The following is a 55,063-nucleotide window of genomic DNA, read 5'->3' as shown; positions in this document are numbered from 1 at the left end:
CTGGGAGGCCCGCGCGCAGGGCGAGATCGACCGCGCCGGGTGGGCCGGGGTCCTTACCGCGCCGAGGATCGTGGACACGCATCCGGACGGCGCGTTGCGCGTCGCACCGGCACCCGAACTCCAACTCCTGCGTACGGCCGAGCCGTTCGTCACCGCGCCGGACCGCCGGGTACCGCTCCCCCGGTCGTACGACCTGACCGTCACCGCGCACGGACGCACCACCGTGAGCTTGCTTCGGTCCGCTTCCGGCGCGCAGCTGACGGTGCGACTGGACCCGGACCAGGGGACGGTGACGCTGGATCGCGGTGACTGGCCGCGGGCGAGGCCCGACGGAGCGGCGCCGATCGTGGTGCCGGCGCCCGGAAGACAGGTGCGCATCCTCGTCGACGGTTCACTGTTCGAGCTGTTCCTCGACGACCGCGCCACGGTCACCGAGCGCGTCTACCTCCGCCCGGACGACACACCCGAGCTCGTCGTGTCAGGGGACGCGACCACCGTCACCGGGTGGGAACTGGTCCCACCGACGCCCGACTGATCACCGGGCACGCGATGCGCCGCGTGGTGGCCGGCGGCGTGCGTCCGGTATCGATGGAGTCCAGGAGGAGGCGGGTCGCGGCCTCGCCCATCGCCCGGTGCGGCAGCGCGACCGTGGTGAGGGGCGGGGTGAGGTAGGCCGCCATGTGCTCCTGGTCGTCGTAACCGACCACCGACAGGTCGCCCGGGACGGCGATGCCGAGCCGGGTCGCGGCGTGCAGGACGCCCGCCGCGACCCGGTCGTTATAGCAGAAGACACCCGTCGGGCGCCGGTCGGCGGAGGCGCCGTCGAAGATGCGCAGGGCGCCCTCGTGTCCGCTGGAGATCTCGCCGCCGGTGCGCGGAACCCACTCCTTGGGAACCGTGATCCCCTCGGCGCGCAGGGCGTCCCGGAAGCCGCGCAGCCGCTCGACGGAGGCGATGTCGTCCTGGCCACCGATCATGGCGACGCGGCGGTGCCCCTGCTCCAGCAGGAGTCGGGCGGCTGTACGGCCTCCGGCCCGCTCGGCGGGGATCACCGAGGGCAGGGAGTCGTCCTCGGGCAGGCAGTTGGCGAGCACGGAGTGGGTGCGGTGCAGGCCCTCGGGGACCCGGACCCGTCGTAGCGACATCGCGGCGTAGATGATGCCGTCCACGCGCCGGTCGAGGAGTTCCGCGACGGCCGCGTCCTCCTTGGCCCGGTCGCCGCCGGAGTCGACGGTCAGGACGAGGTGCTCTCTGTCCCAGGCGGTCTCCATGGCCCCGCGCAGCAGCCGGCCCGCGAAGGGCGAGGAGGCGATCTCGTCGGTGACCAGTCCGATCACGGCCGTACGGCGGCGGCGCAGGCCGCGGGCGACGGGGTCGGGGCGGTAGCCGAGCTGGGCGGCGGCCTGGCGGATGCGCTCCTGGGTGGCGGGCGACAGATTGCCCTCGGCGCGCCCGTTGAACACGAAGGAAACCGCGGTGTGCGACACCCCGGCGAGCCGGGCGACGTCGCGTGACGTGGGACGTCCGGATCCCGCCGGCTGCTTCTCCTCGGTGCTGCCCATGCCGTCCGCTGCCTTCATCCTCCACCCGTCCGGTTGATCACAGCTCACCCTATCCGTGACCCTGGAGGTACAGCACAGTCGAGGGAAAGGTCCCACGGTGATCAGCATCCCGACGCACACACTCAACGACGGTACGACGATGCCCGCCCTCGGCCTGGGCACCTGGCCGATGGACGACACGCAGGCGGAGCAGGCGGTTCTCGGCGCCCTGGAGACGGGCTACCGCCTCGTCGACACGGCGACGAACTACGAGAACGAGACCGGTGTCGGCCGTGGTGTGGCCCGCAGCGACGTCCCGCGCGAGGAGATCGTGGTGACGACGAAGCTCCCGGGCCGGCACCACGGCTACGAGGAGACCCTGACCTCCTTCGAGGAGTCCCGTGCGCGGCTCGGCCTGGAGTACGTGGACCTGTATCTGATCCACTGGCCGCTCCCCCGCGTCGACAAGTACGTCGACTCGTGGAAGGCCATGATCAAGCTCCGTGCGGACGGGCTGGTGCGGTCGATCGGCGTCTCCAACTTCACGCAGGCGCACATCGAGCGGCTGGAGAAGGAGACAGGAGTCCTGCCCTCCGTCAACCAGATCGAGCTGCACCCCTTCTTCCCGCAGGACGAGCTGCGCGCCTTCCATGCCGCCAAAGGCATCGTCACCGAGAGCTGGAGCCCGCTGGGCCGGGGCACGACCCTGCTGGACGATCCCGTGGTCGTCTCGGTCGCCGAGGCCCAGGGAGTGACGCCCGGCCAGGTCGTCCTGCGCTGGCACGTCCAGCTCGGCGCGGTTCCCATCCCGAAGTCGGCGGACCCCGAGCGGCAGCGCCAGAACCTCGACGTCTTCGGCTTCCGGCTCGGCCCCGCCCAGATGAGGGCGATCGCCGACCGCACCCAGCGGCGCATGGGTGGGGACCCTGAGGTGCACGAGGAGTTCTGAACCGGCGGAGGTGATCCGCCGATTCCGGCCCGAACAGACCTTCCATGCCTCTAAGTTCGAGCGGCACGACGCTGATCGTCCGCTCGAGCCTGGAGGCCTTTCGTATGCGCATCGCGCTCCGCACCGCCATATCCGGCGCGGCCCTCTCCGCCACTGTCCTCACCGGCACCACCGCCCACGCGACTCCGCCCGGCCCCGGGGTGACCGCCACGCTGATCGCCCAGAGGACCGTCGGCGACACCGACTACGTCATCAGGGAGATCACCATCCCGCCCGGCCAGGCCACCGGCTGGCACTACCACGACGGCCCCGTGTACGGGTACGTGAAGCAGGGCACCCTCACCCACTACCACGCCGACTGCCTCACGGACGGCGTCTATCCGCAGGGCACCACCGTCCGCGAGCCGGGCGGGCCGAGCGACGTCCACCTCGGCCGGAACGAGGGCGACACCCCGCTCGTCCTGGAGGTGCTGTACGTGCTGCCGCACGGCGCGCCGTACTCCGAGGACGTGCCGAACCCGGGCTGCTCGTTCCAGTGACGAGTTGATCAGTCCGGCAGCGGTTCCAGCGACTGCTCGGCCCAGATCGTCTTGCCGCTGCCGGTCTGCCGGCTGCCCCAGCGCTGGGTGAGCTGAGCGACCAGCAACAGCCCGCGGCCGCCCTCGTCGAAGGCGTGGGCGCGCCGCAGGTGCGGGGAGGTGGAACTGCCGTCGGAGACCTCGCAGATGAGGGTGCGGTCACGGATCAGCCGTAGCTGGATGGGCGGTTCGCCGTACCGGATCGCGTTGGTGACCAGTTCGCTGACGACCAGTTCGGTGACGAAGGCGGCCTCGTCCAGTCCCCACGCGGTCAGTTGCTCGGTGGCGGCCTGCCGGGTGGCGGCCACGTGCGCGGGGTCGGGCGGCACGTCCCAGGTGGCGACGCGGTCGGCGCCCAGCGCCCGGGTGCGGGCCAGCAGCAGGGCCACGTCGTCGCCGGGCTCCTCCGGCAGTACGGCCTTCAGCACCGTGTCGCACAGGTCGTCGAGGGTCTCGGTCCTCGCGGTCAACGCGCGGCACAGTTCGTCGGTCGCGTGGTCGACGTCCCGGTCGCGGTCCTCGATGAGACCGTCCGTGTACAGGGCGACGACCGCGCCCTCGGGCAGCTCGATCTCCGCCGCCTCGAAGGGCAGCCCGCCGACGCCGAGCGGGGGCCCCGCCGTCATCTCCACGAGCCGCGAGGTGCCGTCGGGCAGTACGACGGCCGGTGGCGGATGGCCGGCGGCGGCCGCGGTGAGGCGGCGCGAGACGGGGTCGTAGACGGCGTAGAGGCAGGTGGCGCCGAGCTCCGCGGCCTCGTCGTCCCGGTCGCCGGCCGCGAGATGGGTGACGAGGTCGTCGAGGTGGGTGAGGAGTTCGTCCGGCGGCAGGTCCACGTCGGCGAGGGTGCGGACGGCCGTGCACAGGCGTCCCATGGTCGCCGAGGACGGGATGCCGTGTCCGACGACGTCGCCGACGACGAGGGCGACCCGGCTGCCGGACAGCGGGATGACGTCGAACCAGTCACCACCGATGCCGGCCAGCGAACCGGAGGGCAGATAGCGGTGGGCCACCTCGACGGCCGCCTGTCCGGGCAGGCCGCGGGGCAGAAGGCAGTTCTGCAAGGTCAGTGCGGTGGTGCGTTCGCGGGCGAAGCGCCGGGCGTTGTCGATACAGACGGCGGCGCGGCTGGCGAGTTCCTCGCCGAGGACGGCGTCGTCGTCGCCGTAGTCCTCCGGGTGGGACATACGAACGGCGACCACGACACCCAACGTGGTCCCGCGTGCCTTGAGCGGCACCGCGAGCATCGAGTGGACGCCCTTGCGGTAGGGGCGGCCCGCGGGGGCCCGCGCGTTGCGTTCGGCGACCCATCGCATGAAGTCCGGTTCGCCCGCCTGGCTGAGGACCGCCCGCCCCTGCCGCAGTGACTTCGCGGGCGGCGAGAACGCGGGGTAGATGTCCGGCTCCCCCAGGTGTACGGCCGCCTCCGGGGTGCCCTCGTGGGCGGAGCCGTGGGCGACGCGCCGCAGGACGATGTCGCCGGTCGGCACGGTCGGGGGTTCGTCCGCTCCGAGGACCCATTCGAGCAGGTCGACGCTGGCGAAGTCGGCGTACCGCGGGACGAGGAGTTCGATCAGTTCCTCGGCGGTGCGCACCACGTCCAGGGTGGTGCCGATGGCGGTCGCCGCCTCGTTCAGCAGTGCGAGGCGCTGCCGGGCCCAGTACTGGTCGCTGCTGTCGAACGCCGCGAGGGCGACCCCGGTCAGCTCACCGGAGTCGTCGTCCCGTACGGGCCACATCTCGATGCTCCAGGCGTGCTCCCGGTTGAGTGCGGGCGCGCCGGTGAAGCTCTCGTAGCGGACCGGCATGCCCGTCTCGGCCACCTGGCGCAGATGGGCGTTGAAGCCGCGGCTGTGCTCGGCGTCCTCGATGGTCTCCGGGAAGTGCCGGCCCAGCAGGGCCTCCTCCGGCACCCCCATCACCCGGCAGGCCACATCGTTGAGGCGCAGATAGTACTGCCGGAGGTCGAAGACCGACATGGACATGGATGCCTGCTGGAAGGCCTGCCCGGCCAGGGTGGGTTCGGCGCGGCCGGGCCGCTCCGCCGTGATCACGTAGGCATCGGGTGCGCCGCCCCCGCCCAGGACCGGGCAGGCGCTCAGGGCGAGCGGAACGGGGGAACCGTCCCGGTGCCGCAGCACGACGGTGCCCTTCAGCGCCGCGACGGCCTGTCCCGGCGGGTCCTCGGCGAGCAGCTCCCGTGCCGCTCGTCCCACGACCTCCTCGGCCGTGTGTCCCGTGAGCCGCCGGGCACCCTCGCTCCACCCCGTCACGATGCCTGTGGCATCGACGATCGCCGTAGCGGAGGCATGCTCCATATCATCCAGGATGGTCCGTTTGTCAGACCGCATCAACCGAAATGGGGCAACCGGGCCCCTGGCGTCACTTCCGGTGGGCGCGCAGCGCGTCCAGCGCCCGGTCGGCGTGGGTGTTCATCCGCAGTTCGCTGCGGACGACCTCCAGCACCGTGCGGTCCTCGGCTATGACGAAGGTGACCCGCTTGGTGGGCGCCAGGCTGAAGCCCCGCTTGACGCCGAACCGCTCGCGGATCGCCCCGTCCTCGTCGGACAGCAGCGGCATGCCGAGCGTGTGCTTTCCCGCGAACTCCTGCTGGCGTTCGACGGAGTCACCGCTGACGCCGACAGGACGCCCGCCGGCTTCGGCGAACTCGGCGGCGAGGTCGCGGAAGTGGCAGGCCTCCGCGGTGCAGCCCGCGGTGAGGGCCGCGGGGTAGAAGAAGAGCACCACCGGTCCGTCGGCGAGCAGTTCGGACAGCCGGCGGGTCGTGCCGGTCTCGTCCGGCAGCTCGAAGTCCTCGATCTTGTCGCCGGTCTCTATCAGCTTGGTCATGCCCGACCCTCTCCGCTCCTGGCGACGTTGCGCGCCCACAGTACGAGGGGCAGCTGCAACGGCAGCCGCCCGATAGCAGCCGCCTTCAGCGGGGTGGGCCGGTGCCGCCAGTCCACGGCCATCTTCACGTTGGCGGGGAACACCCCGACGAAGAAGGCGGCCGTGGCCAGCGCCGCCACCCGCCTGGTCCGCGGCAGCGCCACACCCGCGGCCAGCGCCAGTTCCGCGGCCCCGCTCGCGTACGTCCATGTCCTGGGCGAACCCGGGAGGCCGCGCGGAATGGTCGCGTCGAACGGGCGTGGTGAGGCGAAGTGGGCGACGCCCGCGGTGGCCAGCAGGCCGGCGAGCAGCAGGGGCGAGCGTTCGGACCGCGGCACGGTTCCTCCTCTGGGGGCCTGCCGCGCGATATTACTTGACGGTAAATGCGAGGCGGGGCCCAGGGGTCGGGGTTCTCGTCACCACGTTGCCCGCGCCCGTCGACGTCAGGCGGTGCCTGCGGGCGTCGGCTGTTCGGCCTCGTCGTCGTTGGCGTGGGAGAGGAAGTCGTCGACCATGCGGTGGAAGAGCGTGGCGAGCTGCCGGAGCTCCTCGGGCGCCCAGTCACCCAGGGCGAGTTGCATGCCGCGGGCGCCGACGTCACGGATACGGTCTATGGCCTGCTGACCGGTCTCGGTGAGCTGGATGCGCTGGGCACGGCGGTCGTCGGGGTCCGGCACGCGGGTGACGTAGCCGGACTTCTGCAACTGCTGGACCGTGCGCGTGACATGGGAGGCCTCCACTCCCAGCCGGTTGGCCAGCTCCCCCGGCCGCAGCGGCTCGGAATCGGCGACCTGCCGCAGCAGAGCGACGGCGGCACGGTCCAGCGGTACGTCGGCGAGCGTCATCAGACGGTCGTGCGCACGGGCGCGTGTGCTCAGGTAGGTGATGCGGGTGAGCGCCCGTTCGATGTCGATGACTTCCGGGGACGCGGGGACGTCGGGGAGCGGCTGAGAGGACATGGGACCCACTTTACCATCTTGTTGCGTAACTCAAGTAATCTACTGCGGGCGTTTACCCCGCGTACTGCTGACGTACGACGTCACCCCCTCACACCCGGTCGGCTTTTCGCTCGGCGCGCAGCAGCCAGGCCAGGTAGGCACCGCCCGCGACGCCCGTCACCACGCCGACCGGCAGCAGGGCCGAGCCGGTGACGCGCTGTGTGGCCAGGTCGGCGGCGGAGACCAGGAGGGCACCCATCCATGCCGCGGGCAGGACGTTCGGTCCCGGCGCCCGGGTCACGCGGCGCGCCAGCTGCGGGGCGGCCATGGCGACGAACGGGATGGGTCCGGCCGCGGCGACCGCCATCGCCGTAAGACCAGTGCCCGCGCACAGCAGCAGCAGTCGGGTGCGCTCGGGCGGGACGCCGAGCGCACCGGCGGTGTCGTCGCCCATCTCGAGCATGGTCAGCCGCCGCGCGCAGACGAGGACCACCGGGACGAGGAGCACCAGCCCGAGGGCGGCGATACGCACCTCGCCCCAGTCCCGGGCGTTGAGCGAGCCGATCATCCAGGTCGCCGCCTGGGCCGCCTTGCCGATGTCGGCGCGCACGTACAGGTAGCTGGTCGCCGAGCCGAGGACCGCGGACGCGCCGATGCCCACGAGAACCAGCCGGTAGCCGTGCACACCCCGCTTCCAGGCCAGCAGGTACACGGCCACGGCGGTGGCGAAGCCGCCGCACACCGCGCCGATCGCGGTCTGCGCGTCGCCCCCGTCGAAGAGGATGATCGCGACGAGCGCGCCCGCCGAGGCACCGTTGCCGAATCCGGTGATGTCGGGGCTGCCGAGCGGATTGCGGGTCAGCGACTGGAACACCGCGCCCGCCATGCCCATCCCGAAGCCCACCAGGACGGCCACCAGGGCGCGCGGCAGGCGCAGGTCGATCACGATGAACTCGGCGCCGGGCGGGCCGTCCCCGGCGAGGGTGCGCACCACTTCCGGCGGGGACAGCTCGTACGTGCCGGTGCCGATGGCGAACACCATGGCGCACGCCGCCAGTACCGCGAGGGTGACGCAGACCAGCAGTGCGCGGACGTCGTACCGCAGGGACCAGCGCCTCGTGCGCAGCAGCCCGTGACGCACGACCACTCGCTCGTCCTGCATGAGGCTCACAGCTGGGCCACCTTCCGCCGCCGTACCAGATGAATGAAGAGGATTCCGCCGAGGAAGGCGGTGACCGTGCCGACCTCGATCTCCGACGGCGGCACGACGATCCGGCCGATCACGTCGGAGAGGAGCAGCAGGACCGGCGCGTACAGCGCGCAGAACGGCAGCAGCCAGCGCGGGTCGGGGCCGCAGAAGGCGCGGGCGGCGTGCGGGATCATCAGCCCGATGAAGCCGATCGGCCCGCAGACGGCGGTCGCTCCCCCGCACAACAGCGTGATCGCGACGACGGAGAGGACTCTGGTGCGCTTCACCTTGGTGCCCAGGGCCCGTGCGTGGTCCTCGCCCAGGGCGATGGCGCCGAGCGGCCGGGCCAGCGCGAAGGCGAGGAGGGCGCCGGCCACGAGCAGCGGCGCCACGGCGACCAGCAGGGAGGCGTCGCGCTTGGCGAGCGTGCCCACGGACCAGTACCGCATGGCGTCGAGAGTGCTCAGGTCCCACAGCTGGAGGCCGTTGACGTAACCGAACAGGGCCGCGTTGACCGCCGTACCGGCGAGGGCGAGCCGGACCGGTGTGGCGTACCGCCCGCCACCGAGGGAGTTGACGGCGGTGGCCGCCAGCGCGGCTCCGGCGAGGGCGAACCACAGATAGCCGCTGAAGGACGTGATGCCCAGGACGCTGATCGCGGTGACGACGGCGGCGGACGCGCCCGCGTTCACGCCGAGCAGCCCGGGGTCGGCGAGGGGATTGCGGGTCAGGGTCTGCATGACGCCGCCGCCGAGGCCGAGGGCGGCGCCGACGGCGATCCCGATGAGGGTGCGCGGCAGCCGGAGGTCGCGCACGATCGCGTCGTTCTCGGTGCCCGAGGGCGAGAAGAGTGCCGACCAGACCTGGTCCAGCGGGATCTGCTTGGTGCCGACGGCCAGCGACAGGGCGACCGCTCCGACCAGCAGCGCCAGGCCCAGCAGCAGGCCGGACGCGCGTACCGAAGTCCGCGAGCGGCGCTCTCTGGCGCCCCTCCCCTCGACGAGACGTTTTCTGCTCGGGCGTGACGCCATTCCAATGAACATGTGCTTAGCTTAGGCTAACCTAACCTTGACTGTTGACGATTTCGTTGACGTCTCAACCTTGCATTCCCAAATGTCCTCGGTGTCCACCTGGTTGCCCCTCCGGGCGACGAGAAGAGGAGAGATGTCCGCCGCCCCCACGCCCGCCCTGCGCCCCGCCGCCGGGCTGCCGGACCCCCGCCACGACGTGCGTCCGGTCCGCCTCACCGGTCCGCGCATCGCCCGACTCGTGGCCCAACTGGCCGCGGCCGAGGACGAGTCGAGACGCGCGGCCCTGACGGCCGGGTTCTGGAGCGAGGTCGAACGCCTGGGCACGCCGCTCGTCGAGGAGCTGGAGGGCGAGCCCGGTCACCGGGTCGTCACGTTCCTGTGGCGCGGCCACCGCGCCACCCGGCAGGTGTTGTTGTTCGCGAACCGCCTTGTCGACCGCGACCACCTCGCCGGCTCCTTGCTGCAGCGCGTGCCCGGCACCGATGTGTGGCACCTGGGGCTCAGGCTGCGCGCCGACCACCGCGGCTCCTATCGCATGGCCGCCGACATATCGCCCAAGGAGCCGCCCGGGGACCCGGCCGGTCTCCAGCAGCGGCTGCGCGCCCTGTCCGCGTACGCCGCGCCGGATCCGCTCAACCGGCGGACGGTGCCGACCCGTTGGCACTCGGCCGACAGCTCGGTCTTCGCCCTGCCGCAGGCACCGGCGCAGCCCTGGGCGGACCGGCGCACCGCCGTGCCGGCCGGGCGGGTGGAGCGGCACCGGGTGGCCGCGTCCGCGCTCGACGGCGACCGTGACACCTGGGTGTACCTGCCGCCCGGACACGACCGGGGCGACGCCTCACCCCTGCCCGTCCTCGTGCTGTGCGACGGCGACATGTGGTTCGGCCGGCTCGAACTCGGCCACACGCTCGACGCGTTGATCGCCGACGGGGCCCTGCCGCCGCTCGCCGTGCTGGCGCCGGACGCGGTCGACAGCCGGACGCGCTGGCTCGAACTGGGCGGGCGCGAGAAGTTCGTCTCCTTCCTCGCGGACGAGCTGCTGCCCTGGGCGGCCGGCCGCTGGCCGCTCACCACGCACCCCGGGCAGACCGTCGTGGCGGGGCAGAGCCTGGGCGGCGTGACCGCGCTGCACGCCGGTCGTCTGCGGCCGGAACGCTTCGGCAACGTGCTCGCCCAGTCCGCCTCCCTGTGGTGGCGCCCCGGCCTGCCGCCGCCGGGCCGGGCCAAGCCGCCCGTGCACGGGATTCCCTGGCTCGTCAGCCGCTACGCCCAGGCGAAACCGCTGCCCGTCACGGTCCATCTGGACGTCGGTCTGCACGAGGGCGTCATGGTCGACCACCACCGGGTCCTGTATGACGCGCTGCGCTCGGCGGGCTACCGGGTCACCTACGACGAGTTCAACGGCGGCCACGACTACGCCTGTTGGCACGGCGCCCTGGCCGACGGCCTGGTGCGCCTGCTGGGCGTCTGAGCCCTTGCTTCCCCTTTTGTCGTCTACAAGGAGCTTCACTTACATGTCCTCTACACGATCCTCTCGCAGGGCGGTCCTGACGTCCGCCGCCGCCGTCGTGACGGGAGCGCTGCTCCTCACCGCCTGCGGCTCCGACGACGGGAGCGACAGCGCCGCCGGCAAGGAGACCAGCACTCGGCAGATCACCGACGCCCAGGGCCGCAAGGTCGAGGTGCCGACCGCGCCGAAGAAGGTCGTCACGCTGAGCGAGCCCACGCTGGACGCCGCGCTCGCCCTCGGCGTAGAGCCCGTCGGCGCCACCTCGGGGCGCGGCCAGACGGGCGTGTCCACCTACCTCGCCGACAAGGCGTCCAAGGCCGAGGTGGTCGCCACGGTCGCCGAGGCCGACATGGAGAAGCTGGCCGCCCTGCAGCCCGACCTGATCCTGCTGGACGAGACGACCGGCGCCAAGAGGGAGCTCTCCAAGCTCCAGGCGATCGCCCCGACCGTGGTCACCGCCAAGCTCAACGAGGACTGGAAGAAGGCGTTCACGGCCACGGCCGACGCGCTGAACCAGAAGTCCGAGGGCGAGAAGGTCCTGTCCGACTACGAGGCCGACGTCGCCGCCACCAAGGAGAAGCTGGGCGACAACGCCGGCGCGGTGGTCAGCGTCATCCGCTGGCAGGACGGCGCCCCGTCCGTGGTCGGCAAGGGCGTGGGCCACGTCGGCTCCACCCTCTCCGCGCTCGGCGTGAGCCGACCCAAGGACCAGCAGGGCGCCAGCGCCGGGCACAGCGAGCCGGTCAGCCTGGAGAAGCTGACCACCATCGACGGCGACTGGCTGTTCTTCGGCACGCTCGGCGACCGGGCCGACGGCGAGAAGGCGTACGCCGAGGCGAAGAAGGTGCCCAACTTCAGCAAGCTGGAGGCCGAGAAGGAAGGCCACGTCGTCGTCATCCAGGGCTCGGCGTGGAACAGCGCGGGCGGCCCGCTGGCCGCGCGGATCGTGCTCGACGACGTCACGAAGGCGCTCACCTCGTGAGCGGCTCACTCGCCGGACGGCTCGCCCTCGTGACGGGGGCGGGCCGGGGCATCGGCGCGGCCGTGGCCACGGCGATGGTCGACCAGGGTGCCCGGGTGCTCGCCACCGACCTGGACGCCGACGGCGTCGAGGCGCTCGCCGAGAAGCACGGCGGTCGAGTCACCGCCCGCACCCTGGACGTCACCGACGCCGCCGCCGTGGAAGCGCTGGTCGCCGACGCCGAGCGCACCCACGGCCCACTGGACATCGCCGTCAACGTGGCCGGGATCCTGCGGAGTTCGAGCGCCGTGGACCTCACGGACGAGGACTGGGCGGCCACCTTCGCCGTGAACACCGACGGCGTGTTCCACGTCTCGCGCGCGGCGGCCCGCCGGATGGCCGAGCGAGGCCACGGCAGCATCGTCACCGTCGCCTCGAACGCGGCCGGCGTTCCCCGCGCGGGCATGGCCGCCTACGCCGCCTCGAAGGCCGCGGCCGTCATGTTCACCAAGTGTCTGGGGCTGGAGATGGCCGCGCGCGGCGTCCGCTGCAACACGGTCTGCCCCGGCTCGACCCTCACCGACATGCAGCGCGCCATGTGGGCGGCCTCCGGCGCCGACGAGGCAGCCGGCGCGCGCAGCGTCATCCAGGGAGACCTGGCGACCCACCGGACGGGCATCCCGCTCGGCCGCATCGCCGATCCCGCCGACGTCGCCGATGCCGTCGCGTTCCTGGTCTCCGACCGCGCCCGCCACATCACCATGCACGACCTGTACGTCGACGGAGGCGCCACCCTGCGCGCCTGAAGCCCACGTCGTCGACCACGCCTCGTGCCGTCCCCCCACTGGAGACACCCATGTCCACCTCACTGCACGAACCCACCACTCTCTCCTTCTCCCCCGGCGCCGCGACCTCACTGCTGGACGCCTACCGACCCACCACGGACCGGTTCCTGGCCTCTCCCCACCGCACCCTGCTCGGCCGCGGCACGACCACCGAAATCCCCCACGATTCCCGCCAGTTGACCGACCGCGTACGCGAGGTGCTTGACGCGCTGCGCCGCCCGGGCGCCCCGGCTCCCGTCGTCATGGGCTCCCTGCCCTTCGCTCCGGACGCCCCGCCCGCGCTGGCGGTCCCGGACATGGTCCACTGGGCGCCGCCGCTGCGTGAGGACCCGCTCGTCGCCCTGCCCGTCCCCCACGACGACGACCGGCCCGACTGGCAGGTGCGGGAGGTCCCGGCGCCCGAGCAGTACGGCGAGGCGGTCGCCGCCGCGGTCGCGCGCATGCGGGGCGGCGAGTTCGACAAGGTCGTGCTCGCCCGCACCCTGGAGCTGACGTCGTCCCGCACACCGGACCTGCCCGCCATGCTGCGGCGCCTGGCCCGCCGGGACCCGGCCGGGTACACGTTCGCCGTGCCGAGCGGGCCGGGCCGCACGCTCATAGGCGCCAGCCCCGAGCTCCTCGTCGCCCGGGAGGCCGGCCGGCTGACCGCCAACCCCCTGGCGGGATCGGCGCCGCGCAGCTCCGACCTGGCCGAGGACGTCCGCCGGGCGGTCGCGCTCCTGGAGTCCGAGAAGGACCTCCACGAACACGCCGTCGTCGTGGCCGCCGTACGGGAAGCCCTGGCACCGTTCTGCAACCGACTGGAGGTGCCGGAGCGGCCCACCCTGGTGCGCACCGCGGCCATGTGGCACCTGTCGACCACCGTCACCGGTGAGCTCGCCCACCCCGGGACGACCGCGCTGGACCTGGCGGCCGCACTGCACCCCACCCCGGCGGTGTGCGGCACGCCGACGGACGTGGCCCGGGCCGTGATCGCCGAGTCGGAGCCCTTCGACCGCGGCCCGTACACGGGCATGGTCGGCTGGCAGGACGCGGACGGCGACGGCGAGTGGGTCGTGACGATCCGCTGCGCCGAGGCCGAGGGACGGTCGCTGCGGCTGTTCGCGGGTGCCGGCGTGGTGGCCGCGTCATCGCCGGAGGCCGAGACCGCGGAGACGGCCGCCAAGTTCCGTACGTTCCTGCACGCAGTGGGAGCCTCGCTGTGACCCTCACTCCTGGCGTGGACTCCCCCACTTGGCCCCGTGAGTTCGCGGAACGCTACCGCGCGGCCGGCTACTGGCGCGGTGAGACCTTCGGGGGCGTGCTGCGCGAGCGGGCCGCCGCCCACCCCGACCGGCTCGCCCTCGTCGACCCCGCCCCCGAGCGGCGCACCTGGACCTACCGGGAGCTGGACGAGCGGGCCGACCGGCTCGCCGCCGGGTTCGCGGCACGCGGGATCGGACGCGGCGACCGGGTCGTCGTACAACTGCCGAACATCGGCGAGTTCGTCGAGGTGGTCTTCGCGCTGTTCCGGATCGGCGCGCTGCCGGTGTACGCGCTGCCCGCGCACCGGGAGACGGAGATCGGCTACTTCTGCACCTTCGCCGAGGCCGTCGCGTACGTCATCCCCGGCTCGTACGGCGGCTTCGACTACCGGGACCTGGCCGCGCGGGTGCGGAAGCAGACGCCGAGCCTCAGGCACGTGTTCGTGGGCGGCGACCCGGGTGAGCACACCGCCCTGTCCGAGGTGCCGTGCGAGCCGTCGGGGTCGTATGAGGGCCCGGAACCGCACGAGCTGGCCTTCCTCCAGCTGTCGGGCGGGACCACGGGCGTGCCCAAGCTCATCCCCCGCACCCACGACGACTACCTGTACTCGCTCTGGGGCTCCAACGAGATCTGCGGCGTCGACGCGGACACCCGCTTCCTCGTCGCACTGCCCGCCGCGCACAACTTCCCGATGAGCTCGCCCGGTTGGCTGGGCGTGCTCTACGCGGGCGGCACGACGGTGTTGTGCCCGAAGCCCGACCCGGCGACGGCCTTCCCGCTCATCGAGAGCGAGCGGATCACCATGACGGGGCTGGTGCCGCCGCTCGCCCTGGTGTGGACGGATGCCGCCCAGGAGGCCGAACAGGACCTGTCCGGCCTGGAGTTGGTGCTCGTCGGCGGCGCCAAGTACAGCGAGCAGGCGGCACGGCGGCTGGAGCCCGCTCTGGGCTGCCGGCTGATGCAGGTCTTCGGCATGGCCGAGGGACTGGTCAACTACACGCGGCTGGACGACGACTTGGAGACGATCGTCACGACTCAGGGTCGTCCGATCTCCCCGGACGACGAGGTCCGCATCGTCGACGACGCCGGGAACGACGTCCCCGACGGCGAGTTCGGGCATCTGCTCACCCGCGGCCCCTACACGATCCGCGGCTACTGGAGGGCCCCCGAGCACAACGCCCGATCCTTCACCGAGGACGGCTTCTACCGCACCGGCGACATCGTCCGCCGCACCCCGACCGGCCACCTCGTCGTCGAGGGCCGGGCCAAGGACCAGATCAACCGGGGCGGCGAGAAGGTCGCGCCGGAGGAGGTCGAGAACATCATCCTCGCCCACCCGTCCGTTCACGACGTGTCCGTCGTCGCCGTACCCGACGAGTACCTCGGCGAACGGTCCCTCGCCTACGTGATCCTGCGCGAGGGCGCCCTGCCGCTCAAGCCGGTCTCGATCAAACGGTTCGTGCGCGAGCGCGGGATCGCCGCCTACAAGGTCCCCGATCTCGTCGAGTTCGTCGACGCATTCCCGCAGACCGGCGTCGGCAAGGTCAGCAAGAAGCAGCTGCGGTCCACCGCCGAGCAGTACTGAAAGGCCCTCTCCCCATGGCACTTCCCGCCATCCCCTCCTATCCGCTCCCGGCCGCGGCCGAGCTTCCCGCGAACCGTGTGTCGTGGACCGTTGACCCGGCGCGCGCCGTGCTGCTCGTCCACGACCTCCAGCAGCACTTCCTGTCCGCGTTCCCGGCCGGCGCACAGCCCCTCACCGGCATGCTCGACAACGCGGCCCGTCTGCTGAAGGAGGCCCGCCGGCTCGGTGTCCCGGTCGTCTACTCGGCCCAGCGCGGCGGCCAGACGCCCCAGCAGCGCGGCCTCCAGCTCGACTTCTGGGGCCCGGGTGTCGCGGACGACCCCGAGGCGCTCGCCACGCCCGAGGCGGTGGCGCCCGAGCCCGGGGACACGGTGCTCACGAAGTGGAAGTACAGCGCGTTCGTACGCACCGAACTCGACGCCCTGCTGCGAGAGACGGGCCGCGACCAGTTGGTGATCGTCGGCGTGTACGCGCACATCGGCGTGCTGATGACCGCCTGCGACGCGTGGCAGCGGGACATCCAGGCGTTCGTCGTCGCCGACGCCGTCGCCGACTTCTCGCGGGACGACCACGACATGGCCCTGCGCTGGGCCGCCGGCCGCTGCGCGGTCGTGACCACCACCGACGCGCTCTTCAAGGAGGTCTGATCCATGACACTCACCCTGGAGCGGATCCGCACCGACATCGCCGACTGCCTCGGCGAGGAGCCCGCGGACATACCCGTCGACGAGAACCTCGTGGACTACGGCCTCGACTCCGTCCGCATCATGGCGCTCCTCGAACGCTGGCGCCGCGAGCACGGCGTCCAGGCGGACTTCGCGGACCTCGCCGAGCAGCCGGCCATCGAGGCCTGGGCACCCCTGCTGGGGGTGGCATGACCATCACCCTCGCCACCGAGACCGAACTGCCGCTGACGGCCGCCCAGTCGGGCATGTGGTACGCCCAGGCCCTCGACCCGCTCAGCCCCGCCCAGAACACCGCGGAGTGCCTGGAGATCGACGGCCCGCTCGATCCGGACCTCTTCGCGACGGCCCTGCGCCGGGTCACCGCGGAGGCGGAGGCGCTGCGCGTCCGGGTGGCGGACACCCCTGAGGGGCCGCGCCAGTACCTGCGGGAAGCGGTCGAACTGCCTCTGCTCGTACAGGAGATGAGCACCGTCGCCGAGGCCGAGGCGTGGATGCGCGCCGACCTCGCCGAGCCCTGCGACCTGGCGACCGGCCCACTCTTCCGGCACGCGCTCTTCCATGTCGGGGAGGATCGTTGGCTCTGGTACCAGCGCATCCATCACCTCGTGATGGACGGCTTCGGCTACTCCCTGCTGGTACGCCGCACCGCCGAGGCGTACACCGCTCTCGTCCGCGGCGAGGAGCCCGGTCCGCGCACCTTCGGCCGCCTCGCCGACCTGGTCGTGGACGACGCCACGTACCGCTCCTCCGAGACCTTCGCCGCCGACCGCGCGCACTGGTCGCGGGCCTTCGCCGACCGGCCGGAGGCACCCCGCCTCGCGGGCCGCGGCGCGCTGCCCTCGCGCACCTTCCACCGGCGTACGGCCCATGTGTCCCCGGAGACCACCCAGCGGCTGCGCGAACTCGCCGCCCGCCTCCGCGCGACCTGGCCGGACCTCCTGATCGCCGCCCAGGCCCTCTACACCTCCCGGGCCACCGCTCAGTCGGACGTGGTCCTGGGCCTGCCCATGATGGGCCGCATGGGCTCGGTCGCGCTGCGCGTTCCGGGCATGGTGATGAACGTCCTGCCGCTACGGCTGACCGTCTCCCCCGACGCGACCTTCGCGGAGCTGGTGCGCCAGGTCGTGCTCGGCATCCGGGAGGTCCGCCGGCACCAGCGCTACCGCTACGAGGACATCCGCCGCGATCTGGGCCTGCTGGGCGAGAACCGGGGCCTGGTCGGCCCGCTCGTCAACATCATGCCCTTCGACTACGGCGTCGACTTCGCGGGAGCTCCCGCGCGGGCCCGGAACCTGTCGGCGGGGCCGGTCGACGACCTGACGGTCAACATCTACGACCGCGCCGACGGCCGGGGCCTGCGCATCGACCACGACGGCAACCCCGCCCTGTACGGGGAAGGCGAACTCGCCGCACACCAGGCGCGGTTCCTGCACCTGGTGGACCGGCTCGCGGACACCGACCCACAACTGCCGCTCGCCGTGCACACCGTCGCGACCCCGGCCGAACAGGCCCTGGTCCTGGACGAGTTCAACCGCACCGACCGTGCGCTGCCGCCGACCACGCTGATCGGCCCGATCGAGGCGCAAGCCGCGCGAACCCCGGACGCTGTCGCGCTCGTGTACGGCGGCACCTCTCTCACCTACGCGGAGCTCAACGCCCGCGCGAACCAACTGGCTTGGCATCTGCAGTCCCTGGGCGCCCGTGCGGGCGCGGTGGTCGCGGTCTCGGTGCCGCGCTCCGTGGAGCTGATCGTCTCCCTGCTCGCCGTGGTGAAGGCGGGTGCGGCGTATCTGCCGCTCGACCCGGACTATCCGCCGCAGCGACTGACGTACATGCTCGAGGACGCGGCCCCGGTGTGCGCGATCACCGACCGTGCGGGGCGCCTCCCCGAGGACACGGGAACCCCGCTGGTCGCCCTGGACGGGCTCGATGTGTCGATGTACCCGCCGGTGAATCCGGCGCGGGCACTCACCCCGAGGCATCCCGCGTACGTGATCTACACGTCCGGCTCCACCGGCCGCCCCAAGGGTGTCGTCGTCCCGCACGGGGCGATCGACAACCGGCTGCGCTGGATGCAGCACGAGTACGGGCTCACCCCCGGGGACCGAGTGCTGCAGAAGACGCCGTCGTCGTTCGACGTGTCGGTGTGGGAGTTCTTCTGGCCGCTGCGCGAGGGTGCGGCGCTGGTCCTGGCGGAACCCGGCGGCCACAAGGACCCCGCCTACCTGGCCCGGCTCATCCGTGAACAGGCCGTCACCACCTGTCACTTCGTGCCGTCGATGCTCCAGGTGTTCCTGGCCGAGCCGGACGCGGCCGCGTGCACCGACCGACTGCGCCGGGTGTTCTGCAGCGGCGAGGCCCTGCCCCGGGAGACCGCGAACGCCTTCGGGCGGACCCTGCCGGGCGTGGAGCTGCACAATCTGTACGGCCCGACCGAGGCCGCCGTCGACGTGACGTACCACGCCTGTGCCCCGGAGGGGTCCGGCCCCGTCCCGATCGGGCGGCCGGTCTGGAACACCCGCCTGTACGTCCTGGACGCGGCCCTGCAGCCGTGCCCGCCCGGAGTGCCGGGCGAACTGTACTTGGCGGGCGTGCAGTTGGCCGACGGCTATCTGCGCCGCGCCGAGCTCACGGCGACCCGGTTCGTGGCCGACCCCATCGGTCCGGCGGGCAGCCGGATGTACCGCACGGGCGACCTGGCGCGCTGGACCGGAAAGGGTGAGGTCGAGTACCTCGGCCGCACCGACCATCAGGTGAAGCTGCGCGGCCAGCGCATCGAACTCGGCGAGATCGAGGCCTCGTTGGCGGCCCAGCCCGGCGTGGACGGCGCCTGCGCGTTGGTGCGGGAGGACCGGCTCGTCGGCTATGTGACGGGCATGGCCGATCCGGCCGCGGTGCGGGCCGCGTTGGCGCGTGAGCTGCCGGAGCACATGGTGCCGGCGGCGGTCGTGGCCCTCGACGTGTTCCCGCTCAGCCCCAGTGGGAAGCTGGAGCGGCGTGAGCTGCCCGATCCGGTCTTCGCGGGCGGCGCGCGCAAAAGGCCGCCGGCGTCCCCCCGCGAGGAGGCGCTGACCGGGCTGTTCGCACAGGTGCTGGGCGTCGAGGAAGTCGGCCCGGACGACGCGTTCTTCGACCTGGGCGGGACCTCGCTGCTCGCGGTACGCCTGGTGACCCGGGTCCGGGAGGATTTCGGCGTCGAGCTGACGATCGGCTCGCTCTTCGAGGCGCCGACACCGGCCGCGCTGGCCGCCCGCCTGGACGCCGCGGGACCGGCGTCCGGGGACGCCCTGGACGTCGTACTCCCGCTGCGCGCGGAGGGCACACGGCCCCCGCTGTTCGCGTTCCATCCGGCGGGCGGGATCTCGTGGTGCTACGCGGGGCTGACCGCACGGCTCGGTCCCGGGCAGCCGGTGTACGGCATCCAGGCGCGTGGGCTGGTCGGCGACGAGCCGCTGCCACGGACGCTCCAGGAGGAGGCGGAGGACTACGTCGAGCGGATCCGCGAGGTCCAGCCGCAGGGGCCGTACCGGCTGCTGGGCTGGTCGGTCGGCGGGGTCCTCGCGCACACCGTGGCCGTCCTGCTCCAGGAGGCCGGCGAGGAGGTCCAACTCCTCGCGCTGCTCGACGCGTTCCCGGCGGAACAGTGGCGGGAGCGGCCCGCGCCCGAGGAGGGGGACGCGCTCACGGCCGTACTGCGCATGGCGGGCTTCGAGCGCACCGACGAGCGGGATCGGGACGACGTGCTGGCCACGCTGCGCCGGGCGGGCAGTCCGCTCGCCGGGCTCTCCGACCACACCCTGTCGCGGATCGTCGACATCGTGCCCAACCACGCCCGCATGATGCGCGAGCACCGACACCGCCGATACGACGGCGACTTGCTCTTCTTCACAGCCGCCGCCCCGCGTCCCGAGCACTGGCTGACCCGTGAGGCGTGGCGGCCGCACGTGAGCGGCGTGATCGTCAACCACGACCTGGACTGCACGCATCCGCAGCTGATGCGGGCCCGGCATCTCGACGACATCGCGGCGCATCTCGCCGCCCGTTTGAAGGAGTTCGACGCATGACGACCCAGGCCGGTCCGTTCGATCCCGGTCCTGACGGCCAGGAGACCCATCTGGTGCTGGAGAACGCGCAGGGGCGGCTGTCCCTGTGGCCGGCCTGGCGCGCCGTGCCGGCCGGTTGGGCGGCCCGCTTCGGTCCGGCTCCGCACTCGCTGTGCGTGGGCCAGGTGGAGACGGGCCTGGGATGAGAACGGTGACACCGGAGGTGCCGAAGCTGCGTCCGCGGGCGCTCGTACGGGGGCCGGGACTGTGCCGCCGGGACCTGGCACGGGGCCCGCTGCTGTGGCTCGTACGGGCGCCTGAGACGGGTGCCCCGCTCGACGTGTCCCTGCTGGATGCGGACGAGCGGCTCCGGGCGGCGGCGTTGCGACGGCCGGCGGAGCGGGCGCTGTACGTCACCGTGCACAGTGCGCTGCGCCGGGTCCTGGGCGCCTACTCGGGACTGCCGGCCGCGTCGGTTCGGTTGACGCGGCTGCCCTGCCCGGGCTGCGGCGGTCCGCACGGCCGTCCCGCGATGGTGGGGCCATTCGGCTCACGCGTCCACTTCTCGCTCTCCCACTCGGGCGGGCTGGCCCTGCTGGGACTTGCCTCCGAGCCGGTGGGTGTGGACCTCGAGCGGGTTCCCGGACCGGTGCTCGCCGAGGAAGCGGCCCATGCCCTGCACCCCGCCGAGCGGAAGGAGTTGGCGCGGGCGTCCGTCGAGGCCCGCCCGGGCGCCTTCGCCCGGTGCTGGACCCGCAAGGAGGCGTACGCCAAGGCGACGGGCGAGGGCCTGTCCAGCGACCTGGTGCGCGGCCTGTACCTGGGGACCGGCCCTCGCCCGGCCGCTCTTCCCGGCTGGACGGCGACGGACGTCGACGTCCCCTTCGGCTGGGCCGCGGCCTGCGTGGTGCGGGACGCGCTCAGCGGCCCAGCAACTCCACCAGCCCGTCCGCCAGTTCCGTACGCCAGCAGAGGTAGTCGTGGCCACCGTTGAACTCCCGGTAGGAGGCGTCGTGGTAGCCCACGCTCGCGAGCGTGTCCCGCAGTCGGCGGGCCGCGGGCAGGGCGACCCATTCCTGCTCGCCGAAGGAGAGCCGGAAGCGGACCGGCAGCCGCGGCGTCGCGGCGATCGCGCGGGTGAGCCACTCGGCTTCCTGGCCGACGGGCCACCAGAACGAGCCCGACTGGACGAGCGCGTTGCCGAACCGGTGCGGGGCCGCGACGGCGGCGTAGGCGGCGGTGAGTCCGCCGAGGCTCTGTCCCGCGACCACCGTCCGCGCCGGGTCGTCGGTGACGGGCAGGCGTGCGGCGGTCCACGGCAGCAGCTCGTCCGTGAGGAAGGAGACGTACTCGGGACGGCACGACAGCTCCGCCCATCGGGTCGCCTCGTCCAGGGCCTCCGGCAGGACGGCGGCGACGGGCGGCATACGGTCGTCGGCGATGAGGTTGTCGAGGAGGTGGGCGAGGCCGAGCCGCGGCTGCCAGTGCTCGCCGTCGAGGAGGACGAGGACCGGCAGATCATCCGCCGACGTCCTTGTATCGACCGGCGGTTGGTACAGCCAGACGCGCCTGGGGCCACCGAGTCGCGCGCTTCCGACCTTGTGCTCGGTGACGGTTCCCCGGGCGACACCCGCTCGCGGCTCCCAGTCCGACGCGTCGGGTGCGGCGGGGAGTTCGGCGTACGAGACGGGAGCGTCCTCCCAACGGTGGGGAAGCGCCCGGCCGTTGAACGGATCGGTGCGGCGGCAGATGCGCAGCCACTGCCAGTACGCGGGGGTTCCCGGGTCCGGGCCGTCGCCCTCGTCGACGTAGAAGTCGTAGGAGCCGCGCCAGTCGTGGCGCAGGCGAAGCGTCCAGTGCCATACGTCCGTGCCGGGGACGCGCTCCATCAGGTTGCCCTCGGGGTCGCGCGGGTCGCCGAGCTTGTTCGGCAGGACCTGGACGGCGCGGGTGGCCGGGGTGCCGCGCCACAGGAACGTGACGGCCAGGTGGTCGGCGCTGCCCAGCGGGTCGGGAGCGACGAACGGTGTGCCGCGGCGGCGGACCTCGGCCCAGAACTCCTCGACGCCGTCCGGCGCGGGCAGCACGCAGGCCGGTTCGGCGAGCCGTGGCACCGCGTGCGGTCGCGCGAGTCGAGGCGGGCGGTTCGGGGCTCCCTCGGGCGGCACAGGCACGGACATTCAGCGGACTCCCGACGACACATCGCTTGATTACTTAGGCAAACCTACCCTTACATCCAGGAGCTTCGTCCGTGGCCTTCGACAGACCCTCCGCCACCATGTCCCGCCCCGGACTCAGCCACGTGGCCGCGCTCACCGGCGGAGCAGCCCGGCGGCGACGTGCCCTTCACCGTGACCGGCTTTCCAGCCGGGGCAACCCTGAGCGTCAAGTTCGACAACGCGACCCTGCTGAAGCAGTTCACGATCGGCCGGCCGGCAACTGAGCTCCGGGGCTGTGCGGCCCCGGCCGTGCCCGCACGGGCACCAAAACCCTCGCTCCGCATCAACCCACCCCCCCATATCAGGGAGTTGACTCAGCATGACCACACGCACCCGCAACCTCCGCCGCACCACGGTCCGTGCCGCCATAGCCGTGGTACTCACCGCGGGCATCACACCGGCGCTGACGGGCACCGCGTCGGCCGAGGCGACAGGCTCCACCGTCACGACCGCACCGCTGGTCAGAGGCCTGTACCAGTCGGCGTACTCGGAGCGGAACGACGCGCTCTGGGTCACCGTCTCCAACGGCCGCCCGCCGGTCACCGCCACCAGCCTGCTGAAGGTGGACCCGGACACCCTGGCCGTGGAGGCCTCCTACACCCCGCCGGTCGTCGACACGGCCACCGGCGCGCTGGAGGCCGTCTACGGTGTCGCCGTCGACGACGAGCACAACACCGTGTGGACGACGAACACCCGCAACAACTCCGTCGCCGTCTACAGCCAGCGCACCGGCGAGCACCTCGCCACGCTGCCGAACGTCGCGCACGCCCGCGAGATCGTCGTGGACGAGCGGCACAACACGGTGTGGGCGAGCGGCTTCGGGGACGGCACGCTGGTCGCGATCGACAGCCGTACGTTCAAGGAGAAGGAGCGCGTCACGATCGAGGGCGCGGGCCCCGCGGGCCTCGCCGTCAACGAGCGGACCGGGACGGTCTATGCGGCCGACCTGTCCAACGACCGGATCATCCAGGTCTCCCCCGGCTCGGAGACGCCGCGGTTCATTCCGGCCGGCGACGGTCCGATCTCGGTCTCCCTCTCCAAGAACGGCCGCACCGCCTACACGGCCGACCAGACCGCGGGCACGGTGTCCGTGGTCGACCTGCGCTCGGGCACGGTCACCAAGTCGGTGGCGACCGGTGCGGGTGCGCTGTCGGTGGCCACGGACGAGCGCTCCGGTGACGTCCTGGTCGTCAGCCGCACCGCCGCGAGCGTCTCCGTCATCGACCCGCGCAAGGGTGTCGTCGAGGAGACGCTGGCCACCGGGACCAACCCGAACCACGTCGACGTGGCCGACGGCACGGCGTACGTGGTCGACAAGTCCGGTGCCGGCGCGGGCGGCACGGACCAGGTGACGCGGATCCGTATCGGTCACTGACCCGGTGGGGCGCCGGCACTCGCCGGCGCCCCTTCAGTGCCGGCGCAACCAGGCGCTCTGACCGCCGTCGACGACCAGGTCGGTGCCGTTGACGTACTGCGCCTGGGGCCCGGCGAGAAAGGCGATGACGTCGGCGATCTCCACCGGTGTCGCGGCGCGGCCCGCGCCGCACGCGTCGAGCATCTTCCGCAGGTGCTCGCCGTACACCGACCCGGCCTCGGCCTTCGCCATGTCCGTGGCCACGGCGCCCGGACTGACCGAGTTCACCCGGGCACCGCGCAGGTTCCAGGCGAGCGCGGCGGCCTCGACACGCACCTGCACAGCCCGGTTGGACACGATGTACGCGGGCACCGCGTCGTCCCCGACGGCGGCGACGACGTCGAGTTCGAGGAGCTCTTCCGCGGGCACGGTCGCCAGCAGGACCTCGTCCTCGTCGGACAGTGTCGCGTAGTGACCCGCGACGCCCGCGACGCAGACCAGGGAGGTGCCGCGAGTGGCCACGGCCTCGAAGCAGTCGATCACATGGGCGGTACCGACCATGTTCACCTCGAAGTTGGTCCGCGCGGAGGCGATCGCGGCGCAGACCCCCGCGGTGTGCACGACGGCCGCCAACCGTCCCTCGCCGGCCGCCGTTTCGGCCAGCTTCCGCACCGACGCGTGATCGCAGACATCGATCACCACGCCGTGCGCGTCGTACCCCTCGGCACGCAACACCCCGACCGTACGGTCGAGTTGGCCGCGCGAGGCGTCGGCGAGGAAGAGGGTACGGCCGCTGCCGATCCGGCGTGCGACCGCCGTCCCTATTCCTCCCGCCCCGGTGACCACGACCACGTCACGGCGTTCGTCGCGCGGAAAGCCGACCATGGACAACCTCCTTCGTTCAGGCCTCGGTTGCCGAGACCTCGCTGCGCACTGCCTCGTGCCAGGCCGCTCCGGACGCGATGGCCTGCCGCCACTGCCGGATCGCCTTGGGCGGCATGCCGACGGCGAGCGCTCCGCTCACCCGGTCCCCGGTGCGGTAGACGGCGACGAACCGGCGCTCCGCCAAGTCACCCGCCACCACGGCGACTTCGTCGTGTCCCCGCAGGAAGCCGTATGCCTGGACCTTCATGTCGTACTGGTCGGACCAGAAGTACGGCACCGGCGCGAACGGCTTGCGCGCCTCGGGGTGGAGCAGGTTGCGAGCGGCGGCCATGCCCTGTTCGGCCGCGTTGGTGCGGTGCTCGATGCGCATCGAGGTGCCGAACAGGGGGTTGTACCAGCGGGCGACGTCACCGGCCGCGTACACGTTCCGCGCGGCCTCGCAGTACTCGTCGCAGACCACGCCGTCGCCCACCGGCAGACCGCTGCCCTCGAGCCACTCGGTGTTGGGCAGTGAGCCGATGGCGACCAGCACCTCGTCGGCGTCGATCACCTCGCCGTCGGCGAGCCGGACCCCGTCCTCGGTCACCTCGGTCACGGTGACCCCGCAGCGCAGGTCAACGCCCCGGTCCACGTGCGCCTGGGCGAGCACCTGTCCGACCTCGGCGCCGACCGCGTGCGCCAGCGGCACGGAGGCGGGTTCGAGGAGCGTCACCCGGGCGCCGAGACGCCAGGCCACCGCGGCGGCCTCCGCGCCGAGGAAACCCGCGCCCACCACGACCAGCCGCCGCCCGGGCGTGAGCCGCTCCCGCAGCGTCAGGGCGTCTTCGAGCGTGCGCAGCACATGCGCGCCCTCGCCGGGCAGCCGGCGCGGCCGGACCCCGGTGGCCAGGATCAGTCCGTCGTACGGCACCGTCGAACCGTCGGCCAAGTGCAGTGTGCGCTCGGCGAGTTCGAGGCCGGTCGCGGCCACGCCGAGGCGCAGGTCGAGGCCGAGGGCGCCCAGGTCAGACGTGGTGCGCAGGGCCAGCCGGTCGGGCTCCCACTCGCTGGACAGCAGCTGCTTGGAGAGCGGCGGCCGGTCGTACGGGGCGAGCAGCGCAGACCGCGATGGCTTCCTTGACGTCGTCGAGGAGTTCGGGCCCGGGCTTCTCCTCCAGCAGGATCGCGATGCCGTCGTCGTCCTGGTCGAACACGTCCATCGCGGCGAGCACGCACTGCCCCGAGGCGACGCACTTGTCGGCTTCCAGTTCCACCTTCATGGGAATCCCCTTCATCACATGTCGTTCTTGTTGGTTGGCGGGACGGGAAACCGTCACCAGGTGACAGGCAGTCCGTGCACGCCGTAGATGAACGCGTCGTGCTTGAACTTGACGTCTTCGAGGGCGCAGGCGAGCTTGAGCGTCGGGATGCGCTTGTAGAGGGTGCCGTAGACGACCTGGAGCTCCATCCGGGCCAGGGGCTGGCCCAGGCACTGGTGGATACCGAAGCCGAAGGCGACGTGCCGGCGGGCGTCGCGGGTGATGTCGAGCTTGTCCGGGTCGGCGAACACCTCGGGGTCGCGGTTGGCGATCTCGTTGACCAGGATGACGCCGTCCCCGGCCTTGAGGACCTGGCCGGCGATCTCGATGTCCTCGGTGACCGCGCGGCGCTTTCCCTCGTGGGCGATGTTCAGGTACCGCAGGAGTTCCTCGACCGCCGAGGCGACGACCTTCGGGTCGTCCGTCTCACGCAGCAGGGCGAGCTGGTCCGGGTTCTGCAGCAGCGCCAGAGTGCCGAGGGCGATCATGTTGGCGGTCGTCTCGTGCCCCGCGAACAGCAGGAGCAGCGCCATCTCGGTCGCCTGCCCGTGGGTCAGTTCACCGGCGGCGACCCGTCCGGCGATGCTCGACAGCAGGTCGTCCTGCGGTTCGGCGAGCCGCTGTCCGATGAGACCGCCCAGGTATCCGCCGATCACCCGGGTCGCCGCGTTGCGCTCCTCGGTCGTCGAGGTCGTGCGGACCATCGTCTTGGTGTTGTCCTGGAACATGGCGTGGTCGTCGTAGGGCACGCCCAGCAGTTCGCAGATCACCAGCGAGGGGATCGGCAGAGCGAACGCGTCCACGAGGTCCACCGGGCCCGGGCCGGCCAGCAGATCGTCGATCAGGTCGTCCACGATCTTCTGGACGGTGGGCCGCATGGCCTCCACCCGCTTGATGGCGAACGGCGCCGTCGCCATCCGCCGCAGCCGGGCGTGTTCGGGGTCGTCCATCATGATGAAGCTGAGCTTGCCCCCGCCCGAGGCGGCCTTGTTCGGGTAGCCGGGGGTGTCGATGTCCGCACTGACCCGCGCGTCGCCCAGAATGGCCCGCTGCTCGGTGTAACGGGTCACGAGCCACGGCTCGCTGCCGTCCCACAGCCGCACCTTGGTGAGGGGCGCTTCTGCCTGCAGATCCTTGAGGGCGGGCGGCGGGTCGAACGGGCAGCGGGCCTCCCGGGACATCGGGAACTCGGGGACGGTGTCCGTCGCTTCGGGCACGGGTCCGGCCAATGTGTCGGCCATGGTTCTCCTCGGTGGTGGGGGGCTCCGGTCGAGGCGGAGCGCCGGGGGGAAGGGTCGAGGCCTCGATGAGCACATGCAAACAGAGGGGGCTGACGCCTTCCCGCCAGTTCCCTGACAGGAAGCTGACGTGACCCAGATCACACGATGCGGAGTGCGGGTAACTCCCTTGCGATGTAAGGAAGTTGTGAGGGAAAGGCCGGATGGTCGCTGCTCGACGCGGTGCGTCAGGACTCGACGTCGGCACTGCCCAACCAGTAGCCGAAGCCCCGGCGGGTGTGAATCAGCACGGGAGCGGCCCGGTCCACCTTGCGCCGCAGCCGGGAGACGAGCTGCTCGATCGCGTTGTCACCGTGGTAGTCACCCCAGACGTACCGGCCGATCTGCTCCTTCGACAGCACCCGGTGCGCATTGACCAGGAGATGGCGCAGCAGCCGGTACTCGGCGGGCGTGAGGTCGAGCGAGCGCGGCCCGCGCCGGGCCTGGCACAGGCTGTCGTCCAGGACGAGATCGCGGTAGCTCAGCGCTCCGTCCCCCGAGCGTCCGGAACCCGCCCCGCGCAGCAGGACCTGCACCCTGGCCAGGACCTCGCCCACCCGAAAGGGCTTGGTGACGTAATCCCTCTCCCCCAGGCCGAGCTCAGGCACGAGTTGGTCGAGGGAGTCGTACTCGACCAGCAACAGCACCGGCGGGCGGTGCTCGAGGGCCGGCCGGTCGCGGCCCAGGTCGGCCACGTCCGGCAGGCTCGAGTCGAGGACCACCAGGTCGTACGACTGCTTCGCAAGCCGGGCCGGCGCTTCGGCCGCCGTAGCGACGACGCCGACCGTGTATCCCGCCAACTCCAGCATGGTGGACAGTAGTTCGGCGACATCCGTGTCGCCGACGACGATCAGGAGGTGCTGGCCGGCCCCGCGGGCGAGTGCCGGTTTCTCACTGGGGCTGCCGTACATGCAGCTCACCCTACCGGACTGCTTGCCTAACTCAAGCAATACGCGCGGCGTCGGACCAGGACCGCCGGAACTCAGGTGCCCGGCACCGGCGTGACCGGAGCCAGCCAGATGCCCACCACGGCGTCGGCCAGCCCCGTGGCGGCGTCCCGCCAACTGGACCGCGGGGTCGGGATCCTCTCCGCGAGGGCCTGTTCCCGCTCGGCGGGCACGTGCACGATCAACTGACGTGCCATGGCACCGCGTTCGGCACGGACATCGGCCGGCAGATCGGGCAGGCACCGGTTGAACCCCTCGATGACCTCCCGCAGGGACGGCGAGGAGAGGGACTCCTCCACCATGATCTGCTGGAGCGCCGGGTCGGTCATCACCTGCGCGCAGAACCGGGCGAACCAGGTGGGGCTGCCCAGCTCCGCGAGATGTTCGAGGATCGGGCGCACCAGGCAGTCCACCCAGTCGCGTACGTCCGTGGAGTCGCCGATCCCGGCCAGCAGCCGGACGCGGTTCTCCTCGACACGCGCCTGGTGCTTGCGGATGATCGCCCGCACCAGGTCGGCCTTGGTGCCGAAGTGGTAGCCGACCGCGGCGTTGTTGCCCTGCCCCGCGGCCTCGCTGACCTGACGGTTGGACACCGCGTACACGCCGCGCTCGGCGAAGAGCCGCTCCGCCGCGGTCAGGATCGACTCCCGGGTCGCGCTGACCTGCTCCGCCCGTACCGCCCCGCCGGCCATCTTCACCACCGCACCGGGACTTCACGCAACCCTCCGACGGCCAGTCCCTCGAGCCGCCTGAGGTCCGCCGCGGGTGCGGCGAGCTCCAGTGACGGAAGCCTACGCAACAGCACGTCAAGGACGGTTCGCAGCACCGTGCGGGCCAGCGCCTGGCCCGGACAGGACTGCGGCCCGGCGCCGAAGGCCAGATGGGGGTTGGGGCTGCGGTCGAGCGCCATCTCCCCGGGAGCGACGAAGGCGGACTCGTCACGGTTGGCGGCCGCCGCACTGCACAGCACGGTCGTGCCCGGCGGGAGCACGGTGCCGGCGATCTCGGCCTCCTCGCCGAGATAGCGGGGCATCCCGACGCCGGGGTCGGCGTCGAACCGGAGCGCCTCCTCGACCGCGGTCGGCACCAGCGAGGGGTCGGCGAGCAGCCGCTCCCAGCGCCGCCGGTCGGCCAGCAGCAGGGCCACCATCTTCGCGATCACGTTCATGGTGGTCTCGTGCCCGGCGACCAGCAGGGCCTGGCCCGTGAAGACGAGTTCCCGCTCGGACAGCCGGTGGCCGTCGGTGTCGCGTGCCGTGACGAGCGCACCGAGCAGGTCGTCGCTCGGCTCCTCCTGCCGGGCGTGGACCTGCGCTCCCAGGTAGTCGACGAAGTCGTCCTGCGCGGCGTCGAACTCCTCCTGGGTGCAGCGGGTCAGGTTGAGCAGGGTGTCGGACCAGCGGGCGAACCGGTCGTGGTGGGCGTCGGGGACGCCGAGGAGTTCGCAGACCACCCACACCGGCAGCGGGAAGGCCAGGTGGGCCCGCAGGTCCGCGGGATGCCCCTGCTCCACCATGTCGTCGACGAGCCGTTCCGTCCGCGCCTCGATGCCCGGCCGCAGCGCGGCCACCCGCTCGGCGGTGAGCCATCGGCCCAGCATCCGCCGCCACCTGCGATGGGCCGCGCCGCTCTCCGGGATGGCCAGCGCCATGTCGCTGTTGAACACCCCGCCGGACTCGTGGTCCGCCATCCGGGCCGCGTCGTCGGCGGTCAGGCGCCGGCTGAACCGCCGGTCGGAGAGCACCTGCCGGACATCTTCGTAGCGGGTCAGCAGGGCCGCCTCGTCCCCGCTCGGCAGGGTCACGCGCGCGACGGGGCACTCCTGCCGCAGTGTCGCCCACTCCGGGGGCGGCTCCAGCGCCGTGCCCCCGCGCAACGGATAGGTCAGTGACGGCTCGTCCTGGCTCCGGGACATACGCCCTCCTCGGCTCCCGCGATCGCTCACGGCTCGGCTCCGGCGATCGCTGCACGATCAGGACAGCCGGGCGATTAAGCTAAGTCAAGCACCTGACTTACATTCGCCGAGTTCCGGCCCTCTAGCCATGCCCACGGAGGCCCCGTCATGTCCGACGCCCCTGCCAGACCTGTCGCCGCGGAGGGTTCCGCACCGCCGAGGTCGAGTTCCGTGGTGGCGGTGCTGGCCTTCGCCGGAATCGTCGTCGCGCTGATGCAGACCCTGGTGATCCCGATCGTTCCGGAGCTGCCCCGGCTGCTGGACGCCCCGGCCTCGGACACCGCCTGGGCCGTCACCGCGACCCTGCTGGCCGCCGCCGTGGCCACTCCCGTCGTCGGGCGCCTGGGCGACATGTTCGGCAAGCGTCGCATGCTCATGATCAGCATCGTCATGCTGGTGATCGGCTCGGTCTTCTGCGCGCTCAGCGACGCCCTGGTACCGATGATCGTCGGCCGTGCCCTGCAGGGCCTGTCCTCCGGTGTGATCCCGCTCGGCATCAGCATCATGCGCGACGAACTGCCTGCCGAGCGGCTGGCCGGCGCCACCGCGCTGATGAGCGCCTCCCTCGGCGTCGGTGGCGCCCTCGGCCTGCCCACCGCCGCGCTGATCGCGGACAACTACGACTGGCACGTGCTGTTCTGGGGCTCGGCCGCCATGGGCGTCCTGGCCCTCGTCCTGGTCCTGTTCCTGGTGCCGGAGTCCAAGGTGCGCACCGGCGGGCGCTTCGACCTGGTAGGCGGCGTCGGCATGGCCATCGGTCTGATCTGCCTGCTGCTGGCCATCTCCAAGGGCGCCGACTGGGGCTGGACCGACGGCACCACCCTCGGCCTGCTCGCCGCGGCCGTGATCGTCCTGCTCGCCTGGGGCGCGTTCGAACTGCGCACCGACCAGCCGCTGGTGGACCTGCGCACGACCGTCCGCCCGCAGGTGCTGTTCACCAACCTCGCCTCGATCGCGATCGGCTTCTCGATGTTCGCGATGTCGCTGGTCCTGCCGCAGCTGCTGCAGCTGCCGGCCGAGACCGGTTACGGCCTGGGCAAGTCCCTGCTGACCGCCGGTCTGGTCATGGCGCCCTCCGGTCTGGTGATGATGGCCCTGGCGCCCGTCTCCGCGGCGGTCTCCAAGGCCAAGGGGCCGAAGGTGACGCTGATGATCGGCGCGCTGATCGTGGCCGCCGGGTACGGCCTGAACATCGTGCTGATGTCCGAGGTCTGGCACCTGGTGCTGGTCTCCTGTGTGATCGGCGCCGGCATCGGCTTCACCTACGGCTCCATGCCCGCCCTCATCATGGGCGCGGTCCCCGCGTCCGAGACCGCGGCCGCCAACAGCCTCAACACGCTGATGCGGTCCATCGGTACGTCCGTCGCCAGCGCCATCGCCGGCGTGGTCCTGGCGCAGATGACCACCAGCTTCGGCGGCTACGCCCTGCCGTCCGAGGACGGCTTCAGGACGGTCATGGCGATCGGTGCGGGCGCCGCGCTCCTCGCCTTCGCGATCGCCTCCTTCATCCCGCGTCCGCGTGCCGCCGTCGCGACCGCCACGGCGCCCGCTCCCGCGGAAGCAGCGGCCGGTACGCCCGCAGGGCACTGAGAGAGCGCCGGCCGATGGCCGCGGAGCGGCGGTCCGCGGCCATCGGGCCCGCTACTTGCGGGTCCGCAGCAGGCTCACCCCCGCTCCGAGTGAGACGACGCCCATGCCGACGCTGGTCATGACGGCCTGGGCGCCGTCCACGACCGCGGGGGCCACCGCCGCGACGGCGAGGTTGAACAGGAACAGGAACCAGAGCACGGGCCGCGACGACAGCAGCGACTTCATCGAAGTGTCCTTTCAGGACGGGTGAACCGCGTTGACCTTGCACCGTCAACGATTCCGGGGCGCGCGGCCCGCTTCGAGGGAGTGCGATCCCGAACGGACGGTGTAGTCCGCTCCACCACGGGCCCCTCGTCCTGCCCGGGGATGACCTGGGGCTCACCGTCTACTGCGTTCTCAGTAGGCGCGATTGTCGGCAGACGAACGACGACGTGACAGGCCTTCGCCCGGAACCCTGGGGTGGTATCCACGACCAGAGGGGGAGTCCTCCGTTCCATGGCCACATTCCTGTGTCGCCTCGGCCGCCTGGCCTTTCGGCGGCGTCTGATCGCCGTCCTGCTGTGGGTGGGGGTGCTGGCCGGCGTCGGCGCCGCCGCAGTGACCGCACCCGCCGCCGAGGACCAGACCGAGACCATGCCCGGCATCGAGTCCCAGCAGGCGTTCGACCTGCTGGAGCAGCGTTTCCCCGGCACCAACGCCGACGGCGCGAGCGCCCGCGTGGTCTTCGTCGCCCCCGACGGGCAGAAGATCACCTCGGCCGCCCACCGAGCCGTGATCGAGAAGTTCGTGTCCGAGGCCGCCGACGGCTCGCAGGTCTCCTCCGCCGTCGACCCCTTCCAGGCGAAGGCGGTCAGCAAGGACGCCTCGACGGCGTACTCGACCGTCTCCTTCACCGAGAAGGCGGACGACCTCACCGACACCAGCAAGAGCCACCTGGAGACCGCCATCGGGCAGGCCCGGGACTCGGGGCTGACGGTCGAGGTCGGCGGCACGGCCCTGGCGAGCAAGCCGGCGGCGGGCGGCGCGGCCGAGGCGATCGGCATCGGGATCGCCGCCGTGGTGCTGCTGATCACCTTCGGTTCGCTGGCCGCGGCCGGGCTGCCGCTGCTGACCGCCGTGGTCGGCGTCGGCATCAGCATGGCCGCGATCCTCGCCCTGGCCCGTGCCTTCGGGCTGTCGGCGACCACCGGCACACTGGCGAGCATGCTGGGGCTCGCGGTCGGCATCGACTACGCGATGTTCGTCGTCTCCCGCTACCGGGAGGAACGCTCCAAGGGACACGCCCCGCAGGAGGCGGTGGGCCTGGCCACGGGTACGGCGGGTTCCGCGGTCGTCTTCGCCGGGCTCACCGTCGTCATCGCGCTGGCCGGTCTGTCGGTGGTGGGCATCCCGATGCTCACCAAGATGGGGCTGGCCGCCGCGGGCGCGGTCGTCATGGCGGTGCTGATCTCGCTGACGCTGGTGCCCGCGCTGCTCGGCTGGTGGCCGAACGCCGTCCTGTCCCGCAAGGCCCGCCGCAGCGGCCGTATCGAAGAAGCCGGCGAGCACAACGGCGGCACCCGCTGGGCCCGGTTCGTGCTGCGCCGGCCGGTGACCGTGCTGCTGCTGAGCGTCGTCGGTCTCGGCGCGCTCGCGGTGCCCGTCATGGACCTCCAGCTCGGCATGCCCGGCGACGAGGTCAAGGCCACCTCCACCACGGAGCGGCGCGCCTACGACGACCTGGCCGAGGCCTTCGGTCCCGGCTTCAACGGGCCGCTGATGATCGTCGTACAGGCCGAGGACGCCGCCGATCCCGAGGCCGCCGTCTCGACGATCTCCGGAAAGATCGCCGACGAGCAGGGCGTGGTCGCTGTTTCGCCGCCGCGGTTCAACAAGGCGGGCGACACGGCGGTGTTCTCCGCGACCCCGGCCACCGGCCCCAGCGACAAGAAGACCCAGGACCTGGTCAACGCGATCCGCGACGACCGCCCGGGCATCGACTCCGCGACCGGGGCGACCTTCAAGGTCACCGGCACGACCGCGGTGAACATCGACGTCTCCGAGAAGGTGCAGGCCGCGCTGATCCCCTACCTCGCGGTAGTGGTGGGTCTGGCCTTCGTCCTGCTGCTGGTCGTCTTCCGGTCCGTCCTGGTGCCCCTCAAGGCGGCGCTCGGCTTCCTCCTGTCGGTGCTCGCGGCGCTCGGTTCCGTCGTCGCGGTCTTCCAGTGGGGGTACGGCGCCGACCTGCTGGGCGTCAACGAGACCGGTCCGATCATGAACATGATGCCGATCTTCCTGGTGGGCATCGTGTTCGGTCTCGCCATGGATTACGAGGTGTTCCTCGTCGCCCGGATGCGGGAGGCGTACGTCCACGGAGACCGGCCGGGCCAGGCGATCGCCACCGGCTTCCGCTACAGCGCCCGGGTCGTCGTGGCCGCCGCGCTGATCATGATCGCGGTGTTCTCCGGCTTCATCGGGGCCGGCGAGTCCATGATCAAGATGATCGGGTTCGGGCTCGCGGCGGCCGTCCTGCTGGACGCGTTCGTCGTCCGTATGGCATTCGTGCCCGCGGTGCTCGCCCTGCTCGGCAAGGCGGCCTGGTGGATGCCGAGGTGGCTGGACCGGCTGGTGCCCACCGTCGACGTGGAGGGCGAGTCGCTCACCCGCCACGAACCGGCGGTGCCGATCCAGCGGGAGTCCGCCCACGTCTGATCCTTCTCCTCCCCCAGGGGGTCGCCCGTGTCTCCGGACACGGGCGACCCTCGCCCGTCGTTCCCGGCGGGCATCGACGATCATGGCCCCAGGACACCGACCGGAGAACCCGATGAGCCTCCCTTGGCAGCGTTACGCGGACGACCACGCCCGCACGGTCGACACGATGACGGCCGCCGTGCTCTTCGCGTGCTTCCTGTTCGGCAGCGAGATCCACTTCCCGAACGCGGCGCCGCCCGAGGCGGTGGGACCCACGATCGCCCTCGCCGCGGTCGCCTGCGGCTCCCTGTTCTGGCAGCGCAGCCGTCCTCGTACGGTCGTCGCCGTGACCGCGCTGTGCAGCGCCGGGGCCGTCGCGCTGGGCGACCTGCTCACCCCGCTGCTGCTGGGCCCGCTCATGCTCGCGCTCTACCGGCTCGCCCTCGCGACCGACCGCGGGACCACTCGGATCGCCTTCTTCGCCACCCTCGCGCTGGTGACGATCGCGGCCTTCACCGTCGATCCCTTGGACCACCCCTGGCCGCTGAAGACACTCGGCCCCGTCGCCTGGCTGCTGCTCCCGGTCGCCACCGGCAACGGGGTCCGGCTGCGTCGCGCCTACGTGGAGGCCATCCAGGCGCGTGCCGAGTACGCCGAGCGCAGCCGGGAGGAGGAGGCCCGGCACCGGGTGGCGGAGGAGCGCATGCGCATCGCCCGTGAACTGCACGACGTCGTGGCCCATCACCTGGCGCTGGCCAACGCCCAGGCGGGCACCGCCGCCCACCTCGCGCGCACGCACCCGGCGCAGGTCGAGCGGATCCTCACCGATCTCGCCGGTACGACGTCCTCGGCGCTGCGCGAGATGAAGGCGACCGTGGGCCTGCTGCGCCAGGCGGACGACCCCGCCGCGCCCCTGGCCCCGAGCCCGGGACTCGGCCAACTCCCCGAGCTGACGGACGCGTTCGGCTCCGCCGGGCTCACCGTCCACGTCAGCACCGAGGGCAGTCCCCGTACGCTCTCGCCCGGGGTGGACCTGACGGCGTACCGGATCGTGCAGGAGGCGCTCACCAACGTCGCCAAGCACGCCGGGGCCGGGGCGGCCCGCGTACGGCTCCGCTACCGCGATGACCAGCTGACGATCACCGTCACCGACGACGGCGCCCCGACCGCCCCCGCGGCTCCCGCCCCCGGCCAGGGCTTCGGTCTGATCGGGATGCGCGAGCGGGCCCGGTCCGTCGGCGGCGCCCTGCAGGCCGGTCGCCGTCCGGAGGGCGGCTTCGAGGTCACCACCCGGCTCCCCCTGTACCCCACCGCTCCCGAACGCGAAGAACGGACCCCATGACCATCCGTGTGCTGCTCGCCGACGACCAGGCCCTGCTGCGGGCCACCTTCCGGATCCTCATCGACTCCTGCGACGACATGGAGGTGGTCGGTGAGGCCACCGACGGCGCCGAGGCGGTCGACCTCACCCGCATCCACCGCCCCGACATCGTCCTGATGGACATCCGCATGCCCGGGACCGACGGCCTGACCGCCACGTCCGTCGTCTGCGCGGACCCGGAGCTGTCCGCCACGCGCGTGCTGATCCTCACCACGTTCGAGATCGACGAGTACGTCGCCCAGGCGCTGCGGGCCGGCGCGAGCGGCTTCCTCGGCAAGGACGTCACCGCCGAGGCCCTTCTCGCCGGCATCCGGACCGTGGCGGCCGGCGACTCCCTGCTCTCCCCCGGCGCCACCCGCACCCTGATCACACGCTTCCTGGCCGTGCCCGGGCTCGGCACCCGGTTGGCCGGGGCCGACGACCTCGCCGGCCTCACCACCCGCGAACGCGAGGTGATGGCCTGGGCGGCCGAGGGGCACTCCAACGAGGAGATCGCGGAGAAACTCTTCGTCAGCCCGCTGACCGTCCGCACCCACGTGCACCGCGCGATGACGAAGCTGGGCGCCCGCGACCGCGCCCAACTCGTCGTCATGGCCTACCAGTCGGGCCTGGTCCAGGCCCTGCCGCCCACGGACCGCTGAAGCCTCAGTTCGCGGAGAGCTTCTCCAGCCACTGCTGGAGGAGGGCGGACTCCGCGACCGTGAGCGCCGGTGGCACATCCGCCCGCAGGCGGGCCGCCAGCGTGGCCGCCGCGACGGGCACGGCGTCCCCCTCCTGCTCCTGCACCACGACTGTTTCGGCGGGCCGGGTCAGCGAGCCGATCACCGCGTCGCGCAACCGCTCGGCGAACTGCCCGTCGGGATACTGCTCCGGTCTGTTGAGCATCGACAGCGCCGCCCCGACGTTGGCCGACATGATGACGCGGGTGGCGAGCGCGGGCGGCACGGTCAGCCGTCCCGCCGCCGCGCAGCGCTCCAGGATGCCGTGCAGCAGGTCGTGCGCCTCCCGGGCCGCGGCGGGCGGCGCGGTCAGCTCGGGCGAGTACATCAGGCGGTAGTGGTGGGGGTGGTCCAGTGCGAAGCGCAGGTGGTTGTCCCAGCCGCTCCTGAGGTCCGCCACCGGATCGCCGCTCGGGCGGGCCACGCGCTTGGACGCGAGGTACTGCTCGAATCCCCGGTCGACGACGGCGGCCAGCAGCCCCGCCTTGTCGCCGAAGAGACGGTAGAGCATCGGCGCACCCACCCCGGCCGCCTCGCACACGGCCCGCGTGGAGACATCGGCGGCCGACGCCTCGGCCAGCAGCTTCGTGGCCGCATCCAGGATCTTTTCCCTCGCATCCATGCCCCTACGATACGTCATTCGTAGCGTCGATACGAGTTGGGGATTACCAACGCTACGATCCCGTGTTACCGTCGATACGAACGATCCGTAGCGTCGATACGAAGGATGCAGCCATGACCACTCAGCCCCTCACGGACCGGCGCGTCGCGATCGTGACCGGTGGATCGCGCGGCATCGGACGACAGATCGCCCGGCAGCTCGCCACCGACGGGTTCACGGTCGTCGTCGGATACGCGGGCAACAAGGACGCGGCCGACGAGGCCGTACACGCCATCGAGGCGGCCGGCGGCGCCGCCATCGCCGCCCGCGCGGACGTCGCCGACGAGACCGAGGTCGCCGCCCTGTTCGACCTGGCGGAAGCCACCTACGGCGGCGTCGACGCGGTGGTGCACTCGGCGGGCCGGATGTCCCTCTCCCCCATCGCGGACCTCGACCTCGACGAGCTCGACGCCCTGTACCGCACCAACATCCGCGGCACCTTCGTCGTCGACCAGCAGGCCGCGCGCCGGCTGCGCCCGGGCGGGGCGCTCGTCAACCTCTCCAGCTCGGTCGTCGGGCTCGCCTTCCCGGGCTACGGCGCCTACGCCGCCAGCAAGGGCGCGGTGGAGGCCGTGACCCTGATCCTCGCCCGTGAGCTGCGCGGCCGTGACGTGACCGTCAACGCCGTCGCGCCCGGCCCCACCGCCACCGAGCTCTTCCTGGACGGCAAGGACGAGGAGACCGTCGCCCGACTGGCCGCGCAGCCCCCGCTGGAGCGACTGGGCACGCCCGAGGACATCGCCGGCGTCGTGTCCTTCCTGGTGGGCCCGGCCGGTCGCTGGGTCAACGGGCAGGTGCTGCGGACCAACGGCGGCATCGTCTGACTCAGTCCCGGCCGTTGACGAAGGTGACGATCTCCTTGAGCCCGGGGTCGTATCCGCGGGTGGTGTCGACCTCGATCTCCGGGACGTCCAGCGAGACGCGGTCGAACGCGTGGTGGCTCAGGGCGTACGCGGCCGGATCGTCGTCCAGGATCTCGGCGTGCGCCCTGCGCAGCGGGTTGTCGTGCAGGCGCCGGCGTCTGCGTTCCAGCACCGCGTCCGCGTCGGCGACGCAGTGGATGACGCGGATGTCGGCGAGCTCCCGAAGGGGCTCCAGGCCGGGTCGCCACAGCCGGTCCTGGAAGGCCGCCTCCGCGACGGTGGTCACGCCGGCCTTGAGCAGCAGCTCCAGGACATTGAAGAAGGTGGGCAGGGTGCGCATGCTCAGCTCGTCCTGAGGTCCGGGCACGACTCCCGGGGTGGCGTGCACCATGCCTTCCTTGATCTCGTCGCGGCAGATGGCGGGGCATCCCACGGCGCGGGCGAGCTCGTGCGCGAGTGTGGTCTTGCCCGCTCCGGGAGGACCGCTGAGGACAACCAGGCTGGGCTGTGAGATCACTTGCCCAGTGAAGCAGAAGGCACGGGCGCCAAGTGGCCCTGGATCCGTTCAGGGGAAACCCGCGGGAAGAGCGCGTGGCAGCCGACGCCCGCGTCGACAACTGACCCGTGAGCCTCCCCCTGATCCCGCCCATGCTCGCCACGTCCGGGACACTGCCGTCCGCGGCGCAGGACGCGCGCTGGGCCTATGAGACCAAGCAGGACGGCCAGCGGGTGGTGGTGTACCTCCCGGGAGACGGCAGTGCGGTGCTGCGCGCCCGGTCCGGGGAGGAGATCAGCGCCGCCTACCCCGAGCTCCTGCCGCTCGGCGGTGCGCTCGGTGCCACGCCCGCGGTGCTGGACGGCGAGGTCCTGGCACTGGACGAACAGGGCCGGGGCGACTTCCAGTTGCTGCAGTCCCGTATGGGGCTGGCCCACTCCCCCGGCCGGGCCGCGCGCCGGGCGGCGGAAGTCCCCGTCCATCTCGTGCTGTTCGACGTGATGCACCTGGGGCGGCACCCCCTCCTCGCCCTCCCCTACTCCCGGCGCCGCACCCGGCTGGAGGCGCTGGGCCTGGACGGTCCGCACTGGTCGACTCCCGCCGCCCTCGTCGGTCACGGCGCACAGGCCCTGCAGGCCACCCGTGAGCACGGCCTGGAGGGCCTGGTCTGCAAACGGCTGGACTCGGTGTACGAGCCCGGCGTGCGTTCCCGCGCCTGGATCAAGATCCGGAACCTGCGCAGTGAGGACGTCGTGGTGGGCGGCTGGCTGCCCGGCAAGGGGCGGTTGACGGGTCTGCCGGGTGCCGTGCTCCTCGGACAGCGCTCCGAGGGACGCCTGCGTTATGTCGGCGGGGTGGGCACCGGCTGGAGCGAGACGGAGCGGGAGCAACTCGCCGCGCTGCTCCGGGCCGCCGCGACGGACGTGTGCCCCTTCGACCCGGTTCCGCCGGCTCCGGGCGCGCACTGGGTGGTGCCCCGGCTGGTCGGCGAGGTCCGCTACAGCACCCGCACGAGGGCCGGGCTGCTCCGTCAGCCGTCCTGGTCGCGGCTGCGGCCCGACCTCACGCCGGAAGAGTCCGCGGCCGACTTTCCGGACGGCCTTGTCTGACATCCCGAACAAGATCCAACTGTTCGGACGGTTGTTACCAGAGAGTCGCTTACGAAGTCTTGGCGCGGACATGAAAACTCGGGAAGCTGAACTTCCCATTCCCCCACAGCCGTTGGGCTGCGCCCGCACCAAGAGGAGGACGCAGTGTCGTCACCGTCGTTCAAGAAGCACCGCGCGAGATGGTTCACCGGCCTGGCCGGCGCCGCCGCCCTCGTCGTCGCCTTCCCCTCCGCCGCCTTCGCCGCCCCGCCGTCGGCCCTGCCGGCCAACGCCGAGACCGCCGAGTACACGTACCAGCCGGCCTTCGACTACGACACGGACGGCTGCTACTCCACGCCCGCGATCGGTCCCGACGGAACCGTCAACGGCGGCCTGAGCCCGACCGGTTCGCTCAGCGGGGACTGCCACGACCTCTCGGACCTGAACAACACCAACAGTTACTCGCGCTACAAGTGCAACAACGGCTGGTGCGCCTACATGTACGGCCTGTACTTCGAGAAGGACCAGGCCCTCGCGAACAGCAGCATCGGCGGGCACCGGCACGACTGGGAGCACGTCGTGATCTGGGTGCAGAACGGCACGATCCAGTACGTCTCGACGTCCAACCACGGCTCGTTCACCGTGAGCGCCGCGTCCGGCGTCCGCTTCGACGGCACGCACGCGAAGATCGTCTACCACAAGGACGGCGCCAGCACGCACTGCTTCCGGCTGGCGAACTCGGGCGACGAGCCGCCGGAGAACGCCAAGGGCACCTGGCAGTACCCGCCGCTGGTCGGCTGGAACGGCTACCCGTCGGGCGTCCGCGACAAGCTGAGCGCGTACGACTTCGGCAGCGCCAACTTCGGCCTCAAGGACGCCAACTTCGCGAACCACCTGTCGTCGGCCAAGCCGTCGGGGATCTCCTTCGACCCCAACGCCTGACCGACACAGCGATCGGGCGCGGGACCTAGGTCCCAGGCACCTGTGGGTTCCGCCCCGCGCCCGATCCCGGTCCATCCATGGGCCGCATAGCGTCCCGCTCATGGACACGAGTGACACGAGCGGACAGTTCGAAGAAGCCCTGGAACGCATTCACGCATCCGGCCCGGAACGCGGCGGCTGGCTGTCCAACCACGCCCCCATGGTCGTCGAGGCGCTCGCCGCGCACGGGCAGGCGGGGGCCGTGCACCGGTGGGTGGACCTCTACCGGGACAAGCTGGAGGACTTCCCCGACCGCCTGGCACCCGTCACGGACGACAACTGGCCCTCGGCGCTGGGCGATCCGCGCCGGATCGCGGACTGGACCGACCACTTCTCCCGCACCCTCGCCGAACGCCCCTGGCGGAGCGTCCTGGCCACATGGTGGCCGCGCCTGCTGCCCGGCCTGCACGGCGGCGCCACGCACACGGTCATCAGGGTCGGCCACGCCGTGCGCGCCGTCGAAGCCGGCGAGAACGCGCCCCGGCTCACCGAACTCGCGCACGCGCTGGGCTACTGGGCGGCCCGGCACCAGCCCGTGACCGGCCTCGCCGCGCTGCCGGGTACGCCGACCGCCACGGACGCCCTGGACGCCGTACCCGCGATCGCGGCGGGGCACGTGGGATTCCGCGACCGCCTCTCCGCCGTACACAGGCTGCCCGCCTGGGCGGACGACGTCACCGACCCGGAGACGGCCCGCGAACGCCTCACCGAACTCGTCCGGGCCGCGACGCATCGCTACGCCACCCACGGCCACGGCGAGCCGACGATGCTCGTGCACGCGGCAACGGCCCCCAACGCCGTGCTGCGCACACTGGATTCGCTGCCCCGCGAGCAGTGGGTGCCGAGCCTGCACGCGGCGTGGACGGCGTCCGCCGCGGTCACCGCGATGTACGCGCCCGTGGAACCGGTCGTGTACACGCCTCCCGCACGCCTGACGGCCGAAGAGGCCCTCGAACGCGCCCTCGCCCACGGCGACGAGCACGTCATCAAACTCACCGACACGGCACTGGACGTGGGTGACGACCAGGCGCTCGCCGCCGCCCTGCGCTCGGTCGAGATGAGCGAGCCGCTCGCCTGAGAGCCTGTGTCACGTCCCCGGCCGGGCGCCCGCCGTCAGGCGCGCACACTCGCCGCGTTGGCACGCACCGGACGACGCGCGCGCTGATCCGGCCGGAGATGTGGCGGAGGCTCCGAGGTCAGGTGCCGTCCACCAGCGCATCGCCCAGCGGCGTCCGGCCGTACAACACGTGATGGCCCTGCCTTCGTGAGCCGAGCAGCCCCGCCTCGCGCAGGACCGACAGGTGGGCGGAGACGGTCGACGGGGCCAGCCCGTGCCGGCGGGCCAGGTCCGTCGTCGAGGCGGGGGTGCCGAGCCCGGCGAGGAGGGCGGCGCGCTGCCGGCCCAGCAGCCGGGCGAGTGCCTCCGACGGGCGCGGTACCGGCGTGGTGTTGAACTCGCCCATCCCGCGGGCGGGATAGATGACCGTCGGCTGCCAGGGCCGGGCGAAGCCGCTCACCACGTCCGGCCACACGAACACACTCGGCATGAGCAGGACGCCCCGGCCGTCGGCCCGCTGGGCCTCGGCCGGGTCGCCGAGCAGGGGGAGGGTGAGGCTGCCGTCGGTCCAGTCGATGCCGGGGTGGAGATCGGCGAGCAGCGCGTCGAGGCCGCCGTCCGCCGCCTGCCGGGAGCGGTGCGCGATGTCGGCCTCCAGGACGGCCCGGTGGCGCGGCCAGTCCGGGGCGAGCAGGGTCTGCCAGGCCTGTTCGGTGAGGTCGGCCAGTCGTCGGACGGTTCCGGCCGGGTCGTCGAGGGCGGCACGTCCCCGCGGCGACTCGGTGAGACCCGGGGTGCAGGCGAGCGAGCGGGCCATCTCGGTGCGGACCCGGTCGAGGTCGGTGGCGCGCAGGCGGGCCAGTTCGTCGTCGAACGAGGGGTACGGCTCCTCGGGCGGCGGGCCCAGGAAGTCCGGCGTGTAACCGCCGGCCGGCGGGATGAACAGCCACAGCGGCGCCAGGTCGAGCCCGGCGACGGTCGGCGCCACGCGGCGCAGCCAGGCCCGGTGGTAGCCGTGCCGTCCCGACCGGCGCAGCATGCGCAGCGCTTCGTGGGTCTGGCACAGCGGCGAGATCGCGAACCGGCACCGGGTCAGGTCGTCGGGGCTCAGACTCAGGGTCAGCGGCAAGTCGGCCTCCCTGGCCTCCGATTCGCCCTGGACCGAAAGAGTAGAACGCCCTCCCCCGGCACCGCACGCTTGCCCCCCGGCCGCTCGGCCGTTCCCGATCACCGACCCCGGAGGGCACAGGGATGGGCAGCGTACGTCCGGCCGCCCGGCACAGGACCGCCGTCGTCGCGGCGTTGATGCTGGCGGCGTTCACCTTCAACACCACCGAGAACCTCCCCGTGGGCCTGCTGTCCCTCGTCGCGGACGACCTACGGGTGTCGATCACCGCCGTGGGCGTGCTGGTCACCGGGTACGGCCTCACCGTCGCCGTCGTGTCGCTGCCGCTCGCCCACATCACCCGGTCCGTGCCGCGCCGGCATCTGCTCGCGGGGCTGCTGGCACTGCTCGCGGTGGCCAGTTGGGTCTCCGCGCTCGGTGCGGTGTCGTACGGGCTGCTGCTGGCCGCACGCGTGGCGACCGCGGTCGCGCAGGCGCTGTTCTGGGCGGTCATGGGACCGGTCGCGGTCGGCCTGTTCCCGCCCGAACGGCGGGGCCGGGTCATCGGGTTGCTGTCCGTCGGCGGGTCGCTGGCCACGGTACTCGGGGTGCCGGCGGGGACCTGGCTGGGCGGGCACAGCGGCTGGCGGGTGCCGTTCGCGGTCCTCGGCGCACTCGCCGTGGTCTCGCTCGTCGCCGTGGCCGTGCTGCTGCCGACCTCGCGCCCTCAGGAGAACCACTCCGCGTACGGCGCGGCCCCCGACCGTCGCCGGTTCGCCGTCGTCCTCGCCACCACCGCGCTGTCGGTCACCGGGGCCTTCGCCGGGTTCACGTACGTCGTGGCCTTCCTGGACGACGTCAGCGGGTTCGGCACGGACGCGGTGAGCCCGGTGCTGCTGGCGTTCGGCGCGGCGGGGCTGGCCGGGGTCACGGTGACCGGTCCGCTGCTCGACCGGTATCCGCGCGCCACGCTGACCGTGCCGGTGGCGGGGCAGGCGGTGGCCCTGCTCGGGCTGTACGTGGGCGGGGGCAGCCAGGTGGTGAGCGTCGCCCTGCTGATGCTGCTCGGGGCCTCGGTCGGGCCGGTGTTCATGGCGACGCAGAGCCAGGTGCTCCATGTGGCGCCGGGGCGCACGGAGACGGCCCTCGCGGCCAACTCGGCCGCGTTCAACGCGGGGGTGGCCGCCGGTGCGCTCCTCGGCGGCGCCCTGCTGCCCCTGGTCGAGGTGCGCGGCACGTTCCTGGTCGGCGGGCTCCTCACGGTGGGGGCGTTCGTGGTGCTGACCTGGCCGGTCTCCACCGGGCGGACGTGGCGTGCGCCCGCTGTGGACGTCCGGGGGCCCGGCGCCAGATGATGTCCGAATGGATCATGACGAGGAACTGCCCGCCGGCGTGGACACGGAGGCCCTGCTCGCCCTGGCCGGGTCCCACCACGCCCGCGCCACCCGGCCGTTGGGCACCGGGGAAGCCGCCGGTCACCTGGTGAAGGTGTACGCGCTGGAGGCCCCCGGCCGCACGGTGTCCGAGCAGGACACCGAGGCCGCGCTGCGGATCGCCGGAGCCCATCTGGAACTCGGGCGGGTGCGGGGCTCCCTCGGGCTCGCCGTCCTGATCGTGCACGCGGGCGGCGACGGCGACTACGTACTGGTCCACACCTGGATCGAGGGCCACATGTCGGACCTGGCCGTCTTCACCGGCCCGGCGGGCAGGCCCGACCGACTCCGGCCCGGCCGGACGGGACTCGCACCCTGCGTGTGGGAGGCGGCCGTACTGTCCCACGAGCGCGACGCGTTCTCCCGGCACGTTCTCGACGGGGCCGGGCCGCTGGCGGAGCGACTCGTCTCCTGGGGCGCGGACACCGTCGAGGGGGACGTCCGATGAGCGAGGCTCCCCGCGTACGGCCCGCCGAGCGCGCCGACCTGAAGCGCGTGGCCGAACTCGCCGCCCAGCACGCCGAGTACGAGCGCGCGGCACCGCCCGCCGACGACCTGCCCGCCCGACTGGCCGCACTCCTCTTCGACACCCCCGCGCCCCGGTTGCGCTGCCTGGTGGCCGAACTGCCGGGCGGCGAACTCGTCGGCTACGCCACCTGCGCGCCCGAACTCTCCACCTGGGAAGGCCACGAATACCTGCACATGGACTGCCTGTTCCTGGCACCCGGGCACCGCGGTCTCGGGCTCGGCCCACTGCTCGTGGACGCCGTCGCGGCCGAGGCCCGCGCCCTGGGTCTCACCGAGGTGCAGTGGCAGACGCCGCCGTGGAACGAGGGGGCGATCCGCTTCTACGACCGGCTCGGCGCCCGCGCCAAGGAGAAGGTCCGTTACTCCCTGAGCGTGCGGCGCTGACCCCTCGCAGGGTCTATCGTGTCCCGCATGTCCGTGCCCGAACTGATCCGTATCGTCTCCCGGGACTCGCCCATGGCGCTCGCCCAAGTGGAGCGTGTCCGCGCCGAGTTGAGTGCCCTGCACCCAGGTGTTCGTACCGAGGTCGTGCCGGTGAAGACGACCGGTGACAAGTGGATGGGCGATCTGTCGAAGGTCGAGGGCAAGGGGGCGTTCACCAAGGAGGTCGACGCCGCGCTGCTGGCCGGCGAGGCGGATCTCGCGGTGCACTGCGTGAAGGACGTGCCCGCCGACCGGCCGCTCCCGGCGGGCACGACGTTCGCCGCGTTCCTGAAGCGGGACGACATCCGCGACGCCCTCATCCATCCGGGCGGGCTCACGCTGGACGAGCTCCCGGACGGCACCCGGATCGGTACCTCCTCGGTGCGCCGGGTCGCCCAACTGGCGGCCACGCACCCGCATCTGGAGTGCGTACCGTTCCGGGGCAACGCCAACCGGCGCCTCGCGAAGCTGGCGGCAGGTGACGCGGACGCGCTGCTGCTCGCGGTCTCGGGTCTCGAGCGCATCGACCGGCGGGACGTGATCAGCGAGGTCCTCTCCCCCGAGGCGATGATGCCGCCGATCGGCGCGGGCATCCTCGCGCTGCAGTGCCGGGAGGGCGACACCGAGCTGATCGACGCGGTCAGCGGGCTCGGAGATCCGGACACGCACCGGGAGGCCACGGCGGAGCGCATGTTCCTGCACGTCCTGCAGGGCCACTGCAACAGCCCGATCGCCGGGTACGCGCGCGTGGAGCACGGCGGCGAACTCTCCCTGCGCGCCTGCGTGTTCACCCCGGACGGCAAGACGCGGCTGAACGCCCACGAGTGGGCGGGCCGGCTCGACCCGGCCACCCTCGGCACCTCGGTCGCCGTGGCCCTGCTGCGTCAGGGCGCCCGCGAGATCATCGACGGGATCCCCCACTAGGGCCTGCCCGTCAGGCGCTGCCCTCTTCGGCCTGGTCCCGCAGGAAGTTGCTCACCTGGTGGGCCAGGCCTTCACGGCACACGCCCGCATGCGCAGCACCCTCGTGCAGTCCGATGCCGCCCGCCCACAGCCGGCGGTCGGCCCAGTCGTCGTCCATCCGCAGCTGGATCTGGACGTCGACCAGGCTCAGGGACGCCTCGGGCCCGGCGGCGTACAGCACGGCGGTGGCGCGGCGCAACGGGTAGACGTCGAAGCCCTCGATGAACTGCGAGTTGCGCCAGTCGATGAAGGCGCTCTCGCCCTCGGGGCCGACGCGCACGTCGATCTGACCGTCCTCGAGGTGGATGGTCGCTTGCTTCTCGCCACGGTTCTCGACGGTCACACGGACACAGAAGTACGTGAGCCCCTCGGCGGCGTCGTCACGTCCGCGCGGCGGCTCGGCGGCCTCCAGGCGGTGGACGCGGACACGCAGACCGGCATGCTCGTCGTACTCCTGCCAGTCCCCGACCACGTTCGGCTCGTACACAGTGCACCTCTTCGACCTCAGAGAGCTGCTTCTTATCTGTGTGCTCAATGCACTGTCAAATGAGCAGAATGCGCTGTGGCCAGCGAATTCACCCCCTTTGATCAGTGATCAAGCCCTGCGCAGGCGAAATCCGCGCGCGGGCCGGAAACCCGCTGCCACCGGCGTGCCGCACATCACGTTCCCTCCCATGATCAGCGGGCCAGGCGGCCCATCAGCGAGGAGGCTGCGGTGATGCCGAGTGCGGCTGCCACGATCAGCACCGCGAAATCCAGCGCCAGATGATCGGGGGTGCCCAGGAGCAGCCCGCGCAGCGCGTCGACTTGGTAGCTGAGGGGATTGACCTTGCTGATCGCCTGGAGCCAGCCCGGCATGACGGACAGCGGGTACAGGGCGTTGGAGCCGAAGAACAACGGCATGGTGATCGCCTGCCCGATGCCCATCAGCCGGTCCCGGCTCAGCACGATGCCGGCGATGGTCATCGACAGGCAGGAGAAGAAGGACGAGCCGAGGATCACGATCGCCGCGACCCCGAGGAGCTTGAGCGGGTTCCAGGTCAGGGCCACGCCGAGCAGTGCGGCGATGACGAGGACGACGACGGCCTGGATCAGCGACTTCACGCCGGCCGCGAACGCCTTCCCGGTGATCAGCGCCGAGCGCGGGGTCGGCGTGACCAGGAGCTTGTTGAGGATGCCGGCGTCGCGCTCCCAGATGATCTGGATGCCGTAGAAGATCGCGATGAACATCGCGGACTGGGCGATGATGCCCGGGGCCAGATAGTCGACGTAGGGGATGCCGTCGGTGGGGATCGCCTTGATCCGGGTGAAGGTCTGGCCGAAGATCAGCAGCCACAGGGCGGGCTGTACCGCGCGGGTGTAGAGCTCGGTGCGGTCGTGGCGCAGTTTCTGCAGTTCCACGGCGCACATCGCCACCACCCGGGCGGGCAGCACCCGCCAGCCCGCGCGGGGCTCGGGCGGCCGTACCAGCAGGCCTATGCCGTCCCGTTCAGCCGACGCGGTGCGCGGTGCGGCGGGTGCTTCGGACATCGCGGAAACCTCCTGACTGGTCGTCGAGTCCGCTGCCGGCGATGTCCCGGAAGACGTCCTCGAGCGTGGGCAGCGGATCCGTCGCCTTGGCACCCCGGCGCTCACCGAGCCCCTGCCGCAACTGGACCGGGGTGCCGAGGGCGCGGATGCGGCCGCGGTGCATCAGGCCGACCCGGTCGCAGTACTGGTCGGCCTCGTCCATGTAGTGCGTGGTGACCAGGACCGTCATGCCGGTGGCGGCGCGTACGGCGTTGATGTGCTCCCAGACGCTGGTACGGGCGATCGGGTCGAGCCCGATGGTCGGCTCGTCGAGGATCAGCAGGCGGGGCGCGCTGACCAGGGCCTGCGCGAGTTCCAGTCGGCGGACCATGCCGCCGGAGTAGGTGCCGGCGAGGCGGTCGGCGGCGTCGGTCAGGTCGACCGCCCACAGAGCCTGGCCGACGCGTTCGGCGCGTTCCCGGCGGGGCACGTCGAAGACCCGGGCGAACAGGGCGACGTTCTCGCGGCCGGTGAGGCCGGCGTCGGCGGACAGTTGCTGCGGCACGTAGCCCAGCAGGCGCCGTACGGCCATCGCGTCCTTCGCGGCGTCGTGGCCGAAGACGCGGACCAGGCCGGCCGGGACCGGCAGGAGGGTGGTCATGCAGCGGATCGCCGTGGTCTTCCCGGCGCCGTTGGGTCCGAGCAGCCCGAAGACCTCGCCCTCCGCCACGGTCAGGTCCAGCCCGTCCACGGCGTTCGTCTCGCCGAAGGCGTAGACGAGCCCCGTGCAGACGACAGCCTCGTCAGCCTTGTCGACGTACCGCGTCATGACTCCTCGGCCTCCTCGTGCAGGTTGACGGCGAGCGTGCGCAGGGCCGGCAGCGCGGCGCGCAGCGCCTCCTGGTCGGCCGCGTCGAGCCGGGCCACGTTCCGCCCGACGAGCGCGACGCGCCGCTGCTTCCAGTCCCGCAGCCGGGCCTCGGCCTTCTCGGTGAGCAGCAGACGGGCGGCGCGCCGGTCGGCGGGGTCGGTCTCCCGGACCAGATGGCCGTCCCTGACGAGCTGGTTGACCAGCGTCGAGACGGAGTTTCCGGCCAGGTACAGCTCCTTGGCGGCTTCGGAGACGCCGATGCCGGGCCGGGCCTCGACGAGGCGCAGCAGCTCGACCTCGGCGCCGCGCAGTCGCGGCACGGTCAGCCCGGCGCGCAGTCGGCGCCTGAGCAGCCGCTGGATGCCGACGAGCGCGTCGGCGAGCTCTTCCGGGAAGGTCTCCTCGTCCACACGGCGAGATTACCTCTGTGTCAGAGGTAACTGGGCTAAGAGAGGGTCAAACATGCAGGGGACTATTCCGTGTATTTGTTTTATTTCACCCAGAGCGGGAATCCGCAGAGAAGTGCTTCGGACAGGAGGCACGTTCCGTGGGAGCCGCACCGCCGGGCCCCGGATGACCTCCGCCAGGTCCGACTCCGCGCCTCCCATGGGGTCTGTCCATCCGGCACCCCGCCGAGGGAGGTGCGCGACATGTCCGTCGCCACCAGAACGAAGCCCCATCCGCACGACGACGCGCCGGAGACCGCCGACGCGTTCGAACGGCTCGCAGGACTGCCCGACGGTCCGGAGCGCAAAGCACTACGGGACAAGCTGGTCGAGGCCTGGCTGCCCATGGCCGAGCGGATCGCCGTCCGGTTCCGGGGCCGCGGCGAGGCCCTCGAGGACCTGTACCAGGTGGCCGCCCTCGGGCTGGTCAAGGCCGTCGACCACTACGACCCCGCGCGCGGCAGCGCCTTCGAGGCATACGCCGTACCGACCGTCACCGGCGAGATCAAGCGGCACTTCCGCGACCACATGTGGACCCTGCACGTGCCCCGCCGGGTCCAGGACCTGCGCAACCGCGTGCGGCGGGCCGTGAAGGACCTGTCGCAGACCACGCCGGGCCGGGCGCCCACCGTCGCCGAGATCGCCGCGTACGCGCACATGAGCGAGGACGAGGTGCGCACCGGGTCGGAGGCACTGGAGTGCTTCTCCGCGCTGTCGCTGGATGCCGAGATGCCCGGAACCGACGGCTACGCCCTGGGTGACGCGCTCGGCTCAGCCGACCCCGGCTACGACATCATCGTCGACCGCGTGGCCGTCAGGCCCTGTCTGGAGGCACTCCCGGAACGCGAGCGGACCATCCTCTACCTGCGCTTCTTCCAGGGGATGACCCAGAGCTGCATCGCCGAACAGCTCGGCATCTCGCAGATGCACGTCTCCCGGCTGCTCAACGGCTGCTTCACGCACCTGCGCGCGGAGGTCCTGACCGGCACCGGCTGAGTCCCGCCGAACTTCACTCCGGCGGTGCCCCCGGGATCTGGGTCGGACCGTAGCGGTCGAGGGCCTCTTCCAGCTCGGCGCGGATTTCCGGCGGCATTTCTCCGGTCCGCCCCCAGACGAGAATGAAGTCCGCGACACTGCGGAGCTTGATGTTCGTGTGCTGGGAGACGTCCTTCAGTACTTCCCAGCCCTGGTCGGGCGAGAGCCTGCCGAGCGCGACGACCATGCCGATCGCCTGGTCCACGACGGCGTGCGAGGCGACCGCTTCCTTGAGCTGGTCGACCTCTTCCTGCAGTTCGAAGATCCGGTCCGCCTCGGAGGCGGGCTCGTCCGGTACGGCTGCCACCCACCCATCCTGTCACCCGGGCGGGCCCGCGCCACCGGGCGGGAGGAGAGACACGCCACCGTTTCGGCACCGCCGCCGGGGTACTCGGCAGGCGCCCGGAGCGGTTCCGGACGGACACTGGTGGAAGAGACCGTGGCCGCCGGCCCACAGGAGCAGGACGCGACAGCCATGAACCACGACCCGAGACACCCCACTGCCGCCAGGGACGTCATCTCCACGCACTCCGTGTTCGGCGCGCCCTGCTGGGTGAGCCTGACCAGCCGCGACCAGGACGCCACCGAATCGTTCTACGGGGCCGTGCTTGGCTGGCAGTGGGAGCCGGCGAAGCTCGGCGACCACTTCCGGGTCGCGCTGGCGGACGGGACCCCGGTCGCCGGGATCGCCGCGGTCGCCTCGATGTACCAGATGGCGGTGGCGTGGACGCCGTACTTCGCGGTGCCCAGCGCCGACGAGGCGGCGGCGCGGGCGCAGGAGCGCGGCGGCACGACGGCGGTCGGGCCGCTGTCCCTCCCGCCCGGGCGGGCGGCGCTGCTGGCCGACCGGGACGGTGCGACCTTCGGTATCTGGGAGGGCGAGCTGGTCGCCAACTGGGAGATCTGGCGCCGTGCGCAGCCCGCCTTCATCCGGCTGCACACACGCGACGCGTTCGACGCCGCCATCTTCTACGGCGAGGTCCTCGACTGGGCGTCGGGACGTCCCGGCTGCTGCGAGGTCCACTACGAGGGCGGCGAGGTCGTGCTGCGCAGCCAGGGCGATGTGGTGGCGCGGATCGAGTCGGGGGCGCTGGGCTCGGCGCCCGACCCCACCATCCGGCCGCACTGGCAGGTCCACTTCGCGGTCGCGGACGTGACGGCCTGTGTGCGGGCCGCCGAGGTGCACGGTGGCAGCGTCCTGTCGAAGGGCGGCGACGAGGCCGTCCTGCGCGACCCCGACGGCGCCCAGTTCACGGTCACCTCACACCGCGAGCGCTGACCCTCAGCCGACCGCCCGGGAAGGCCGGGACAGCAGCACCAGGCTGCGCGGCCCGACCGTGGTCTCCGTCCCGGCCTTGTGCTCGGACTCGTCGGCACCCTGCGGCTCGGCGGTGTCGATCAGTGTCGTCCAGCGTTCGCCGTACGTGAGGTCCGGCAGCCGGAAGTCCACCGGCTCCCAGTGGCCGTTGAGCAGGAGCAGGAACGAGTCGTCCACGACGGGCCGGCCGCGCGGGTCGGGTTCGGCGATGGCGTCGCCGTTGAGGAAGACGCCGACCGCGTGCGCGTCGGAGCGCTGCCAGTCCGGGTCGGCCATCTCGCGGGCGTCCGGCAGCAGCCACACCAGGTCGGGCAGCGGCTGTCCGGCGTGCGTGACGGTCTCGCCGCGGAAGAAACGGCGGCGGCGCAGCACGGGGTGGGCGGCGCGCAGGCCGATCACGTACCGCGTGAAGTCGGCGAGGTCGCGCTGCTCCTCGGTCAACTCCCAGTCGATCCAGGAGACTTCGTTGTCCTGGCAGTAGGCGTTGTTGTTGCCGCGCTGGGTGCGGCCCAGTTCGTCGCCGTGGCAGAGCATCGGGATGCCCTGCGAAAGGAGCAGTGTGGCCAGGAAGTTGCGCTGCTGGCGGGCGCGCAGTTCCAGGACGGCCGGGTCGTCGCTCTCCCCTTCGGCACCGCAGTTCCAGGACCGGTTGGTGCTCTCGCCGTCCCGGTTGCCCTCTCCGTTGGCCTCGTTGTGCTTGTCGTTGTGGGAGACCAGGTCGCGCAGGGTGAACCCGTCGTGTGCGGTGACGAAGTTGACGCTGGCGCGCGGGCGGCGCCGGCTGTGCTGGTACAGGTCGGAGGAGCCGGTCAGCCGGGAGGCGAACTCGCCGAGCGTGTGCGGCTCGCCCCGCCAGAAGTCCCTTACGGTGTCCCGGTACTTGCCGTTCCACTCCGACCACAGCGGCGGGAAGTTGCCCACCTGGTAACCGCCCTCGCCGACGTCCCACGGCTCGGCGATGAGCTTGACGCGGCTGATCACCGGGTCCTGCTGGATCAGGTCGAAGAACGCCGACAGCCGGTCCACCTCGTGGAACTGCCGGGCCAGGGTGGCCGCGAGGTCGAAGCGGAAGCCGTCGACGTGCATCTCGGTGACCCAGTAGCGCAGCGAGTCCATGATCAGCTGGAGTACGTAGGGGTGGCGCATCAGCAGGCTGTTGCCGGTGCCGGTGGTGTCGTAGTAGTGCCCCCAGTCGCCGTCCACCAGGCGGTAGTACGAGGCGTTGTCGATGCCGCGGAAGGAGAGCGTGGGGCCCTTCTCGTTGCCCTCGGCCGTGTGGTTGTAGACGACGTCCAGGATCACTTCGAGGCCGGCCGCGTGCAGCGCCTTCACCATCGACTTGAACTCGGTGACCTGCTGCCCACGGGTGCCGTGGGCGGCGTAGGCGTTGTGCGGCGCGAAGAAGCCGATCGTGTTGTAGCCCCAGTAGTTGGACAGGCCGCGGCCGGTCAGCACACCGTCCTGCACGAACTGGTGCACCGGCATCAGCTCGACCGCGGTCACACCGAGCGAGGTCAGGTGCTCCACGACCGCGGGGTGCGCGAGACCGGCGTAGGTGCCGCGCAGTTCCGGCGGGACGTCGGGGTGGGTGCGGGTGAGGCCCCGTACATGGGCCTCGTAGATCACACTGTCGGCGTACGGCCGCCGTAGCGGCTGGTCGTCGCCCCAGTCGAAGGCCGGGTCGGTGACCACGCCGAGCATGGTGTGCCCGGCGCTGTCGGTGGCGGGGTCGTAGAGCGAGGGATGGTCGTCGACCTGCCCGTCCACCGCCCTGGTGTACGGGTCGAGGAGCAGCTTCGCCGGATTGCACCGGTGGCCGAGTTCCGGGTGCCAGGGTCCGTGCACCCGGTAGCCGTAGCGCTGCCCCGGTTCGATGCCGGGCAGGTAGCCGTGCCAGACGAAGCCGTCGGCCTCGGTCAGCGGGACGGTGCTGTGGGCGTTCTTCTCATCGACCAGGACGAGCTCGACGCGCTCGGCGACCTCGCTGAACAGCGCGAAGTTGGTGCCCTTGCCGTCGAAGGCGGCGCCCAGCGGGTAGGGGTGCCCGCTCCAGGCGGACACCCCTGTCTTCCGACGGGACTTCGCGGTCACCGGGCATCCTCCAGGACGCCGCTCGTCGGCGCGGCCAACACGGCGACCGGCATCTCGCGGGGCACCTGGCGCACCTCCCGCAGGCTGGGCACGGGGGCCGTCGGCACCCGCGGGATGCGTTCGCCGGTCCGGGCGCGCTGCGAGAACCAGATGACCTTGCTGCCGGTGTCCGTGGCGCAGCAGCCCCACCCGTCGCTCATCGCGGCGATGCGCTCCAGGCAGGCCCGCAGGTCCTGGTCCGGGCGCAGCTCGCAGTCGTTCTCCCCGATGGCGGTGATGAGGTGCTGGCCGTTCCACCACATCTCGATCGACGTGTTCTTGTCCGTCGCGTGTTCGTCGATGGCCCTCAGCAGCAGTTCGACGCCGCGGCAGACGGGCTCGACCAGGATCTCCAGATCCCAGTACCTGAGGTGCGCGGCCAGGATGCGCCTGACCTGTCCGACCCGTTCCGGGCCGACTTCCACATCGAGGTGGTAGTAGCAGGGGACTGCGGTCTTCATCGTCCTTGGCTCCTCACCGGCGAAGCTCCCACTCCTCGTCGTCCCCGCGGAACGGGGGCCGAACGCGAAGCGTGAGCAGTGATCGCTCCTGAGTCACCTCAAGAGTGGGAGCGCTACGCCATTCGTGCAACACGAGCCGTCCACCGAGGTGAACGAGGTGGTTGAAGCGCCAACAAGACGCTGGGTCGTCACACGTGCACCATGAGTGAAACTCTCCGTGGAAGGTGAACGGCGTCATGCTGCTACCGGCCAAAGCCGAAGTCGCCCGGCAACTGCGGCGGTACCGGACCTGGGAACGCCTGATGCTGGCCGCCCCCTCCGACCGCTCGGCCCGGGCCGCCTTCGAGGACTCGGGCTACACGCTCTGCGTGCTGATGGGGAAGCGCTGCGCGCGCGAGGCCGCGGACGCCGCCGAACACTATCTGCGCACCAGCCTGGCGACCTATCTGCGGGAGCAGAACGAACGGCCCCGTCCGCGCGCCGTCGCCAGACGAGGCCCACCGGCGAGGGATCGGCGTTCCCCCGCGGGAAGGTAGACCCCTTCCCGCGCAGCTTGGATACCCGGCCGGGCCATGAGCCCGGCCTCGACCACGGCGGAGGCGAGACCATGAGTTCCACCCCGGCCATCGGCCGCATCCCGGTACGGGACGTCCGTCCCGCCGTCGAGTCCGGCAGGCGCCCGGCGAAGGCGGTCGCAGGAGAGACGTTCGAGGTCACCGCCACCGTGTTCCGCGAGGGGCATGACGCGGTCGCCGCCAACGTCGTCCTGACGAACCCGCAGGGCCGTCCCGGCCCGTGGACGCCGATGCGGGAGCTGGCCCCGGGCACCGACCGCTGGGGCGCCGAGGTCGCTCCGGACGCCGTCGGCCGGTGGACGTATCACGTCGAGGCATGGAGCGACCCGGTCACCACCTGGCGCCGCACCGCCCGCATCAAGGTGCCGGCCGGCCTCGACACCGGTCTCGTCCTGGAGGAGGGCGCCGAGCTGTACACCCGGGCTGCGGCCGGCGTGCCGCAGGGCCCCGAACGCGCGGTGCTGCTGGCCGCCGCGGAGGTCCTGGCCGACGACTCGCTGCCGGTCGCGACACGTTTGGCGGGTGCGTTGACGCCGGACGTGGACGCGGTGCTGGCCCGGTATCCGCTGCGGGAGTTCATCACCCTCTCGGACACCCTGCCGCTGCTGGTGGAACGCGAACGCGCGCTGTTCGGCGGCTGGTACGAGTTCTTCCCCCGCTCCGAGGGCACCCCGCAGCAGCCGCACGGCACCTTCCGCACCGCCGCGAAACGGCTGCCCGCGATCGCCGCGATGGGCTTCGACGTGGTCTACCTGCCGCCGATCCACCCGATCGGCCACACCTTCCGCAAAGGCCGCAACAACACCCTCTCCGCCGGCCCGGACGATGTCGGCGTG

General features: G+C 72.0%; 55 protein-coding genes and 1 pseudogene (1 of these 56 cut by a window edge). 30 read left to right on the top strand and 26 right to left on the bottom strand.

Annotation, left to right across the window (positions count from 1 at the left end; all coding sequences use genetic code 11):
- On the top strand, positions 1 to 535 hold the end of the coding sequence (locus tag IG08_RS0134705) for a glycoside hydrolase family 32 protein (protein WP_030611955.1). The gene continues 851 nt to the left of window position 1, outside the view; only the last 535 of its 1,386 coding nucleotides appear in the window; the start codon falls outside the window, past its left edge; its stop codon occupies positions 533 to 535.
- Here the strand turns inward: IG08_RS0134705 and IG08_RS0134700 are convergent.
- Complete coding sequence (locus IG08_RS0134700; protein WP_030611952.1) at positions 498 to 1,562, bottom strand: LacI family DNA-binding transcriptional regulator; 1,065 nt, start codon at positions 1,560 to 1,562, stop codon at positions 498 to 500. The genes IG08_RS0134705 and IG08_RS0134700 overlap by 38 nt on opposite strands.
- A 97-nt stretch (positions 1,563 to 1,659) precedes the next feature.
- On the opposite strand from IG08_RS0134700, the gene IG08_RS0134695 reads away from it, so the two are divergent.
- Together IG08_RS0134695 and IG08_RS0134690 are read left to right on the top strand one after the other, a co-directional pair.
- A complete protein-coding gene (locus IG08_RS0134695) occupies positions 1,660 to 2,490 on the top strand; it encodes an aldo/keto reductase (protein ID WP_030611949.1) in 831 nt (276 codons plus the stop codon).
- Positions 2,491 to 2,594: 104 nt separating this feature from the next.
- Positions 2,595 to 3,029 (top strand): cupin domain-containing protein, encoded by a 435-nt coding sequence (locus tag IG08_RS0134690; protein ID WP_030611946.1) that lies wholly within the window; start codon positions 2,595 to 2,597, stop codon positions 3,027 to 3,029.
- Between the two features lie 8 nt (positions 3,030 to 3,037).
- Here the strand turns inward: IG08_RS0134690 and IG08_RS0134685 are convergent, their stop codons facing one another.
- From IG08_RS0134685 to IG08_RS0134660, 6 genes are all read right to left on the bottom strand, one after another.
- Entirely contained in the window at positions 3,038 to 5,386 is a 2,349-nt protein-coding gene (locus IG08_RS0134685) for a SpoIIE family protein phosphatase (RefSeq protein ID WP_030611943.1), read from the bottom strand.
- A 64-nt stretch (positions 5,387 to 5,450) separates the two neighbouring features.
- Positions 5,451 to 5,918: a peroxiredoxin gene (locus tag IG08_RS0134680; RefSeq protein ID WP_030611941.1), complete on the bottom strand. Its 468-nt coding sequence runs from the start codon at positions 5,916 to 5,918 to the stop codon at positions 5,451 to 5,453.
- Positions 5,915 to 6,295, bottom strand: a complete 381-nt coding sequence (locus IG08_RS0134675) for a DoxX family protein (RefSeq protein WP_030611938.1) — start codon at positions 6,293 to 6,295, stop codon at positions 5,915 to 5,917. The genes IG08_RS0134680 and IG08_RS0134675 overlap by 4 nt, the downstream gene beginning before the upstream one ends.
- Positions 6,296 to 6,400: 105 nt before the next feature.
- Positions 6,401 to 6,916 (bottom strand): MarR family winged helix-turn-helix transcriptional regulator, encoded by a 516-nt coding sequence (locus IG08_RS0134670; RefSeq protein ID WP_030611935.1) that lies wholly within the window; start codon positions 6,914 to 6,916, stop codon positions 6,401 to 6,403.
- An 88-nt stretch (positions 6,917 to 7,004) separates the two neighbouring features.
- Positions 7,005 to 8,057 (bottom strand): FecCD family ABC transporter permease, encoded by a 1,053-nt coding sequence (locus IG08_RS0134665; RefSeq protein ID WP_052424990.1) that lies wholly within the window; start codon positions 8,055 to 8,057, stop codon positions 7,005 to 7,007.
- A 5-nt stretch (positions 8,058 to 8,062) separates the two neighbouring features.
- A complete protein-coding gene (locus tag IG08_RS0134660; RefSeq protein WP_234343039.1) occupies positions 8,063 to 9,127 on the bottom strand; it encodes a FecCD family ABC transporter permease in 1,065 nt (354 codons plus the stop codon).
- A 121-nt stretch (positions 9,128 to 9,248) separates the two neighbouring features.
- Here IG08_RS0134660 and fes (IG08_RS0134655) point away from each other — a divergent pair, with 121 nt between their 5' ends.
- Genes fes (IG08_RS0134655) through IG08_RS57655 form a run of 10 tightly spaced genes read left to right on the top strand, consistent with a single transcriptional unit; the run spans position 9,249 to position 20,984 of the window.
- Positions 9,249 to 10,586, top strand: coding sequence for an enterochelin esterase (gene fes, locus IG08_RS0134655; protein WP_078655862.1), 1,338 nt, complete (start codon positions 9,249 to 9,251; stop codon positions 10,584 to 10,586).
- Between the two features lie 43 nt (positions 10,587 to 10,629).
- The gene (locus IG08_RS0134650) at positions 10,630 to 11,607 is read left to right on the top strand and encodes an ABC transporter substrate-binding protein (protein WP_030611923.1); all 978 of its coding nucleotides are present in this window, start codon (positions 10,630 to 10,632) and stop codon (positions 11,605 to 11,607) included.
- On the top strand, positions 11,604 to 12,392 hold the full coding sequence (locus IG08_RS0134645) for a 2,3-dihydro-2,3-dihydroxybenzoate dehydrogenase (protein WP_030611921.1): 789 nt from the start codon (positions 11,604 to 11,606) through the stop codon (positions 12,390 to 12,392). The genes IG08_RS0134650 and IG08_RS0134645 overlap by 4 nt, the downstream gene beginning before the upstream one ends.
- 50 nt (positions 12,393 to 12,442) lie before the next feature.
- On the top strand, positions 12,443 to 13,636 hold the full coding sequence (locus IG08_RS0134640; RefSeq protein ID WP_043455956.1) for an isochorismate synthase: 1,194 nt from the start codon (positions 12,443 to 12,445) through the stop codon (positions 13,634 to 13,636).
- A complete protein-coding gene (locus IG08_RS0134635; protein WP_030611915.1) occupies positions 13,633 to 15,261 on the top strand; it encodes a (2,3-dihydroxybenzoyl)adenylate synthase in 1,629 nt (542 codons plus the stop codon). Before IG08_RS0134640 ends, IG08_RS0134635 begins: the two co-directional genes overlap by 4 nt.
- A 14-nt stretch (positions 15,262 to 15,275) precedes the next feature.
- Positions 15,276 to 15,908, top strand: a complete 633-nt coding sequence (locus IG08_RS0134630; protein ID WP_030611912.1) for an isochorismatase family protein — start codon at positions 15,276 to 15,278, stop codon at positions 15,906 to 15,908.
- 3 nt (positions 15,909 to 15,911) lie between these two features.
- Entirely contained in the window at positions 15,912 to 16,139 is a 228-nt protein-coding gene (locus IG08_RS0134625) for a phosphopantetheine-binding protein (RefSeq protein ID WP_030611908.1), read from the top strand.
- Positions 16,136 to 20,011 carry a non-ribosomal peptide synthetase gene (locus IG08_RS0134620; RefSeq protein WP_030611905.1) on the top strand — a complete coding sequence of 1,292 codons (3,876 nt, stop codon included), beginning with the start codon at positions 16,136 to 16,138 and terminating at the stop codon, positions 20,009 to 20,011. Before IG08_RS0134625 ends, IG08_RS0134620 begins: the two co-directional genes overlap by 4 nt.
- Positions 20,008 to 20,196: an MbtH family NRPS accessory protein gene (locus IG08_RS0134615; protein WP_030611903.1), complete on the top strand. Its 189-nt coding sequence runs from the start codon at positions 20,008 to 20,010 to the stop codon at positions 20,194 to 20,196. Before IG08_RS0134620 ends, IG08_RS0134615 begins: the two co-directional genes overlap by 4 nt.
- Positions 20,193 to 20,984: a 4'-phosphopantetheinyl transferase family protein gene (locus tag IG08_RS57655; RefSeq protein ID WP_106981080.1), complete on the top strand. Its 792-nt coding sequence runs from the start codon at positions 20,193 to 20,195 to the stop codon at positions 20,982 to 20,984. Before IG08_RS0134615 ends, IG08_RS57655 begins: the two co-directional genes overlap by 4 nt.
- On the opposite strand, the gene fes (IG08_RS0134610) is transcribed toward IG08_RS57655, so the two are convergent.
- Positions 20,911 to 22,170 carry an enterochelin esterase gene (gene fes, locus IG08_RS0134610; protein WP_030611900.1) on the bottom strand — a complete coding sequence of 420 codons (1,260 nt, stop codon included), beginning with the start codon at positions 22,168 to 22,170 and terminating at the stop codon, positions 20,911 to 20,913. The genes IG08_RS57655 and fes (IG08_RS0134610) overlap by 74 nt on opposite strands.
- A gap of 358 nt (positions 22,171 to 22,528) precedes the next feature.
- On the opposite strand from fes (IG08_RS0134610), the gene IG08_RS0134605 reads away from it, so the two are divergent.
- Positions 22,529 to 23,584: a YncE family protein gene (locus IG08_RS0134605; protein WP_030611897.1), complete on the top strand. Its 1,056-nt coding sequence runs from the start codon at positions 22,529 to 22,531 to the stop codon at positions 23,582 to 23,584.
- A 33-nt stretch (positions 23,585 to 23,617) separates the two neighbouring features.
- Here the strand turns inward: IG08_RS0134605 and IG08_RS0134600 are convergent, their stop codons facing one another.
- The 7 genes and pseudogenes from IG08_RS0134600 to IG08_RS0134570 form a co-directional block, all read right to left on the bottom strand.
- Complete coding sequence (locus tag IG08_RS0134600; protein WP_030611895.1) at positions 23,618 to 24,448, bottom strand: SDR family oxidoreductase; 831 nt, start codon at positions 24,446 to 24,448, stop codon at positions 23,618 to 23,620.
- Between the two features lie 16 nt (positions 24,449 to 24,464).
- Positions 24,465 to 25,538 (bottom strand): annotated as a pseudogene (locus tag IG08_RS0134595) (NAD(P)/FAD-dependent oxidoreductase); the annotation flags it as partial.
- Entirely contained in the window at positions 25,453 to 25,707 is a 255-nt protein-coding gene (locus tag IG08_RS0134590) for a ferredoxin (RefSeq protein WP_052424984.1), read from the bottom strand. The pseudogene IG08_RS0134595 and the gene IG08_RS0134590, both read right to left, overlap by 86 nt.
- A gap of 53 nt (positions 25,708 to 25,760) precedes the next feature.
- Positions 25,761 to 26,987 (bottom strand): cytochrome P450, encoded by a 1,227-nt coding sequence (locus IG08_RS0134585; RefSeq protein WP_030611889.1) that lies wholly within the window; start codon positions 26,985 to 26,987, stop codon positions 25,761 to 25,763.
- 224 nt (positions 26,988 to 27,211) lie between these two features.
- Positions 27,212 to 27,934, bottom strand: coding sequence for a response regulator transcription factor (locus IG08_RS0134580; protein ID WP_030611887.1), 723 nt, complete (start codon positions 27,932 to 27,934; stop codon positions 27,212 to 27,214).
- Positions 27,935 to 28,005: 71 nt separating this feature from the next.
- On the bottom strand, positions 28,006 to 28,662 hold the full coding sequence (locus IG08_RS0134575) for a TetR/AcrR family transcriptional regulator (RefSeq protein ID WP_043455980.1): 657 nt from the start codon (positions 28,660 to 28,662) through the stop codon (positions 28,006 to 28,008).
- Between the two features lie 2 nt (positions 28,663 to 28,664).
- On the bottom strand, positions 28,665 to 29,885 hold the full coding sequence (locus IG08_RS0134570) for a cytochrome P450 (RefSeq protein ID WP_030611883.1): 1,221 nt from the start codon (positions 29,883 to 29,885) through the stop codon (positions 28,665 to 28,667).
- A gap of 147 nt (positions 29,886 to 30,032) precedes the next feature.
- Here IG08_RS0134570 and IG08_RS0134565 point away from each other — a divergent pair, with 147 nt between their 5' ends.
- The gene (locus IG08_RS0134565; protein WP_030611881.1) at positions 30,033 to 31,514 is read left to right on the top strand and encodes an MFS transporter; all 1,482 of its coding nucleotides are present in this window, start codon (positions 30,033 to 30,035) and stop codon (positions 31,512 to 31,514) included.
- Positions 31,515 to 31,565: 51 nt separating this feature from the next.
- Here the strand turns inward: IG08_RS0134565 and IG08_RS60805 are convergent, their stop codons facing one another.
- Entirely contained in the window at positions 31,566 to 31,739 is a 174-nt protein-coding gene (locus tag IG08_RS60805) for a hypothetical protein (protein WP_199820949.1), read from the bottom strand.
- Positions 31,740 to 32,009: 270 nt separating this feature from the next.
- On the opposite strand from IG08_RS60805, the gene IG08_RS0134555 reads away from it, so the two are divergent.
- From IG08_RS0134555 to IG08_RS0134545, 3 genes are all read left to right on the top strand, one after another.
- Entirely contained in the window at positions 32,010 to 34,205 is a 2,196-nt protein-coding gene (locus IG08_RS0134555; protein WP_043455953.1) for an MMPL family transporter, read from the top strand.
- Between the two features lie 112 nt (positions 34,206 to 34,317).
- Positions 34,318 to 35,526: a sensor histidine kinase gene (locus tag IG08_RS0134550; RefSeq protein WP_030611874.1), complete on the top strand. Its 1,209-nt coding sequence runs from the start codon at positions 34,318 to 34,320 to the stop codon at positions 35,524 to 35,526.
- Positions 35,523 to 36,206 carry a response regulator gene (locus IG08_RS0134545; RefSeq protein WP_030611872.1) on the top strand — a complete coding sequence of 228 codons (684 nt, stop codon included), beginning with the start codon at positions 35,523 to 35,525 and terminating at the stop codon, positions 36,204 to 36,206. Before IG08_RS0134550 ends, IG08_RS0134545 begins: the two co-directional genes overlap by 4 nt.
- 4 nt (positions 36,207 to 36,210) lie before the next feature.
- Here the strand turns inward: IG08_RS0134545 and IG08_RS0134540 are convergent, their stop codons facing one another.
- Complete coding sequence (locus IG08_RS0134540) at positions 36,211 to 36,906, bottom strand: TetR/AcrR family transcriptional regulator (RefSeq protein ID WP_030611869.1); 696 nt, start codon at positions 36,904 to 36,906, stop codon at positions 36,211 to 36,213.
- Between the two features lie 113 nt (positions 36,907 to 37,019).
- Here IG08_RS0134540 and IG08_RS0134535 point away from each other — a divergent pair, with 113 nt between their 5' ends.
- Entirely contained in the window at positions 37,020 to 37,769 is a 750-nt protein-coding gene (locus IG08_RS0134535) for an SDR family oxidoreductase (protein ID WP_030611866.1), read from the top strand.
- 1 nt (position 37,770) lies between these two features.
- Here IG08_RS0134535 and IG08_RS54700 read toward each other — a convergent pair whose 3' ends face one another.
- The gene (locus IG08_RS54700) at positions 37,771 to 38,325 is read right to left on the bottom strand and encodes a P-loop nucleotide/nucleoside kinase family protein (protein ID WP_030611863.1); all 555 of its coding nucleotides are present in this window, start codon (positions 38,323 to 38,325) and stop codon (positions 37,771 to 37,773) included.
- Positions 38,326 to 38,432: 107 nt separating this feature from the next.
- Between IG08_RS54700 and IG08_RS0134525 the strand changes: the two genes are divergently transcribed.
- The 3 genes from IG08_RS0134525 (at position 38,433) to IG08_RS0134515 (ending at position 41,451) form a co-directional block, all read left to right on the top strand.
- Positions 38,433 to 39,413 carry an ATP-dependent DNA ligase gene (locus IG08_RS0134525; protein ID WP_030611860.1) on the top strand — a complete coding sequence of 327 codons (981 nt, stop codon included), beginning with the start codon at positions 38,433 to 38,435 and terminating at the stop codon, positions 39,411 to 39,413.
- A 144-nt stretch (positions 39,414 to 39,557) separates the two neighbouring features.
- Positions 39,558 to 40,334, top strand: coding sequence for an NPP1 family protein (locus tag IG08_RS0134520; RefSeq protein WP_030611856.1), 777 nt, complete (start codon positions 39,558 to 39,560; stop codon positions 40,332 to 40,334).
- 100 nt (positions 40,335 to 40,434) lie between these two features.
- Complete coding sequence (locus tag IG08_RS0134515; RefSeq protein WP_030611853.1) at positions 40,435 to 41,451, top strand: questin oxidase family protein; 1,017 nt, start codon at positions 40,435 to 40,437, stop codon at positions 41,449 to 41,451.
- 118 nt (positions 41,452 to 41,569) lie between these two features.
- Here IG08_RS0134515 and IG08_RS0134510 read toward each other — a convergent pair whose 3' ends face one another.
- A complete protein-coding gene (locus IG08_RS0134510) occupies positions 41,570 to 42,559 on the bottom strand; it encodes an ArsR/SmtB family transcription factor (protein ID WP_030611847.1) in 990 nt (329 codons plus the stop codon).
- A gap of 122 nt (positions 42,560 to 42,681) precedes the next feature.
- On the opposite strand from IG08_RS0134510, the gene IG08_RS0134505 reads away from it, so the two are divergent.
- The 4 genes from IG08_RS0134505 to hemC are packed head-to-tail and all read left to right on the top strand — an operon-like array spanning position 42,682 to position 45,843.
- The gene (locus tag IG08_RS0134505) at positions 42,682 to 43,890 is read left to right on the top strand and encodes an MFS transporter (protein ID WP_063757804.1); all 1,209 of its coding nucleotides are present in this window, start codon (positions 42,682 to 42,684) and stop codon (positions 43,888 to 43,890) included.
- Between the two features lie 7 nt (positions 43,891 to 43,897).
- Entirely contained in the window at positions 43,898 to 44,416 is a 519-nt protein-coding gene (locus IG08_RS0134500) for a hypothetical protein (RefSeq protein ID WP_030611841.1), read from the top strand.
- On the top strand, positions 44,413 to 44,880 hold the full coding sequence (locus IG08_RS0134495) for a GNAT family N-acetyltransferase (protein WP_030611838.1): 468 nt from the start codon (positions 44,413 to 44,415) through the stop codon (positions 44,878 to 44,880). Before IG08_RS0134500 ends, IG08_RS0134495 begins: the two co-directional genes overlap by 4 nt.
- A gap of 27 nt (positions 44,881 to 44,907) precedes the next feature.
- Positions 44,908 to 45,843: a hydroxymethylbilane synthase gene (hemC, locus tag IG08_RS0134490; protein ID WP_030611835.1), complete on the top strand. Its 936-nt coding sequence runs from the start codon at positions 44,908 to 44,910 to the stop codon at positions 45,841 to 45,843.
- 10 nt (positions 45,844 to 45,853) lie between these two features.
- Here the strand turns inward: hemC and IG08_RS0134485 are convergent, their stop codons facing one another.
- From IG08_RS0134485 to IG08_RS0134470, 4 genes are all read right to left on the bottom strand, one after another.
- Complete coding sequence (locus IG08_RS0134485) at positions 45,854 to 46,369, bottom strand: hypothetical protein (RefSeq protein WP_030611832.1); 516 nt, start codon at positions 46,367 to 46,369, stop codon at positions 45,854 to 45,856.
- Positions 46,370 to 46,560: 191 nt separating this feature from the next.
- Positions 46,561 to 47,412, bottom strand: coding sequence for an ABC transporter permease (locus tag IG08_RS0134480; RefSeq protein WP_030611830.1), 852 nt, complete (start codon positions 47,410 to 47,412; stop codon positions 46,561 to 46,563).
- On the bottom strand, positions 47,372 to 48,220 hold the full coding sequence (locus IG08_RS0134475) for an ATP-binding cassette domain-containing protein (RefSeq protein ID WP_030611827.1): 849 nt from the start codon (positions 48,218 to 48,220) through the stop codon (positions 47,372 to 47,374). Before IG08_RS0134475 ends, IG08_RS0134480 begins: the two co-directional genes overlap by 41 nt.
- Positions 48,217 to 48,672 carry a MarR family winged helix-turn-helix transcriptional regulator gene (locus IG08_RS0134470; protein ID WP_030611824.1) on the bottom strand — a complete coding sequence of 152 codons (456 nt, stop codon included), beginning with the start codon at positions 48,670 to 48,672 and terminating at the stop codon, positions 48,217 to 48,219. Before IG08_RS0134470 ends, IG08_RS0134475 begins: the two co-directional genes overlap by 4 nt.
- Before the next feature lie 240 nt (positions 48,673 to 48,912).
- On the opposite strand from IG08_RS0134470, the gene IG08_RS0134465 reads away from it, so the two are divergent.
- Positions 48,913 to 49,704, top strand: coding sequence for an RNA polymerase sigma factor SigF (locus IG08_RS0134465; RefSeq protein WP_030611821.1), 792 nt, complete (start codon positions 48,913 to 48,915; stop codon positions 49,702 to 49,704).
- A gap of 13 nt (positions 49,705 to 49,717) precedes the next feature.
- Here IG08_RS0134465 and IG08_RS0134460 read toward each other — a convergent pair whose 3' ends face one another.
- On the bottom strand, positions 49,718 to 50,050 hold the full coding sequence (locus IG08_RS0134460; RefSeq protein ID WP_030611818.1) for an ANTAR domain-containing protein: 333 nt from the start codon (positions 50,048 to 50,050) through the stop codon (positions 49,718 to 49,720).
- Positions 50,051 to 50,218: 168 nt separating this feature from the next.
- Here IG08_RS0134460 and IG08_RS0134455 point away from each other — a divergent pair, with 168 nt between their 5' ends.
- A complete protein-coding gene (locus IG08_RS0134455; protein ID WP_030611815.1) occupies positions 50,219 to 51,022 on the top strand; it encodes a VOC family protein in 804 nt (267 codons plus the stop codon).
- A gap of 3 nt (positions 51,023 to 51,025) precedes the next feature.
- Here the strand turns inward: IG08_RS0134455 and glgX are convergent, their stop codons facing one another.
- Complete coding sequence (gene glgX, locus IG08_RS0134450; RefSeq protein WP_030611812.1) at positions 51,026 to 53,122, bottom strand: glycogen debranching protein GlgX; 2,097 nt, start codon at positions 53,120 to 53,122, stop codon at positions 51,026 to 51,028.
- Positions 53,123 to 53,148: 26 nt separating this feature from the next.
- Positions 53,149 to 53,652: a hypothetical protein gene (locus IG08_RS0134445; RefSeq protein WP_030611809.1), complete on the bottom strand. Its 504-nt coding sequence runs from the start codon at positions 53,650 to 53,652 to the stop codon at positions 53,149 to 53,151.
- 236 nt (positions 53,653 to 53,888) lie between these two features.
- Between IG08_RS0134445 and IG08_RS0134440 the strand changes: the two genes are divergently transcribed.
- Complete coding sequence (locus IG08_RS0134440) at positions 53,889 to 54,188, top strand: DUF5133 domain-containing protein (RefSeq protein WP_030611797.1); 300 nt, start codon at positions 53,889 to 53,891, stop codon at positions 54,186 to 54,188.
- 71 nt (positions 54,189 to 54,259) lie between these two features.
- Positions 54,260 to 55,063: maltotransferase domain-containing protein (locus IG08_RS0134435; protein ID WP_030611794.1), on the top strand; the 804-nt coding region annotated here is incomplete at its 3' end.

The organism is Streptomyces fulvoviolaceus (assembly GCF_000718165.1).
Lineage (GTDB): Bacteria > Actinomycetota > Actinomycetes > Streptomycetales > Streptomycetaceae > Streptomyces > Streptomyces fulvoviolaceus.
This window is presented reverse-complemented; position numbering and strand designations above follow the sequence as displayed.

What these genes read in the sequence shown, in the direction of transcription:
- IG08_RS0134700 (WP_030611952.1), bottom strand. Translation starts at nt 1,562, where the DNA reads ATGGGCAGCACCGAGGAGAAGCAGCCGGCGGGATCCGGACGTCCCACG.
- IG08_RS0134690 (WP_030611946.1), top strand. Translation starts at nt 2,595, where the DNA reads ATGCGCATCGCGCTCCGCACCGCCATATCCGGCGCGGCCCTCTCCGCC.
- IG08_RS0134685 (WP_030611943.1), bottom strand. Translation starts at nt 5,386, where the DNA reads ATGGAGCATGCCTCCGCTACGGCGATCGTCGATGCCACAGGCATCGTG.
- IG08_RS0134680 (WP_030611941.1), bottom strand. Translation starts at nt 5,918, where the DNA reads ATGACCAAGCTGATAGAGACCGGCGACAAGATCGAGGACTTCGAGCTG.
- IG08_RS0134670 (WP_030611935.1), bottom strand. Translation starts at nt 6,916, where the DNA reads ATGTCCTCTCAGCCGCTCCCCGACGTCCCCGCGTCCCCGGAAGTCATC.
- IG08_RS0134665 (WP_052424990.1), bottom strand. Translation starts at nt 8,057, where the DNA reads ATGCAGGACGAGCGAGTGGTCGTGCGTCACGGGCTGCTGCGCACGAGG.
- IG08_RS0134660 (WP_234343039.1), bottom strand. Translation starts at nt 9,127, where the DNA reads ATGTTCATTGGAATGGCGTCACGCCCGAGCAGAAAACGTCTCGTCGAG.
- fes (WP_078655862.1), top strand. Translation starts at nt 9,249, where the DNA reads ATGTCCGCCGCCCCCACGCCCGCCCTGCGCCCCGCCGCCGGGCTGCCG.
- IG08_RS0134650 (WP_030611923.1), top strand. Translation starts at nt 10,630, where the DNA reads ATGTCCTCTACACGATCCTCTCGCAGGGCGGTCCTGACGTCCGCCGCC.
- IG08_RS0134640 (WP_043455956.1), top strand. Translation starts at nt 12,443, where the DNA reads ATGTCCACCTCACTGCACGAACCCACCACTCTCTCCTTCTCCCCCGGC.
- IG08_RS0134630 (WP_030611912.1), top strand. Translation starts at nt 15,276, where the DNA reads ATGGCACTTCCCGCCATCCCCTCCTATCCGCTCCCGGCCGCGGCCGAG.
- IG08_RS0134625 (WP_030611908.1), top strand. Translation starts at nt 15,912, where the DNA reads ATGACACTCACCCTGGAGCGGATCCGCACCGACATCGCCGACTGCCTC.
- IG08_RS0134620 (WP_030611905.1), top strand. Translation starts at nt 16,136, where the DNA reads ATGACCATCACCCTCGCCACCGAGACCGAACTGCCGCTGACGGCCGCC.
- IG08_RS0134615 (WP_030611903.1), top strand. Translation starts at nt 20,008, where the DNA reads ATGACGACCCAGGCCGGTCCGTTCGATCCCGGTCCTGACGGCCAGGAG.
- IG08_RS57655 (WP_106981080.1), top strand. Translation starts at nt 20,193, where the DNA reads ATGAGAACGGTGACACCGGAGGTGCCGAAGCTGCGTCCGCGGGCGCTC.
- fes (WP_030611900.1), bottom strand. Translation starts at nt 22,170, where the DNA reads ATGTCCGTGCCTGTGCCGCCCGAGGGAGCCCCGAACCGCCCGCCTCGA.
- IG08_RS0134605 (WP_030611897.1), top strand. Translation starts at nt 22,529, where the DNA reads ATGACCACACGCACCCGCAACCTCCGCCGCACCACGGTCCGTGCCGCC.
- IG08_RS0134600 (WP_030611895.1), bottom strand. Translation starts at nt 24,448, where the DNA reads ATGGTCGGCTTTCCGCGCGACGAACGCCGTGACGTGGTCGTGGTCACC.
- IG08_RS0134590 (WP_052424984.1), bottom strand. Translation starts at nt 25,707, where the DNA reads ATGAAGGTGGAACTGGAAGCCGACAAGTGCGTCGCCTCGGGGCAGTGC.
- IG08_RS0134585 (WP_030611889.1), bottom strand. Translation starts at nt 26,987, where the DNA reads ATGGCCGACACATTGGCCGGACCCGTGCCCGAAGCGACGGACACCGTC.
- IG08_RS0134580 (WP_030611887.1), bottom strand. Translation starts at nt 27,934, where the DNA reads ATGTACGGCAGCCCCAGTGAGAAACCGGCACTCGCCCGCGGGGCCGGC.
- IG08_RS0134575 (WP_043455980.1), bottom strand. Translation starts at nt 28,662, where the DNA reads ATGGCCGGCGGGGCGGTACGGGCGGAGCAGGTCAGCGCGACCCGGGAG.
- IG08_RS0134570 (WP_030611883.1), bottom strand. Translation starts at nt 29,885, where the DNA reads ATGTCCCGGAGCCAGGACGAGCCGTCACTGACCTATCCGTTGCGCGGG.
- IG08_RS0134565 (WP_030611881.1), top strand. Translation starts at nt 30,033, where the DNA reads ATGTCCGACGCCCCTGCCAGACCTGTCGCCGCGGAGGGTTCCGCACCG.
- IG08_RS60805 (WP_199820949.1), bottom strand. Translation starts at nt 31,739, where the DNA reads ATGAAGTCGCTGCTGTCGTCGCGGCCCGTGCTCTGGTTCCTGTTCCTG.
- IG08_RS0134555 (WP_043455953.1), top strand. Translation starts at nt 32,010, where the DNA reads ATGGCCACATTCCTGTGTCGCCTCGGCCGCCTGGCCTTTCGGCGGCGT.
- IG08_RS0134550 (WP_030611874.1), top strand. Translation starts at nt 34,318, where the DNA reads ATGAGCCTCCCTTGGCAGCGTTACGCGGACGACCACGCCCGCACGGTC.
- IG08_RS0134545 (WP_030611872.1), top strand. Translation starts at nt 35,523, where the DNA reads ATGACCATCCGTGTGCTGCTCGCCGACGACCAGGCCCTGCTGCGGGCC.
- IG08_RS0134540 (WP_030611869.1), bottom strand. Translation starts at nt 36,906, where the DNA reads ATGGATGCGAGGGAAAAGATCCTGGATGCGGCCACGAAGCTGCTGGCC.
- IG08_RS0134535 (WP_030611866.1), top strand. Translation starts at nt 37,020, where the DNA reads ATGACCACTCAGCCCCTCACGGACCGGCGCGTCGCGATCGTGACCGGT.
- IG08_RS0134515 (WP_030611853.1), top strand. Translation starts at nt 40,435, where the DNA reads ATGGACACGAGTGACACGAGCGGACAGTTCGAAGAAGCCCTGGAACGC.
- IG08_RS0134505 (WP_063757804.1), top strand. Translation starts at nt 42,682, where the DNA reads ATGGGCAGCGTACGTCCGGCCGCCCGGCACAGGACCGCCGTCGTCGCG.
- IG08_RS0134500 (WP_030611841.1), top strand. Translation starts at nt 43,898, where the DNA reads ATGGATCATGACGAGGAACTGCCCGCCGGCGTGGACACGGAGGCCCTG.
- IG08_RS0134495 (WP_030611838.1), top strand. Translation starts at nt 44,413, where the DNA reads ATGAGCGAGGCTCCCCGCGTACGGCCCGCCGAGCGCGCCGACCTGAAG.
- hemC (WP_030611835.1), top strand. Translation starts at nt 44,908, where the DNA reads ATGTCCGTGCCCGAACTGATCCGTATCGTCTCCCGGGACTCGCCCATG.
- IG08_RS0134480 (WP_030611830.1), bottom strand. Translation starts at nt 47,412, where the DNA reads ATGTCCGAAGCACCCGCCGCACCGCGCACCGCGTCGGCTGAACGGGAC.
- IG08_RS0134475 (WP_030611827.1), bottom strand. Translation starts at nt 48,220, where the DNA reads ATGACGCGGTACGTCGACAAGGCTGACGAGGCTGTCGTCTGCACGGGG.
- IG08_RS0134465 (WP_030611821.1), top strand. Translation starts at nt 48,913, where the DNA reads ATGTCCGTCGCCACCAGAACGAAGCCCCATCCGCACGACGACGCGCCG.
- IG08_RS0134455 (WP_030611815.1), top strand. Translation starts at nt 50,219, where the DNA reads ATGAACCACGACCCGAGACACCCCACTGCCGCCAGGGACGTCATCTCC.
- IG08_RS0134445 (WP_030611809.1), bottom strand. Translation starts at nt 53,652, where the DNA reads ATGAAGACCGCAGTCCCCTGCTACTACCACCTCGATGTGGAAGTCGGC.
- IG08_RS0134440 (WP_030611797.1), top strand. Translation starts at nt 53,889, where the DNA reads ATGCTGCTACCGGCCAAAGCCGAAGTCGCCCGGCAACTGCGGCGGTAC.